The organism is Massilia niastensis DSM 21313, assembly GCF_000382345.1.
GTDB lineage: Bacteria > Pseudomonadota > Gammaproteobacteria > Burkholderiales > Burkholderiaceae_D > Telluria > Telluria niastensis.
Genome location: NZ_KB908101.1, coordinates 1 through 57,671 on the forward strand (window position 1 = coordinate 1; position 57,671 = coordinate 57,671).

The 57,671-nt window shown below is 67.3% G+C and carries 45 protein-coding genes and 2 pseudogenes (1 of these 47 running past the window's edge); 13 read left to right on the forward strand and 34 right to left on the reverse strand.

The genetic code is table 11. The features are described from left to right. The 6 genes and pseudogenes from H162_RS33275 to H162_RS0115955 form a co-directional block, all read right to left on the reverse strand. A pseudogene (locus tag H162_RS33275) lies at window positions 1–470 on the reverse strand (IS5 family transposase); the annotation flags it as partial. 218 nt (window positions 471–688) lie between these two features. Beyond that, window positions 689–2,503, reverse strand: a complete 1,815-nt coding sequence (locus tag H162_RS0115935) for a glycoside hydrolase family 2 protein (RefSeq protein WP_020654478.1) — start codon at window positions 2,501–2,503, stop codon at window positions 689–691. Between the two features lie 15 nt (window positions 2,504–2,518). Further along, window positions 2,519–3,601 carry a galactokinase gene (galK, locus tag H162_RS0115940; protein ID WP_020654479.1) on the reverse strand — a complete coding sequence of 361 codons (1,083 nt, stop codon included), beginning with the start codon at window positions 3,599–3,601 and terminating at the stop codon, window positions 2,519–2,521. Continuing rightward, the gene (locus H162_RS0115945; protein ID WP_020654480.1) at window positions 3,598–4,695 is read right to left on the reverse strand and encodes a M24 family metallopeptidase; all 1,098 of its coding nucleotides are present in this window, start codon (window positions 4,693–4,695) and stop codon (window positions 3,598–3,600) included. The genes galK and H162_RS0115945 overlap by 4 nt, the downstream gene beginning before the upstream one ends. After that, a complete protein-coding gene (gene galT / locus H162_RS0115950) occupies window positions 4,692–5,786 on the reverse strand; it encodes a galactose-1-phosphate uridylyltransferase (RefSeq protein WP_020654481.1) in 1,095 nt (364 codons plus the stop codon). Before galT ends, H162_RS0115945 begins: the two co-directional genes overlap by 4 nt. Window positions 5,787–6,155: 369 nt before the next feature. Continuing rightward, window positions 6,156–7,694, reverse strand: coding sequence for a dipeptidase (locus H162_RS0115955; protein WP_026354706.1), 1,539 nt, complete (start codon window positions 7,692–7,694; stop codon window positions 6,156–6,158). A 138-nt stretch (window positions 7,695–7,832) separates the two neighbouring features. Here H162_RS0115955 and H162_RS34100 point away from each other — a divergent pair, with 138 nt between their 5' ends. Next, window positions 7,833–8,039, forward strand: a complete 207-nt coding sequence (locus H162_RS34100; RefSeq protein WP_156885644.1) for a hypothetical protein — start codon at window positions 7,833–7,835, stop codon at window positions 8,037–8,039. A 103-nt stretch (window positions 8,040–8,142) separates the two neighbouring features. Here H162_RS34100 and H162_RS0115965 read toward each other — a convergent pair whose 3' ends face one another. The 3 genes from H162_RS0115965 to H162_RS0115970 all read right to left on the reverse strand — a co-directional run bounded on the left by H162_RS0115965 (window position 8,143) and on the right by H162_RS0115970 (window position 9,994). Next, on the reverse strand, window positions 8,143–8,523 hold the full coding sequence (locus tag H162_RS0115965; RefSeq protein WP_020654484.1) for a hypothetical protein: 381 nt from the start codon (window positions 8,521–8,523) through the stop codon (window positions 8,143–8,145). 119 nt (window positions 8,524–8,642) lie between these two features. Continuing rightward, on the reverse strand, window positions 8,643–8,945 hold the full coding sequence (locus H162_RS34105) for a hypothetical protein (protein ID WP_156885645.1): 303 nt from the start codon (window positions 8,943–8,945) through the stop codon (window positions 8,643–8,645). Between the two features lie 191 nt (window positions 8,946–9,136). Then, window positions 9,137–9,994, reverse strand: a complete 858-nt coding sequence (locus H162_RS0115970) for a hypothetical protein (protein ID WP_020654485.1) — start codon at window positions 9,992–9,994, stop codon at window positions 9,137–9,139. Between the two features lie 101 nt (window positions 9,995–10,095). Between H162_RS0115970 and H162_RS0115975 the strand changes: the two genes are divergently transcribed. Then, window positions 10,096–10,881 (forward strand): hypothetical protein, encoded by a 786-nt coding sequence (locus tag H162_RS0115975; RefSeq protein ID WP_020654486.1) that lies wholly within the window; start codon window positions 10,096–10,098, stop codon window positions 10,879–10,881. A gap of 46 nt (window positions 10,882–10,927) precedes the next feature. Here H162_RS0115975 and H162_RS0115980 read toward each other — a convergent pair whose 3' ends face one another. The 9 genes from H162_RS0115980 to H162_RS0116020 all read right to left on the reverse strand — a co-directional run bounded on the left by H162_RS0115980 (window position 10,928) and on the right by H162_RS0116020 (window position 22,495). Next, a complete protein-coding gene (locus tag H162_RS0115980) occupies window positions 10,928–11,623 on the reverse strand; it encodes a fumarylacetoacetate hydrolase family protein (protein ID WP_026354707.1) in 696 nt (231 codons plus the stop codon). A gap of 66 nt (window positions 11,624–11,689) precedes the next feature. Then, window positions 11,690–14,479 (reverse strand): ATP-binding protein, encoded by a 2,790-nt coding sequence (locus H162_RS34745; RefSeq protein WP_169444504.1) that lies wholly within the window; start codon window positions 14,477–14,479, stop codon window positions 11,690–11,692. 96 nt (window positions 14,480–14,575) lie between these two features. Further along, window positions 14,576–15,898, reverse strand: a complete 1,323-nt coding sequence (locus H162_RS0115990; protein WP_040787581.1) for a DUF3422 family protein — start codon at window positions 15,896–15,898, stop codon at window positions 14,576–14,578. A gap of 40 nt (window positions 15,899–15,938) precedes the next feature. After that, window positions 15,939–16,880: a LysR family transcriptional regulator gene (locus H162_RS0115995; RefSeq protein ID WP_020654490.1), complete on the reverse strand. Its 942-nt coding sequence runs from the start codon at window positions 16,878–16,880 to the stop codon at window positions 15,939–15,941. Between the two features lie 55 nt (window positions 16,881–16,935). After that, window positions 16,936–17,895, reverse strand: coding sequence for a glycoside hydrolase family 43 protein (locus H162_RS0116000; protein WP_020654491.1), 960 nt, complete (start codon window positions 17,893–17,895; stop codon window positions 16,936–16,938). Between the two features lie 29 nt (window positions 17,896–17,924). Beyond that, the gene (gene yjfF / locus H162_RS0116005; RefSeq protein ID WP_020654492.1) at window positions 17,925–18,911 is read right to left on the reverse strand and encodes a galactofuranose ABC transporter, permease protein YjfF; all 987 of its coding nucleotides are present in this window, start codon (window positions 18,909–18,911) and stop codon (window positions 17,925–17,927) included. Continuing rightward, the gene (locus H162_RS0116010) at window positions 18,908–20,005 is read right to left on the reverse strand and encodes an ABC transporter permease (protein ID WP_020654493.1); all 1,098 of its coding nucleotides are present in this window, start codon (window positions 20,003–20,005) and stop codon (window positions 18,908–18,910) included. Before H162_RS0116010 ends, yjfF begins: the two co-directional genes overlap by 4 nt. Further along, entirely contained in the window at window positions 20,002–21,525 is a 1,524-nt protein-coding gene (locus tag H162_RS0116015) for a sugar ABC transporter ATP-binding protein (protein ID WP_020654494.1), read from the reverse strand. The genes H162_RS0116010 and H162_RS0116015 overlap by 4 nt, the downstream gene beginning before the upstream one ends. 7 nt (window positions 21,526–21,532) lie before the next feature. Continuing rightward, window positions 21,533–22,495: an ABC transporter substrate-binding protein gene (locus H162_RS0116020; protein WP_020654495.1), complete on the reverse strand. Its 963-nt coding sequence runs from the start codon at window positions 22,493–22,495 to the stop codon at window positions 21,533–21,535. 277 nt (window positions 22,496–22,772) lie between these two features. On the opposite strand from H162_RS0116020, the gene H162_RS0116025 reads away from it, so the two are divergent. Further along, on the forward strand, window positions 22,773–23,873 hold the full coding sequence (locus H162_RS0116025) for an alkene reductase (protein ID WP_020654496.1): 1,101 nt from the start codon (window positions 22,773–22,775) through the stop codon (window positions 23,871–23,873). On the opposite strand, the gene H162_RS0116030 is transcribed toward H162_RS0116025, so the two are convergent. From H162_RS0116030 to H162_RS0116095, 14 genes are all read right to left on the reverse strand, one after another. Further along, a complete protein-coding gene (locus tag H162_RS0116030; protein ID WP_020654497.1) occupies window positions 23,870–26,725 on the reverse strand; it encodes an ATP-binding protein in 2,856 nt (951 codons plus the stop codon). The two genes, H162_RS0116025 and H162_RS0116030, sit on opposite strands and share 4 nt — an antisense overlap. 100 nt (window positions 26,726–26,825) lie before the next feature. Then, the gene (locus H162_RS0116035) at window positions 26,826–29,171 is read right to left on the reverse strand and encodes a glycoside hydrolase family 127 protein (RefSeq protein ID WP_020654498.1); all 2,346 of its coding nucleotides are present in this window, start codon (window positions 29,169–29,171) and stop codon (window positions 26,826–26,828) included. After that, window positions 29,168–30,187: an arabinan endo-1,5-alpha-L-arabinosidase gene (locus tag H162_RS0116040; RefSeq protein ID WP_020654499.1), complete on the reverse strand. Its 1,020-nt coding sequence runs from the start codon at window positions 30,185–30,187 to the stop codon at window positions 29,168–29,170. The genes H162_RS0116035 and H162_RS0116040 overlap by 4 nt, the downstream gene beginning before the upstream one ends. A gap of 1 nt (window position 30,188) precedes the next feature. Continuing rightward, entirely contained in the window at window positions 30,189–31,730 is a 1,542-nt protein-coding gene (locus H162_RS0116045) for an alpha-N-arabinofuranosidase (protein ID WP_020654500.1), read from the reverse strand. Between the two features lie 15 nt (window positions 31,731–31,745). After that, window positions 31,746–33,665, reverse strand: coding sequence for a glycoside hydrolase family 97 protein (locus H162_RS0116050; RefSeq protein WP_020654501.1), 1,920 nt, complete (start codon window positions 33,663–33,665; stop codon window positions 31,746–31,748). A 129-nt stretch (window positions 33,666–33,794) separates the two neighbouring features. Next, window positions 33,795–34,562 (reverse strand): SDR family NAD(P)-dependent oxidoreductase, encoded by a 768-nt coding sequence (locus tag H162_RS0116055; RefSeq protein WP_020654502.1) that lies wholly within the window; start codon window positions 34,560–34,562, stop codon window positions 33,795–33,797. A 34-nt stretch (window positions 34,563–34,596) separates the two neighbouring features. Continuing rightward, window positions 34,597–36,168 carry an aldehyde dehydrogenase (NADP(+)) gene (locus H162_RS0116060; RefSeq protein ID WP_020654503.1) on the reverse strand — a complete coding sequence of 524 codons (1,572 nt, stop codon included), beginning with the start codon at window positions 36,166–36,168 and terminating at the stop codon, window positions 34,597–34,599. Beyond that, window positions 36,165–37,157 (reverse strand): AraD1 family protein, encoded by a 993-nt coding sequence (gene araD1 / locus H162_RS0116065; protein ID WP_020654504.1) that lies wholly within the window; start codon window positions 37,155–37,157, stop codon window positions 36,165–36,167. Before araD1 ends, H162_RS0116060 begins: the two co-directional genes overlap by 4 nt. A gap of 85 nt (window positions 37,158–37,242) precedes the next feature. Further along, on the reverse strand, window positions 37,243–38,985 hold the full coding sequence (locus H162_RS0116070; RefSeq protein WP_020654505.1) for an IlvD/Edd family dehydratase: 1,743 nt from the start codon (window positions 38,983–38,985) through the stop codon (window positions 37,243–37,245). 143 nt (window positions 38,986–39,128) lie between these two features. Further along, window positions 39,129–40,010, reverse strand: coding sequence for an SMP-30/gluconolactonase/LRE family protein (locus H162_RS0116075; protein WP_020654506.1), 882 nt, complete (start codon window positions 40,008–40,010; stop codon window positions 39,129–39,131). Between the two features lie 3 nt (window positions 40,011–40,013). Next, window positions 40,014–41,063: an aldose epimerase family protein gene (locus H162_RS0116080; RefSeq protein ID WP_026354710.1), complete on the reverse strand. Its 1,050-nt coding sequence runs from the start codon at window positions 41,061–41,063 to the stop codon at window positions 40,014–40,016. 13 nt (window positions 41,064–41,076) lie between these two features. Then, a complete protein-coding gene (locus H162_RS0116085; RefSeq protein WP_020654508.1) occupies window positions 41,077–42,027 on the reverse strand; it encodes a glycoside hydrolase family 43 protein in 951 nt (316 codons plus the stop codon). Between the two features lie 27 nt (window positions 42,028–42,054). Then, window positions 42,055–43,407: an MFS transporter gene (locus H162_RS0116090; protein ID WP_020654509.1), complete on the reverse strand. Its 1,353-nt coding sequence runs from the start codon at window positions 43,405–43,407 to the stop codon at window positions 42,055–42,057. A 92-nt stretch (window positions 43,408–43,499) separates the two neighbouring features. After that, window positions 43,500–46,184, reverse strand: coding sequence for a TonB-dependent receptor (locus tag H162_RS0116095; protein ID WP_020654510.1), 2,685 nt, complete (start codon window positions 46,182–46,184; stop codon window positions 43,500–43,502). Between the two features lie 625 nt (window positions 46,185–46,809). Here H162_RS0116095 and H162_RS0116100 point away from each other — a divergent pair. Then, a complete protein-coding gene (locus tag H162_RS0116100; RefSeq protein ID WP_020654511.1) occupies window positions 46,810–47,856 on the forward strand; it encodes a porin in 1,047 nt (348 codons plus the stop codon). A gap of 89 nt (window positions 47,857–47,945) precedes the next feature. Here the strand turns inward: H162_RS0116100 and H162_RS0116105 are convergent, their stop codons facing one another. Both H162_RS0116105 and H162_RS33280 read right to left on the reverse strand, forming a co-directional pair. Next, a complete protein-coding gene (locus H162_RS0116105; RefSeq protein WP_020654512.1) occupies window positions 47,946–49,646 on the reverse strand; it encodes a methyl-accepting chemotaxis protein in 1,701 nt (566 codons plus the stop codon). A gap of 38 nt (window positions 49,647–49,684) precedes the next feature. Then, window positions 49,685–49,786 (reverse strand): annotated as a pseudogene (locus H162_RS33280) (chemotaxis protein CheW); the annotation flags it as partial. Between the two features lie 328 nt (window positions 49,787–50,114). Between H162_RS33280 and H162_RS0116115 the strand changes: the two are divergent. The 9 genes in view from H162_RS0116115 to H162_RS31075 are tightly spaced (at most 25 nt apart) and all read left to right on the forward strand, a layout consistent with a single transcriptional unit that may run on beyond the window. Beyond that, entirely contained in the window at window positions 50,115–50,966 is an 852-nt protein-coding gene (locus H162_RS0116115) for an urease accessory protein UreD (protein ID WP_020654514.1), read from the forward strand. A gap of 12 nt (window positions 50,967–50,978) precedes the next feature. Beyond that, window positions 50,979–51,281, forward strand: coding sequence for an urease subunit gamma (locus H162_RS0116120; protein WP_020654515.1), 303 nt, complete (start codon window positions 50,979–50,981; stop codon window positions 51,279–51,281). Between the two features lie 9 nt (window positions 51,282–51,290). Beyond that, window positions 51,291–51,647: an urease subunit beta gene (locus H162_RS0116125; protein WP_020654516.1), complete on the forward strand. Its 357-nt coding sequence runs from the start codon at window positions 51,291–51,293 to the stop codon at window positions 51,645–51,647. A gap of 1 nt (window position 51,648) precedes the next feature. Further along, a complete protein-coding gene (ureC, locus tag H162_RS0116130; RefSeq protein WP_020654517.1) occupies window positions 51,649–53,349 on the forward strand; it encodes an urease subunit alpha in 1,701 nt (566 codons plus the stop codon). Between the two features lie 8 nt (window positions 53,350–53,357). Beyond that, window positions 53,358–53,879: an urease accessory protein UreE gene (gene ureE / locus H162_RS0116135; protein WP_020654518.1), complete on the forward strand. Its 522-nt coding sequence runs from the start codon at window positions 53,358–53,360 to the stop codon at window positions 53,877–53,879. Next, on the forward strand, window positions 53,876–54,538 hold the full coding sequence (locus H162_RS0116140) for an urease accessory protein UreF (protein WP_020654519.1): 663 nt from the start codon (window positions 53,876–53,878) through the stop codon (window positions 54,536–54,538). The genes ureE and H162_RS0116140 overlap by 4 nt, the downstream gene beginning before the upstream one ends. A 7-nt stretch (window positions 54,539–54,545) precedes the next feature. Continuing rightward, window positions 54,546–55,163 (forward strand): urease accessory protein UreG, encoded by a 618-nt coding sequence (ureG, locus tag H162_RS0116145; RefSeq protein ID WP_020654520.1) that lies wholly within the window; start codon window positions 54,546–54,548, stop codon window positions 55,161–55,163. A gap of 12 nt (window positions 55,164–55,175) precedes the next feature. Next, window positions 55,176–55,427, forward strand: coding sequence for a hypothetical protein (locus H162_RS31070; protein WP_020654521.1), 252 nt, complete (start codon window positions 55,176–55,178; stop codon window positions 55,425–55,427). A 25-nt stretch (window positions 55,428–55,452) separates the two neighbouring features. Then, window positions 55,453–57,671: the 5' portion of a hybrid sensor histidine kinase/response regulator gene (locus tag H162_RS31075; RefSeq protein ID WP_229452098.1), read on the forward strand. The gene runs 436 nt beyond the window's last position; the window shows 2,219 of its 2,655 coding nt (coding positions 1–2,219); its start codon is at window positions 55,453–55,455; the stop codon falls past the right edge of the window.

A 57,671-nucleotide genomic window follows, 5' to 3' on the forward strand; every position in this document is an offset into this window, starting at 1 on the left:
CGTGATCACGATGGACAAAGGCAAACCGTGCCCATCAACACACAAGTGGATCTTGCTGGTGATGCCGCCGCGTGAGCGGCCCAACCACTCGTCAGCTATGGCCCCCTTTTTTCGGATGGCGGAAGTTTCTTTCGTGCCCCAGCCGCGCTGCGGTGCGCCTTGATATGCGTGGCATAGAGTGCAGCGCCATCCCAATCAATCAGACCGGCTTGCTCGGCTGCTGCTTGCATCACCTTGAGCAGGCGTTGCCAAGTGCCGTCGCGCGACCAGCGAACAAACCGGTCATAGCAGGTTTGCCAAGGCCCGTAGCGGGCAGGTATGTCGCGCCAGGGCGCTCCTGTGCGCAAACGCCAAAGTATTCCGTTGATCACATGCCGATGCTCGACATAAGCATGGCCATGGTAGGGATTGGTGGGCAAATGCGGCTCCAGCTGCCGCCATTGCCCCTCAGTCAAGTCAGTCCGGCTCATCGCTTTACGACCTCCAAAAGCGTCGTCCAAGTCGATAAAGTCTACTCCTTTGGGACCACGAACATCAACCGCATTGCCAGCCGTAGCGTAACGCAACGAACTTTGGGCCCCGGCCTGCGCCGGGGCGACGGTCTTACGGCTGAGGGCTGAACACAGTCAGACAGACCCTAGCGGCGCCGCGTACACCGGCCTTGACGCCGGTGTACGCCGATGCGGCATCAGACCGGCTTGGCCGGATCGTGGTCCGGCTCCGGGTCCAGGCGCTGCAGCGTGAGGTTGCGCGTCGCCGCGCTGATCACCTCGAGCGGCAGCTTGGGCGTGCGGTCCGCGTTGAGCAGGCCGTTCGCTTCCTGGAAGGTGTCGGTGAACTGCGTGTAGCAGAAGCCGCTGAACATGAAGGTCTCGTTCACCACCTGCAGCAGGCGACGGTACAGCGTCAGGTAGCTTTCCGCCGTGTGCGCGCGGGTATAGCCCCAGGTCTTTTCCTCGGTTTCCCGGCTCTGTTTCGGATCGTAGGCGATGCCGCCGAACTCGGTGAGCACGATCGGCTGCCCGCGGTGCGGGAAGCCGTCCAGGGTCAGGATGCGCCCGCCGGGACGCCGCTGGTCGAACAGCGTGCGCACCGGATCGCTGACCGCGTAGCGCGCCAGCACTTTTTCCGGATCGCTGTCGTAGTCGTGGATGCCGAGGATGTCGGTCGCCGAGGCCTCCCAGCCGTCGTTACCGATCACCGGGCGGGTCGAGTCGAGCGTGCGCGTCAGGTGGTACAGGGCTTCGACCGCATTCCGGTGGGCCTGGGTCAGGGTCAGGTTCGGCACGCCCCAGGATTCGTTGAACGCGACCCAGACGATGATGCAGGGGTGGCTGTAGTCGCGGTGGATGGCCTCGGTCCATTCGCTGACCATGCGCGTGATGGCGCGCGAGCTGAAGCGATAGGCCGAAGGCATTTCTTCCCAGACCAGCAGGCCGAGCCGGTCGGCCCAGTACAGGAAGCGCGGGTCCTCGATCTTCTGGTGCTTGCGCACGCCGTTGAAGCCCATCAGCTTGACCAGCTCGACGTCGCGCTTGAGGTGCTGGTCGCTCGGCGCCGTCATGAACGACTCCGGCCAGTAGCCCTGGTCGAGCACCAGGCGCAGCTGGTACGGACGCCCGTTGAGCATGAAGCGGTCGCGGTTGATCGATACCGAACGCAGCGCGGTGTACGAGCGGATCCGGTCGAGCACCACGTCGCCGCAGCGCAGGGTGACTTCGGCGTCGAGAAGGGTCGGACGCTCGGGGCTCCACAGGAGCTCGTTGCGCGAGTCGTCGATGCCGGGGTCGGACAGCGCGATCTTGCGGTTCGCCTCGCCCGCCAGCAGCTTGTAGTAGTCGTCGGCCAGCAACTGCTCGCCGTGCCAGATCTTGACTTCGACAAACAGCTCCTGCTGGGTGTCGCCGGCGGCGAACACCTCGCAGCCGATCTCGTAGGTCTCGAAGATCGGAGTCCAGCGCAGCGACTGGATGAAGGTCGGGGCCACCTGCTCGACCCACACCGTCTGCCAGATGCCGGTGGTGCGCGGATACCAGATCGAGTGCGGCTCCAGCAGCCAGTCCTGCTTGCCGCGCGGCTTGGCCAGGTCGGCCGGATCGTCCTCGACCCACAGGGTCAGGATATGGCGGCCGTCCCTGTTCAGCGCCGAGGTGATGTCGGCGGCGAAGGGCGTGTGGCCGCCTTCGTGCTCGGCCACCAGCTTGCCGTTGACCCAGACGCGGGCCGCGTAGTCGACCGCGCCGAAGTGCAGGATGGTGCGGCCCTCGCTGGGCATGATCTCGAAGTCGCGCTCGTACCAGCAGACCCGGTGGAAGCCGGTGTCGGCAATGCCGCTCATCTCGGTCTCGGGCGCGAACGGCACGTTGATCTCGTGGGTCCATTCGGCGACGTCTTCCGGCATCTTGTAGCGGCCTTCATCGTCGTAGCAGAAACGCCAACTCCCGTTCAGGTTGAGCCACTGGTCGCGCACCAGCTGGGGACGGGGATATTCGAACTGATTCATTGTTTTCCTTTCTTGTCAGTCGGAACCGGAACCGGACACCGGAATCAGAACCCGGCCCTGCCGTCCAAGCTTGTTGTAGTCCGCCAGCGCCTTGGCGGCGGCGTCCTGGGCGTGCCCGCTCCTGCACAGCGCCACGCAGGCGCCGCCGAAGCCGGCGCCGGTCAGGCGCGCGCCGAGCACGCCGGGCGCCGCGCGCAACGCTGCGCACAGCTCGTCCAGCTCGGGAATCGACACCTCGTAGTCGTCGCGCAGGCTGAAGTGCGACGCGTTCATCAGTTCGCCGAAGCGCTCGGGGCTGACACCGGCCGCGGCTTCCAGCACGCGCAGGTTTTCCCGCACCACGTGGCGGGCGCGCTCGCGCAGCGGCGACGGCAGGCTTTCCACGCTGTCCGGGTCGGTCACGTCGCGCAGCGCCTGCACGCCCAGCTTGCGCGACGCCTCCTCGCATTCGGCGCGGCGCTCGTTGTACTTGCTGGCGGCCAGGCGGCGCGCCACGCCCGAGTCGACCACGATCAGCTCGGTGCCCGCGGGCAGCGCCACCAGGCGGTGCTCCAGCGTGCGGGCATCGATGAACAGCATGTTGCTCTCGTCGGCCAGGCTGGACGCCATCTGGTCCATGATCCCGACGTTCACGTGGGCGTATTCGATTTCGGCGCGCTGCGCAATGCGCGCCAGCTTCACGTCGTCGAGCTCGAAGCCCAGCAGCGAACGCATGGCGCGCAGGGTCGCCACTTCGAGCGCCGCCGAGGACGACAGGCCGGAGCCGACCGGCAGGTTGGTCTCGACGTACAGGCGCAGCGGCGGCACGTCGACGCCCTCGGCCTGCACCAGCCGGATGCAGCCTTCGATGTAGCTGCCGAAGCCCTGCGGCGGGCTGCCGTCGCGGGCGAAGGTGACGGTGGCGTCGAGATTCGGCGAGTAGAAGTGGAAATGGTCGTCGCCGCTGCGGCTCATCGCCACCACGGTGCGCTGCGGCGTGGCGACCGGCAGCATGTAGCCGTCGTTGTAGTCGGTGTGCTCGCCGAGCAGGTTGACTCGTCCGGGCGCCGAGGCGTTCACCTCGGGCGCGCCGCCAAAGAAGGTGTCGGTGGTAATCATGATGTGCGTGCCTCCAGCCAGAGCGGCCGCTTGCGGCCGTGTACGTCCACCGCCGGCCAGCCGGGGTCGAACGTCAGATTCTCGAGCCCTTGCGGGCCGAGCAGGAAAGTGTCTTCGATCTTGAGACCCGCGAAGCTCGGGTTGAACGCGAACGCCATGCCCTGCTCCAGCTGGGCCGCGGTGCTGGCGGTGGCGACGATCTCGCGCGCCAGGTAGCCGGTGATGCCGCCCTGGTGGTGTTCGCGGATCGCGCCGTCGCGGTCGGCATGGCGGTAGGCCTGGGCCAGCGCATGGTAGACCGCCGACAGCGATTTGCCGGGCTTGACCGCGGCCAGTCCGGTCGCCTCGACATCCATCAGCGCGCGCTGCTCCTCGGGTGCGGCGCCGAAGGTGACGAAGCGGGTCAGGTTCGCATACAGGCCATGGCGGCGGGCGCAGAACACCAGCATCGCGCGCTGGCCGATCGGCTCGTGCGAGGGCGTGGCGTGGCGGTACAGCGGCAGGCGGCGCTCGCCGGCGGCCAGCACCAGGGCCGGATGGATGCCGCGCCGCCAGAGCGCCGCGGCGCCCGCGCCGGCCAGCTGGTATTCGGTCCACTCGGGCCGCGCCTCGCGCAGCGCTTCGCTCATCGCCTCGGCCGCCTCGCGGCCCAGCTGCCGGTAGCGCGACTGCTCGGATTCCCTCAGCACCATGCGGCGCTGGCGCAGCGCCGGCGGCAGCGGGAATTCGTCGGCCGTCGGGCGGTCGGACAGCACGGCGCGCCCGGCGGCGGCGTTGAGCACGAAACGGGCCCGCAGTTCCGGTTCGGCCCAGGGTTCGATATGGAAGGTGAAGCCCGGCGGCACTTCCTCGGCGCGCAGGCGGTCGGCTTCGATCTCGTCGGTAAGCACGCAGGCGTCTTCGGGCGTGACCAGCACCTCGGCCACGCCGGTCTCGGCGGCATGCAGCACGGCGCTCGAGCCGCCCGCCGTCACCCAGGCGAACCAGTCCATGCCGCGCAGGCGCAGCGCGCCCGCGTTCGCCTGCTGCAGTACCGCGCGCAGCAGGGCCAGCTTGTCGGCAACCTCGGCTGCGCGCCAATCCAGCCCGCTCATGCGGGTTCCTCCAGGTTCACCTCCACCTGCTGCAACTCGTAGGCGGTGGTTTCGGGCAGCACGTCCATGGCGAACATGCCGGCGGCCAGCTCGGTGCCGGCCAGGTACTTGAGGCGGTCGCGCGTGCGGTAAGGCGGGTAGAACTGCGCGTGCAGCTGGGTTTCCGGATGCTCGGCGCCGTCGGTCGGCGCCTGGTACCAGGCCATCAGGTAGGGGAAGGGCCGGTTCCACAGGTTCTCGAACTTGAGCAGCACGGTCTTGAGCGCGCGCGCCAGGCCTTCGCGCTGCGGCGGCGTCAGCGCGGCGAAATCCTTGCACGGCGCGGTCGGCAGCACCCACACCTCGTACGGGTAGCGCGCGCAGGCCGGCACGAAGGCGATCGCATAGTCGTCCAGGTAGAGCACGCGCTTGCCGTCGGCCGCCTCGTCGCGCGCCATGTCGCACAGCAGGCTGGTGCCGTGCTGGAGGTAGTACTCGCGTTCCTGGGCCAGCATGCGCGACGGCACCGCCGGCACGAAGGGATACGCGTAGATCTGGCCGTGCGGATGGTGCAGGGTGACCCCGACCTCGGCGCCGCGGTTCTCGAACGGCAGCACGTAGTGGATGTGCTGGTGGTTGCCGATGCGCATGGTGCGGTCGCCCCAGACCTGCAGCAGCAGTTCGATGCGCGACAGCGGCAGGTGGGCCAGCGCGGCGTCGGGGTCCTGCGTGAACACGACCACTTCGCAATGCCCGTTGGCCGGCGCGGTCGGCACCGTCACCGTGGGCGGATCGTGCGATTCCAGGGCCAGCGACGGGAAGCGGTTGTCGAACACGGCGATCTCGTACTCGCCCGCCGGCATCTCGGTCGGATGCTCGGGATCGCTCATCGGCGCCAGCGGGTTGTACTGCGGCGGCGGCTGGTAGGTCCGGTTCTGGCGAAAGGCCGCGTAGGTCACCCATTCGCCGCGCAGCGGGTGCCAGCGCAGGTGCGGATTGGCATGCTGGGGATCGGCAAACGGACTGGGCGCAATGATCCCGTCCGGGATCGGCTGGTTGCTGTAGAGAGTGAGCTTGCGTCCGTCCGGCTTCTTGAGTTCTTTGCTGTGCATGGCAATAAAAGTATGTCGGTCACGTCCGGCGCGAATGCATGTCGGGTTCGATGCATTCGCAGCTAAGCACCGATCCTAACATGCCGTTTTCGCCACATTTTCCAGTCAGCACAGCCTCATTTTCCGAGGGTCAATGAGGCCGCTCCATAGAGGGAAGAGGCCCTTGGCCTAAGTCCCAGCCTTTCCTAGGGAATGCCCTTCAGTTAGCGTTACCAAGCAGCTTCAGTGTAGTTTGAATCCTACAAAACGATTAGAAATTATTACATGATTCGGCGGGCGCCACGCTTACAAGCCGAACAAGGACTCGACAGCGCCCGGAGGATGTCCGGACAGGGCGGGTTGCAGCGCTGACGCTGTCCCGCCCTGCCCTCACTTCGCCAGTTCCACCAGCACCGCCGTGTACATCTGCAGGTTCAGCAGCAGCTGCCTGGTGGTGATGAACTCATGCTCGGAATGGCCGGTGTAGACCTTGCCCGGCATCCCGGGGCCGAAGCTGACCGCGTTCGGGAACAGGCGCGAATTGGTGCCCCCGCCGATCGCCACCGGCTTCGGATCCTTCATGCCGGTGAAGTACGAGAACACCGACATCAGGGTCGGCAGCTGCGGCGCGCTCTTCTGCACCCAGGGTTCGTTGATGCGCACCCTGATGTCCGCCAGCGGCACGCGCCGGCCCTGCCATTGGGCCAGCGCCGCGTTGATTTCGTTGGTCAGCTGCTCGGTGCTCTTGCCCTGCGGGCGGCGCATGTTGATCGCGACTTCGATGCCGTCGTCGCGCTGGCGGATCACGGTCGGCGCAAAGGTCATCGGTCCCATGAAGCCGTCGCGGTAGGCGATGTTGCCGAACTTCTCGCCGTGGATCCCGGTGCCGATCATGTCGTTCAGGTAGTTGACCACGCCGCCGGCCGGCGTGTTGGCCCAGGGACGCACCGCCAGCGCGTCGGCCAGCATGCTGATCGCGTTCACCCCGTCTTCCGGCTTCGACGAATGCGCCGAGACGCCCTTGGCGCGCACCGCCAGGCTGGCGCCCCGCCATTCGAAGGCATAGCGCATGCCGTCCTGCTTCGCGCCGCGCGCGCGGATCAGCTTTTCCAGTTCCGGCGTCGCCTGCGCGATCACGGCCTGGGCATCCTCGGGAATCTGGCTGTTGAAGAAGCCGCCGCCGAATTCGGCGATCGACGGCTCGCCGTCGGCCGGGCTTTCCGCGCCCTGCGTCGGCACGGTCACGGCCACGGTGCCGGAGCCCTTCTCCGCCGTCACCGCCGGGTATTCGGCGTCGAGCGTGATGTTCACCTGGGGCGGCTCGTGCGTCTTGAGGAATTCGGTGAGCGGGCCCCAGTCGGATTCCTCGCCCATGTACACGTACAGCTCGATGCGCTTGTTCAGCGGCACCTGGCGGTCGCGGATCGACTTCATCGCATACAGCGCGGTCGCGATCGGTCCCTTGTCGTCCTCGGCGCCGCGCGCCAGCAGCTTGCCCGGCTCGCTGGTGCTGTCGAGCACGAACGGCGATTTCTTCCACTTGGCCGGATCGACCGGCTGCACGTCGCCATGCGTGATCACGCCGACGCGTTCCGTGCCGCTGCCGAGCCCGATGATCACGGTCCAGCCGTGGTCGGCGTAGTCGAGGCCGAGGCGCTCCGCCTCCTGCTTCAGGGCGTTCTTGAATGCGATGTGGACGGGATTCTTGTCGGACGGTAGCGCCTTGTCGGCGACGGTGTTGTAGCTGACCAGCCGGGACAGCGTCTCGACGAGGTCGTTGCGGTAGGTCGTGACCGCGTACTTGGCGGTCTTGACGGCGGCCTCGCCCGGCACGGCGGCGGACGCCGCGCCGGCCGTGGACGCGGATGCGGCGCCTGCTGTGGCGGCAGTTGCCAGCAGCAGGCTGGCAAGCAGTGTTCTTCTCATCATGTGTTGCCAGTCTCCAGGTTGCAAAAGCGCAAAGAGTCTAGCACAGGGGCGTGCGCGCGCGAACCGCGGCGCGGGCCCAGATCGAGAGCGAATGGGAAAGGCACGCCGGCGTCGATTCGCTCGCTCGCCGGCGTGTTCATGGGTACGCTCGCCATGCAGGCGGGCGGAAGGATCCGCACGTCAAACCTGCATCGGCGCAACGTCTTCTTGTATCTGGTGCGCAGATGTATCGTCGTGGGGGAACATGACAATCTCGTCAGCGCATACCAACTTGTCGAGCCGGGCAAAAAAGGCGTTCCGGTCGCGCTCCGCACCGGATCCGGCGCCCTGCTCTGTTCGGCCTAGCCGAACCAATTCACGAACCATGGTCGCGCACGGACCCTTCGCCGGGACCACGCGCGGGGACATCGCGCAGGCGGTCGCCGACCGTCGGGCCGGGCGCTTCGGATCAGCGCTTGGCCAGGGCGAGCGTCTGGCCCGTCGAAGCCATGCTGATGCGGACCTCGTCCGGAATGCGGTCGCCGGTGAAGGCGAAGCGCATGTCCTTGTCTACCGCGACAAAGCGACCCTTGCCAACGTGCATGAGCTCAATCTTGCCCTCGCCCATGTCCGCATACAGCACGCGGTTCGCGCCGGTCACGTTCAGGACGCGGCCATTGTCGAGCGCGTATTCGCCCTGCACGCGGTCATAGAAGAACGGCTTCATCTGCTTCTGTGCTGGCCTGGCTTCGCGCACTTCGACGCGTTCGGTAGCGCTTTGCGGCTCTGCCGAAGCGGACAGTGAGACGATCGCGGCGGCGGCGGCAATGACGAGGTGTTTGATACGCATGATGAGGCATCCTTTCAGGTCGAATCCAAATAAGGGACCTGTGCGCCATGGTGCATGAAAGGCCGCGCGGGTCCACGTTTTCCAGTTCGCCAGGTGTTGAATTTGTTCTGGCGATATAGTCAGTGTAGCCACACCGCGCGCAGCCACAAGGCGAGATTGGCTGAAGCGCGAATCCGCGCGACGAACTGCGAAAAACGGGGCCTGAACGGCGTGTGCGCAGCGTGTTCGCGCGTGCCGTCTGCATGGGATGCATATGCGTTTTTCCAGGCGCCTGCGCAGGTCCCGACGAGGGAAGAAAAAGAAGCTGTATAGGCGAGTTCGACAGCGCACTCGCGCATGATACGAAAACCCGGGAAGCCCGTCAGAACGGGGCGTATGGCGCGCGACGCGTCATCGATGGCGCGTCGTTCGCCTACTTGCACGAGGCGTTTTCACAAGCTGTCTATGCCTGTTCAAAAGCATGGTTTCGCATGCCGCCTGGACGGCTCGAAGGCATGCGCGCACAAGCTGTATAGGCCTGTCGTGGAGCACTTGTCGTTGCAGTCCGAGGGGATGTGAAAAGCAGCGCGATATGCGCGACGCGCGCGGGCGACATCCGCCCTGCTGTTCACGCTCAGGCGCGCAAACGGCGCAGCATGGCCGTGATCGCGTCCAGCACCGCCGCGTCGTTCCAGTAGCTGTTGTGCGCCAGCGGATTCCAGCTGCGCAGCACCCAGCCGACCACGCCGTCGCCGGCATTGATCGCGCGGTCCTCGACCAGTTCGCGGTAGCCGGCGGACAGCGGCTGCAGGGGCCAGCCGAGCACGTCGTCCGGGTCGTAGAAGTTGATCCACTTGAACAGTGGGGTCGGCGGCGCGATCGGGATGATGTGCATCTCCTTGTGCGCGGCGATGAAGATCGGGATGTTGCAGCCGGTAGTAATCAGGCCGGCGCAGGTGCCGGCGCCGATGAACTGGCGTTCGCTGGCGGTGAGGGTGCGGCCCAATGCCTGCATGGCCCAGGCGTCGATATTGCGCCAGATGCCGGCGCCGACCGGCTTGCCGGCGGCCGCCTTCTGGGCGTCGTAGATATAGCTCGACAGGACCTGGCAGCCGAGCGACTGCGCGACGAACACGACCGGCATGCCGGGCCGCGTGGCGTGCGCCGACAGCAGGGTGCGCGCGATCTCGCCCTGCGCCAGTTCGTAGACCGAGGCGGGGATCTCCTTGCGGTTCTCGAGGCCGGCCGCGTCGCCGAAGCCGAACAGGACGAACTTGCGCAGCGCGTGGTAGCGCACCTGGCCATGCGCGGCGGTGCGCTCCCACACCAGCTTCTGGTTGTCCTGCAGGATGTCCTGGTAGTACACCGAGCGCATCGCCACGCCGTCGGCCAGCCCGCCCAGCCGGGCGCGTACGGCCGCCATCAGGCCGTCGGCATAGTCCGGCAAGGTCTCTCCCATCCCGTGCACCGCGATCAGCGCCACCCGTGTCATGTTCCCTCCATTCGCTAACGCTAGCGTACCAAATTCGTGCGCCGACGGTCGCGTGAGCGAAGATGGCACAATGCCGGTCCCGGTCCCCGCAACCTCATCTCATGGAAATCCTGTTCGACCATTACAAGGAAGCGATCCGCGCACTCGACCTGGCGGCGGTCGCCGCACCGGCCGCGATTCCGGAACGCTTCCTGCTGGCGCGCGAGGGGCGCTACGGCGCCTTCTATATTCCGTTCGAGTCGGTCAATCCGGCGGCGCGCGTGGTGGTGGTCGGGATTTCGCCCGGCTTCGCGCAGTGGAAGAATGCGATGCGCGAAGCGCAGCGCCAGATCGCGGCCGGGGCCTCGGTGGCGGACACGCTGCGCGCGGCGCGCCTCACCGGCGCGTTCAGCGGCGCGATCAGGCCGAACTTCGTGGCCCTGCTGGATGCGATCGGGGTCCAGCGCTGGCTCGGGATCGCGGACTGCGCCAGCCTGTTCGGCGCGGACGCGGAACTGGTGCAGGTGAGCGCGATCCTGCGCCATCCGGTGTTCGTCGACGGGAAGAACTACAGCGGCACGCCGGCCATGCCACGCCATGCCTTCCTGCGCGAGCAGGTGCTGCGCTACTTCGCGCACGAGGCGGCCATGCTGCCGGATGCGCTGTACATCCCGATGGGGGCCAGCGTCAGCGAAGGGCTGGAGTGGCTGGCCGCGCAAGGGGTGGTCAGGCGCGAGCGCATCCTGCATGGCTTGCCGCATCCGTCGGGGGCGAACGCCGAACGCGTGGCGTATTTCCTCGGGAAGAAAGCGAAACAGGCCTTGTCGGCCAAGACGAATGGGGACCGGATCGATGCGGCGCGTGAAGCCCTGCTGGAGCAGATGGAGGCCTTGATCCGGCTGCGATGAACCCCGGGGTTCGCACCGCAGCCACTGCATCGGGCGCGCAGCGCCCTTACTGCTCGCCGATCTCCAGCTCGAACGAGCCGACCCCATCCACCCCGCCGCGCACCCGGTCTCCCGGCACCAGCGCGGCCACGCCCGACGGCGTGCCCGAATAGATGAGATCCCCGGGCGCCAGCTTCACGAAGCGCGACAGGTAGCTGATCACATCCGCCACCGGCCAGATCATCTCGCCGAGATCCCCCTGCTGGCGCAGCTCGCCGTTCACTTCGAGCCAGATGCGTCCCTTGGCCGGATACCCGACCTGCCCGACCGGATGCAGTTCGCTGCACGGCGCCGAGGCGTCGAAGCCCTTGGCCATGTCCCACGGGCGTCCCGTGTCCTTGGCCGCGGACTGCAGGTCGCGCCGGGTCAGGTCCAGGCCGACGCCGTAGCCCCAGACCATTTTCAGCGCCTCGTCGGGCGACACGTTGGCGCCGCCCACGCCCAGCGCCACCACCAGTTCCACCTCGTGGTGCAGGTCCGTGGTTTCGGTCGGATACGGCACCGTGGCGCTGGCCGGGACGACCGCATCGGCGGGCTTGGTGAAGAAGAACGGCGGCTCGCGGTTGGGATCGCTGCCCATCTCGCGCGCGTGCGACGCATAGTTGCGGCCGACGCAGAATACGCGCCGCACCGGGAAACGGGCATTCGAACCCGCCACGGCGACCGACGGCACGGCGGGAGCGGTAATGACAAAATCTGACATGCTCATCCTTTCATTGACGGAATGGCTATCATAACCCGCGCCGCGCGCCGCCCGTCCGCTCCCCGGTCAGGCCGCCGCTGCCTGCGGCGCCGCCAGCGCGGCCGCCGCCGCGGCGGACGCCGTCGACTCGAGGATGCGCACCAGCGCGGTCATGTCCACCGGCTTGACCAGGTGGTGCGCGAAGCCGGCATCGATGGCGCGCTCGCGGTCCTTCGGCTGGCCGTAGCCGGTGACCGCCACCAGCACCGTGCCCGCCGCCTCCGGCAGCGCCCGGAGCTGCTCGGCGAGCCGGTAGCCGTCGACGTCCGGCAGGCCGATATCGATCAGCATGACGTCCGGCCGCTCCGCCCTGGCCCGCGCCAGGCCGGCGGCGGCGTCGTAGTCGACCGCGGTGGCGTAGCCCTGCACGCCCAGCAGGGTCGACAGGCTGTCCGCGGCGTCGCTGTTGTCGTCCACGATGAGCACGCGCAGCTTGCGCTGCAGGGCCGGGCCGCCGGCGCCGAACTCCTGCGGCGGCGCCCAGGCGCCGTCAGGCGCGGCCGCCACGCACGGCAGGCTCAGGGTGAAGGTGCTGCCCTGCCCCACGCCGTCGCTGTGCGCGCGCACCTCGCCCTCGTGCAGCTCGACCAGCTTCCTGACCAGCGCCAGCCCCAGTCCCAGCCCGCCCTGCGAACGCGCCAGCGTGCGCGCGCCCTGCGTGAACAGGTCGAACACGTTCGGCACCAGGTCGGCCGGCATGCCCGAGCCGTTGTCGCGCACATGGAGCCGCATCGCGCCGTCGCCGGCCTCGAGCACCAGGCTGATCGTGCCCGACTTCGGCGTGTACTTGGCCGCATTGTTGATGATGTTGGCCACGCTCTGCACCAGGCGCGTATGGTCGCCCTTCACGTACACCGGCTCGCCGGGCAGCTGCACGGCGACGTGGTGGCTTTTTTCCAGCACCAGCGGGCGGGTCTGGTCGAGCGCGCCCGACACCACGTCGCGGAAGTCCACCACTCCCAGCTTGAGCTTGACCAGGCCGCGCGTCACGCGCGAGACGTCCAGCAGGTCGTCGATCAGGCGGCTCATGTGCTTGACCTGGCGGCTGATGATGGTGCTGGTCTGGCGGATGCGCGGCTCGTCCGCGAACTGCATGCTCAGCAGGCTCGCCGAACTGCTGATCGGCGCCAGCGGATTGCGCAGCTCGTGCGCCAGCATCGCCAGGAATTCGTCCTTGGTGTGGCTCAGGCGCTCGGCCTTCACGCGCGCCGCGCGCTCGCTCTGCAGCAGCGCGTCGCGTTCCAGCGCCGACTTGCGCGCGATCTCATACAGGCGCGCATTGTCCATCGCCACCGCCGCCTGCGCCGCCACGCCCGCGATGATGCGCTCGGTGCGCTCGGTGAACACGCCGGGTTCCGGATGGCCGAACAGCAGCCCGCCCAGCACCTCGCCCGAGCGCGAGACCACCGGCACCGCCAGGTAGCTGCGCACCTCCAGGTGCCCCGGCGGCATGCCGTGGAAGGGCCCCAGCTCGCCGTAGCGCGCATCGACCGTGATGTCGTCGCTGCGCACCGGCCCTTCGCCATCGAAGACGGGGCGGAACACGCCCGTCGTGCGCGGACGCCCGAGATGCTCGAAATGCTCGCGCGAGGCGCCCGCCAGCGTGTACAGGTTGAGCGCATCGCCGCCGGCCTGGCCGTTGTGGAAGAAGGCGCCGAAGCGCGCCCCGCTCAGCTCCGTGGCGGCGTCGGTGATCGACTGCAGCAGCGTGGCCAGGTCCAGGGTCGAGGCCAGCACCTGCCCGCTGCGGTTGACCATCTCCAGGATGCGCTTCTCGTCGCGCAGCGATTCCTCCACGCGCGAGCGGCGCACCACTTCGCGCGTGTGGCGCGCCACGTCCTCGGCCATCGCCACTTCCTGGGCGGTCCAGTGGCGCGCACCCCGCTCGTGCAGGTAGAAGATCGCGGCCAGCCGCCCCTCCTCGATGATCGGGACGATCACCATCGCGCGCGCGTCGATGCCGGCATACGCGGCCGCATACGGCGCGGCGCGCTCGTCGAGGGCGATGTCGTCCAGGCACACGGTGCGCCCCTCGCGCAGCTGTTCGACGATCGCGGGGCCGAAGCTCTCCAGCAGGCGCGACTCGCCCGCCAGGCTGGCGATGCCGCCGTCGGTCCAGTCGCGGTCGACGCTGACGGTGCGCCCGCAGCGGTCGATCTCGCCGTAGCCCACCCGCGCCACGCCCAGCGTCTCGCCGGTCATCGCGCTCGCGGCTTGCATGATGTGGACCGCATCGACCAGTCCACCCAGGGTCTCGCCGAGCCGGAGGTGGAAGGCGTGGCGCTGTTCCGACAGCACATCCGAGGTGGTTTCATTCAGCACGGCATACACGCCGACGATCGCCCCTGCATGCCGCACCGGCGAGAACGAGGAGCTGAAATAGCGGCGCTCGCGCTTGCCGTTGCGTTCGAACTCCATCAGCGCATGCTCGAGCCGGGTGGCATGCCCGTTGAAGGCGCCGGCAATCACCGGCTGCAGGCGCGGCCACAATTCCGGCCGCACCGCCGCGAACGGCGCCCCTTGCGCCAGTGGATGCTTGTCGCCCAGCAAGTCAGCATAGGCGCTGTTGTAGAACAGGCGCAGTTCGTCGCCCAGCGCCATGAACATCGGGAAGCACGAGCCCCCAATCAGCTCGGCGATGGCGCGCGGCCCCTCGGGCCAGGTGTCCGCTTGTCCCAGCGGGTAGACAGGCCAGCCGCGGCCCTGCGAATGCTGCGGCAGCGTCGTGCCGCCAGCCGCCACGGATGGGAAACTGCTCTCGGTGTTCATCAGGATGACCCAGTTCGGTGCACGCAAGGCAGGGCGGGCTTGATACATTTGTATGTACCTGCCCTTGTTTTTGTTGCCCAGCAGCTAACTTTTATAATCGGGAGATTATAGCGAGCAATCGAAATGGGCCGCGCCCGATTCGTCTCAGTGCGATTTTCCGATCCTGTGGTGTACCCGGCGCTGGGCCAGCCAGACCGCGGCGACCACCAGCGGCACCACGATCCCCAGCGCCAGGTCGGGATTGATGGGCAGGCCGGCCGCCTTCGCCGCCTTGCCCGCGTAGCCGAACAGGCCGACCAGGTAGTACGAGATCGCCGCCACCGACAGGCCCTCGACCGCCAGCTGCAGGCGCAGCTGCTGGGCGGCGCGGGCGTTCATCGATTCCAGGATGCGGCGGTTCTGCATTTCCTGCACGATGCCGACCCGGGTGCGCAGCAGGTCGTTGACGTCGGCGATGCGGCGCCCCAGCGCATCCTGGCGCGCGCTGGTGGCGTCGCAGGTGTGCATCGCGGGCGCCAGGCGCCGGTCCATGAATTCCTCGACCGTGGGCGTGCCCTCGATGCGCACTTCGCGCAGCTCGTCGATCCGCGCCTTCACGATGCCGAAATAGGCTTTCGAGGCCGAGAAGCGGTAGCCGTTGTCGAGCGAGAGCTTTTCCATGCGCGCCGCCAGCCGCGTGATCTGGTCCAGCAGGCGCTGTTCGCCGTCGGCGCCCTCGTCGGCCTGGGCCGTGTCGGTGGCGACCATGGCGTTGGCCAGCTCGGCCAGCTCGGCTTCGATGCGGTCCAGTTCCTTGCCCACCGCGCGCGCGGCCGTGAGTCCGAGCAGGGCCATCATGCGGTAGGTCTCGATCTCGAGCACGCGCTGCACCAGCCGCCCGCCCTGCAGGTGGCGCATGCCGAGGTCGCGGATCACGAAGCGGCTGAAGCCGTCGGCCTGGATCGCGAAGTCGGTCCACAGTTCGGCGCCCTGCATGACCGAGGACCCGGCCAGCAGGTTGCGCTCGAACACGGCGGGCAGGCGCGAAGCGTCGGCGCCGCCTTCGACCAGCGCCACGTGCGCGGCCGCCATCAGCAGGCCCTCGAGCTGCGACAGCCAGGCCGCCGGCAGGAAGGCCAGCGGCATGTGCGCGAACGCCTCGTGCAGCGCCAGGCCCTGCGGCAGCGGCGCGGAGACGGTATAGGTGGCGAATTCGGTATGGCACTCCCACTTCAGGCAGAAGCTGCCGAAGTCATGGAAGAAGTGGCTGCTGCCCTGGCTCGGCGCGGAGACCCCGAAATGCTCGCACAGCGCGGCCAGCAGCCGGTGCTGGAAATGCGCCTGCGGCGGCCCGGACTGGCCGCCGTGGCAGATGGCCAGGTGGGTGATCGCTTCCGGGGCGTCGAGCCGCAGGAAGGGGCGCGAATGAAGCTCGGCCGCGAGCGGCACGCGCGATGGATGGTTCAGCGTCCCGTTGAAATCTCTCAAAAACAGCCTCCGTGGTGAAGCACGGCGGCCAGGCCGCCGGCTAGTAGATTTCGGCCGCCGCCGCGCGCACCGCCTTGAGCAGCAGGTCGGCGCCAGGCGACAGCAAGTGATCCTGCTGGCGGATGATGCCGAAGGCGTCCATCTTGCAGGGAAGTTCGATCGGCAGGATACGCATCACGTTCAGCGATGCATAGTATTGTGCCACCTCCTGCGGCATCACGTGCAGCGAGTCGGTTTGTTGCAACAGCGCCGTCACCAGCAGCATGGCCGTCGTGTCGACCACATTGCTCGGGGGCGCCAGGCCGGCGCGGCGGAACATCATGTCGAAGCGGTGGCGCAGGATGCTGCCGGGCTGCGGCAATATCCACGGCCGGTCGGCGATGTCCTTCAGCTCCAGCGCCTTGTTCTCGAGCAGCGGATGGCCGGGACGCACGACCGCGCAGGCCGGCTCCTCGGTCAGCTCCTCATAGATCAGGCCCGTGGAATCTTCCCTCTCCAGGATGCGGCCGATCATGAAGTCGAGCGTGCCGTGCTGGAGCTTGTCGAGCAGGACGTTGCTGGACTCGAGCTGCACGCCGATGCGCAGCAAGGGCGCCTGTTCCTTGATGCGCGCGATCGCGCGCGGCAGCAGGGTCATCGCGGGCGACATGATCACGCCCACCTCGACCTGCCCCGTCAGGCCGGCCTTGAGCGTCACGATGTCGTCGTGCGCCAGCGCCAGGCTGGTGAGGGCCATGCGCGCGTGGCGGATCATCGTCTCGCCGTAGATGGTCGGCTCCATGCCGCGCGGCAGGCGATCGAACAGGCGCACGTCCAGCATCTCCTCCAGGTCCTTGATCTGCTTGGACGCGGCGGGCTGCGTCATGTGCAGCTCTTCGGCAGCACGGTGGATGTTGCGGTAGTCGTCCAGCGCGATCAGGAGCAGCAGCTGGCGCGTCTTGAGGCGCGCCTTCAAAAACCAGTTCGGGTTCGTGGTATCCATCAGAAAATAATATCATTTTGGATATCAGCAGGACAGCAATAATCTTGACTGGTTATCACTTGCAGCCCGGCGAGGGATTGGCGGCCGGGCCTTCGGCGGTCTGCGCCACCGGCAGCATCCTGCCGTTGGCGTCGTAGCGCAGTTCCTCGACCGCGGCCGAGCGGCGGAATTCGCCGCCGGTCGGCAGCTTGCCGTTGTGGTAGAAGATGTAGGACTTGCCGTTGAAGTCGACGATCGCCTGGTGGATGGTCTTGACGTTGCTGTTCTTCTCCATGATCACGCCGCCGAAGGACCACGGGCCGGTGGCCGTCGGGCCGGTCATGACCACCGTCTCTTCCGGGAAGTGGCGCGAGTACGAGAGGTAGTAGGTGCCCTTGTGCTTGTGCAGGTAGGCCGCCTCGGTGAAGGCTTCCAGGCCGACGGTGTGGATCGGTCCGTCGATCTCGGTCATGCTGGGCTTCAGCTTCGCGTACTTCATGACCGTGTTGCCCCAGTAGAGGTAGGCCTGGCCGTCGTCGTCGACGAACACGGCGGGGTCGATGTCGTCCCACAGGATCGAGGTCTCCTTCGTCATGTCGTTCGAGACCAGGGCCTTGCCGATGGCGTCGACGAAGGGGCCGGTCGGGCTGTCGGAGACCGCCACGCCGATCGCCTTGCCCGGGATGCTCGCGTGGTCGACGGTCGAGTAGAAGTAGTACTTGCCGTTGCGCTTGACGATGTCCGAGGCCCAGGCGTCGCGCCCGGCCCACTTGAAGGTGCTGTAGCGCAGCGGGGAGCCGTGGTCCTTCCAGTTCTTCATGTCGCAGGACGAGTAGACGCGCCACTCGTTCATCACGTAGTCCTTGCCGCCGACCGGGGCGTCGTCCTTGCCGACATACAGGTAGACGCGGCCGTTGTCGACCAGGGCCGCCGGGTCGGCGGTGAAGATGTCCTTGACGATGGGGTTGCCGGCATGGGCGAGCAAGGTTGAACTGAGCGCGCCGAGGGCGGCGGCGAGGATGCATTGCTTGAACATGAAGTCTCCTTGATTTTTTATAGTGTTGTTTAGCCGGCCTTGGTCCGGAACGCCATCACCCTCTGCACCACGCAGAACACGAACAGCAGCGCCCCGATCACGATCTTGGTCCACCACGAGCTGAGCGTCCCGTCGAATGCGATCAGGGTCTGGATGGTGCCCAGCACCAGCACGCCCGACAGCGCCCCGGCCACATAGCCGTAGCCGCCGGTGAGCAGGGTCCCGCCGATCACCACGGCAGCGATGGCGTCCAGCTCCGTCCCCTGCGCATGCAGCCCATATCCCGACAGCATGTAGAACGAGAACAGCACCCCCGCCAGCGCCGCGCAGAAGCCGCTGAACGCATACACGAGGATCTTGGTGCGCCCGACCGCCAGCCCCATCATGGCGGCCGACTGCTCGTTGCCGCCGACCGCATACAGCGCGCGCCCGAAGGCGCTGTAATGCGCCAGCCACACCGCGAACGCCAGCATGGCCAGCGCCACCACGGCTCCCGGCGACAGGAAGCCGCCCAGGAACGGCAGCTGGGTCTGCGACATCGCCACGAACAGCGGATCCTCGATCGTGATCGATTCGATGCTGATCAGGTAGCACAGCCCGCGCGCCAGGAACATGCCCGCCAGGGTCACGATGAAGGGCTGCAGCCGGAAGTAGTGGATCACCGCGCCCATGCCGCCCCCAAAACAGGCGCCGAGCAGCAGCACGGTCGCGATCACCGCCGCCGGCGGCCAGTGCGCCACCTGCAGCAGCCAGGCCGAGATCATGGTGGCCAGCGCCAGCACGGCGCCGACCGACAGGTCGATCCCGCCCGACAGGATCACGAAGCCCATACCGATCGCGATCACCAGCAGGAAGGCGTTATCGATCAGCAGGTTCAGCATCACCTGCAGCGACAGGAAACCCTCGTAGGCCGCTCCGCCGGCCAGGAGCATCGCCGCCAGCAGCAGCACCGTGACCAGGGAGGTGAAGGACGGCGCCCCGGACAGGGTGCGCACGCCACGCAGGACCGCGCTCATGCCGTCCTCCGTTTCCACAGCTGCTTGAATTGGTCCGACTGCGACACGCAGACCAGGAAGACCACAACCGACTTGACGACCATGTTGACCTCGGGCGGCACGCCCAGCGAATAGATGGTGTAGGTGAGCGTCTGGATGATCAGCGCTCCGATGATGCTGCCGACCAGGCTGAACTTGCCCCCCAGGAGCGAGGTGCCGCCCAGGGTGACGGCCAGGATCGCATCGAGTTCCAGCAGCAGGCCGGCGTTGTTGGCGTCGGCGCTCTTCACGTTCGAGCTGATCATCAGTCCGGCCATGCCGGCGCAGGCGGCGGAGAACACGTAGACGAACACGATCAGCGCCGCCGTGCGGATGCCGGCCAGCCGCGCCGCGACCGGGTTGATGCCGACCGCCTGGATGAACAGGCCGAGGGCCGTGTGGCGCAGCAGGAAGGCCGTCACGCCGAACACCGCCGCCACCACGAACAGCGCGAACGGCAACCCGAACAGGTAGCCGCTGCCGAGGAAGAAGAAAGGCTGGTAGTAGACCGTGACGATCTGGCCATCGGTCAGCAGCTGGGCCAGGCCGCGCCCCGCCACCATCAGGATCAGGGTGGCCACGATCGGCTGCAGGCCGAGGCCCGCGACCAGGGCGCCGTTCCACAGGCCGCACAGCAGCGCGGCGCCGATGGCGGCTCCCATCGCCAGCGCCATCGGGGTCTGCGCCACGTATTGCGGCACGCCGTCCTGGATCACCATCGTGCCGCCCACCAGCATGGAAGCGACCGTGCCGGACAGGGCCACGACCGCGCCCACCGAGATGTCGATGCCGCGCGTGGCGATCACCAGGGTCATGCCGATCGCCGCCAGCATCAAGGGAGCGGCGCGGTTGACGATGTCGACCAGGCTGCCGTACAGGTGGCCATCCTTGATCTCGAGCTGGAAGAAGCCCGGGATCAGCAGGAAGTCGACCAGCAGCAGCAGCGCCAGCGCGGCCAGCGGCCGGAACAGCGGGTGCGCCAGCGCGGCTGCGAACAGCGGCCGGCCTGGCGCCGGGGCCGCCGGCGCGGCCGGCGCCTCGGCCGGCGCGATGGGGGTGTGTTCCTTGACGATCATTGCGCGCCCTCCCCTGCGATCACATGGAGCACCGAGCTGTCGTCCAGTTCCCCGCGCCGGTATTCGCCGCAGGCCTTGCGGTCGCGCATGACCACGATGCGGTCGCTGACGCGCAGGACTTCGGGCAGTTCGGACGAGATGAAGAGGATGGACATGCCCTTGCGGCACAGGCGAGTGACGTAATCCATGATTTCCTGTTTGGCGCGCACATCGATGCCGCGCGTCGGTTCGTCGAGGATCATCAGCTTCGGCTCGGTCGCCAGCCAGCGCGCCAGCAGCACCTTCTGCTGGTTGCCGCCCGAGAGCGTGCCGATCGGCGTGTCGATGCTGGCCGTCTTGATCCCCAGCTGTTTCACATAATAGTTGGCCAGCTCCTGCTGGCGGCGCAGCGGGATCGCCCGCATCAGGCCCTGGCGCGCCTGCAGCGCCAGGATCAGGTTCTCGCGCACCGACAGCGACAGGATCGCGCCCTCGTGCTTGCGGTCTTCCGAGCAGAAGCCGATGCCCTCGGCAATCGCGTCACGCGGGGTCGAGAAGTTCAGCGCGCGGCCCTTGATCTCGATCGCGCCGCTGTCGGCCTTGTCGGCGCCGAACAGCAGGCGCGCGGTTTCGGTCCGCCCGGAGCCGAGCAGCCCGGCCAGTCCGAGCAGCTCGCCCTTGCGCACTTCAAGGTCGATGGGAGCGAGCACGCCGCGCCGCGCCATCTGCTTCGTGCGCAGGAAGACCTCGCCCACGGTGGCGTCAAGGGCCGCACAGGCGGCGGCCTGCTCCGGCGCCTCGCTGGAAGCGCCGATCATCTTGTTGACCAGGGCCAGGCGCGACAGCTCGCTGCACGCGTACTCGCCTTCGCGCTCGCCGTTGCGCATCACCGTGATGCGGTCCGAGATCGCGTAGGTCTGGTCGAGGAAGTGGGTGACGAACAGGATCGCCATGCCCTGCTCGCGCAGCGAGCGCAGCACCGAGAACAGCAGCTGCACTTCGGCTTCGTCGAGGCTGGAGGTCGGTTCGTCGAGGATCAGCACGCGCGCCGAGATGTTCAGGGCGCGCGCGATCGCCACCATCTGCTGGATCGCGAGCGGATAGGAAGACAATGGCTTGCCGACGTCGATGTCGATCTGCAGGCGCGCCAGCAGCTCGGCCGCCTGTTTGCGCATGCCACGCCAATCGATCATGCCGTAGCGGCGCGGATAGCGGCCGATGAAGATGTTTTCGGCGACCGACAGGTTCGGGCACAGGTTCACTTCCTGGTACACCGTGCTGATGCCCAGCTCCTGCGCATGCTGCGTGGAGCATGGCGCGATCGCCTCGCCGTCGAGCACGATGCTGCCGTGCTCGGGCTGGTAGACGCCGGTCAGCACCTTGATCAGGGTGGACTTGCCGGCGCCGTTCTGGCCCATCAGCGTGTGCACTTCTCCCGGATACAGGCGCAGGCCCGCATCCGAGAGCGCCTTCACGCCCGGGAACTGCTTGTGGATGCCGGTGACTTCGAGCACCGGCGCCGCTTTGGTCGGGGCGAGCATGGGCGCCTCAGTATTGACGGTTCGGGAATTCCTTGGCCGCGACTTCAGCTGGGAATACCCCTTCGTTCACGGTAATGCGCTTCGGGACGGCCTGGCCGGCCTTCACCGCCTGCGCGGTCTGGATCAGCTGGGGTCCGAGCAGCGGATTGCACTCCACCGTGACGTTCAGCTTACCCATCATCATGGCCTCGAACGCGCCCTTCACGCCGTCGATCGACACGACCAGGATGTCCTTGCCCGGCTTCAGGCCGGCTTCCTCGATCGCCTGGATGGCGCCGATCGCCATGTCGTCGTTGTGCGCGTACAGCACGTTGATGTTTTTGCCCTCCGATTTCAGGAAGGCTTCCATGACTTCCTTGCCCTTGGCGCGGGTGAAGTCGCCGGTCTGGGAGCGGATGATCTTCAGCTTCGGATTGGCGGCGATGGCTTCCAGGAAGCCGGCCTTGCGGTCCAGCGCCGGCGCCGATCCGACGGTGCCCTGCAGCTCGACGATGTTGTAGCCGCGGTTCGGGTTCTTCTTCTGGTGCTCGGCCAGCCAGCGCCCGGCGCGGCGGCCCTCTTCCACGAAGTCGGAGCCGATGAAGCTGACGAACAGCGAAGGATCGCTGACCTTGACGGCGCGGTCGGTCAGGATCACGGGGATCTTCGCGGCCTTCGCTTCGCGCAGCACGGTGTCCCAGCCGCTTTCCACGACCGGAGAGAAAGCGATCACGTCGACGCGCTGGGCGATGAAGGAGCGGATCGCCTTGACCTGGTTTTCCTGGCGCTGCTGGGCGTCAGCGAACTTGAGGTTGACGCCGGCCTTCCTGGCGGCGTCCTTGATGGAGGCGGTATTCGCGGTGCGCCATTCGCTTTCGGCGCCGACCTGCGAGAAGCCGATCGTCAGCGGCTTGGCGGCGAAGGCCGGGCTGGCGGCGACCAGCGTTGCGGCCATGGCCGCGCCCAGGAGGTTCCTGCGGGTGAGTCTCATCACTTGTCTCCGGAATTGTTGTCTCGCAATCCTAAGACAAGGTGAGATACGAATCCAATAATATTTTACAGAACTCCGATGTCAAATTTAGTATCGATCGTCCTGTTTTGACCGTCCAGCTTGCTCGGCCACGCGAGCTTTGGTCAATCTCGAGGACAGGAGGCACTACCTCGATTTACCAGACTTAACTCCCTTCCCCGATCGCCGGCTGCTAAGCTGATTTCAGTGGATCCCCACATCCGGCATCCGGACGAGCTCATTCAAAGGAACTGAAAACATGTCACACAACACCGAATCCAAACTGTTCGCTCCACTGAAGATCGGCGCGATCGACGTCGCCAACCGCGTGGCCATGGCGCCACTGACCCGTTCACGCGCCGACATGGAAGGCGTGCACTCGGAACTCGCGGTCGAGTACTACCGCCAGCGCGCCACGGCGGGGCTGATCATCAGCGAGGCGACCAATATCTCGCGCGAAGGACGCGGCTATGCCTTCACTCCCGGCATCCATACCGATGCGCAAGTCGCCTCCTGGCGCCGCGTCACCGCGGCGGTGCATGCGGCCGGCGGCAGGATCGTCTGCCAGCTCTGGCACGTAGGCCGCATGTCGCATTCCAGCCTGCAAGCCGATGGCGCGGCCCCTGTCGCCCCGTCCGCCATCCAGGCCGGCGAAGTGGTGTTCCTGGAAAGCCAGACCCTGGAGCGCCCCTCGATGCCGCGCGCCCTGGAAACGGCGGAGATCGCCCGTATCGTCGAGGACTACCGCCATGCCGCGCGCTGCGCGCTGGATGCCGGCTTCGACGGCGTCGAGATCCACGCGGCCAACTGCTACCTGCTGGAACAGTTCATCCGCGACAGCACCAACCAGCGCACCGACCAGTACGGCGGTTCGGTCGAGAACCGCACCCGCTTCCCGATCGAGGTGGTCAAGGCCGTGGCCGGGGTCTGGGGCGCCGACCGTGTCGGCGTGCGCCTGTCGCCGATCACGCGCGCCGTCGGCGACACGCCGCTGGACAGCGATCCGGAAGGCACCTACTTCTACCTCGCCGAACAACTCGGACAGCTCGGCCTGGCCTACCTGCACTGCGTCGAAGGCCAGACCCAGGGCGACAATGCCGCCGCCGGCTTCGACTTCAAGCGCCTGCATGCCTCCTTCGGCGGCATGTACATCGCCAACAACAGCTACGACCGCGAGATGGCGATCGCCGCGCTGGAATCGGGACATGCCGACATGGTCGCCTTCGGCCGGCCATTCATTTCCAATCCGGACCTGGTCGATCGCCTGCGCCGTAACGCGCCGCTGGCGGAAGCCGACCGCAACACCTTCTATGGCGGCGGCGCCGCAGGCTATACCGACTACCCGGTGCTGCCCGGCTAAAACGCCTGGTCCAGCAGGCGCCTGGCCTTGCGCAGGTCGGCGCTGGCGAAACCTTCGGTGAAGCTGGCATAGACGTCCGCCAGCAGCCGCCGTCCCTCGCCGGCGGCGCCCTGGCGCATCTTCAGCTGCGCCAGGCTGGTCGCCGCGCGCAGCTCCCAGGACAGCGCGCCCTGCTGCCTGGCGACCGCCAGCGCCTGCCGGTACAGCTGTTCGGCCGCGGCGCCATCGCCCGGCTCCAGCAGCTCGCCCTCGATGCGCAGCAGTTCGGCATGGCACCAGCGCTCCTCGCCGGCCTCGCACAAGGACAGCGCCTGCCTGACGAGCGCCAGGCCGGCATCGCGCCGGCCCTCGGCACCGAAGGCGGCAGCCAGCGTCCCCAGGTGGCTGCCCAGGTGCAGGCGGTATCCCGCCTCCTGCAGCCGGTCGACGGCGCGATGCAGCCGCGGCAGGCCTGACGCATCGCCGCGCAGCGCCTGCAGGCTCGCATCCAGGCAATCCCGCAGGTATTCCCACAAGGCCAGCGCATGGCTCGCCAGACAAGCGGACAGCTCGGCCAGCAAGCCTTCCGCGGCCGGATAGTCGCCGACCTGCACCATGACGGGAAACGCGGCATGGGTGATGGCATTCATCAGCGAGGGCGCATGCCCGGAACGGCGCGCCTCCTCCAGCGCGGCGCGCGCGGTCTGCACGGCCTGGTCCGGATAGCCCTGCAGCCACAACACATTGGCCAGCGTGCCGAGCGCCGCCGAACGCTGGTCGGGCTGGACACGGAGCAGGCGCGAACCGCGCACCGGCGCCACATACTGGTCCAGCATCCGTTCCAGATAACGCCGTGCCGCCGCCTGCTCCCCCGCGTGATGCAGGGCGCTGCCGGCCAGCCGGTCCATGACGGCCGCCGCGCTGCGGTCCCCCTCGTCCCCGGCCAGCGCGCGAAAGCGTCCGGCCAGCGCGAGCACGGCCTGGAACTCGCCCGCATAGCTGCGGCAGACAGCCATTCCCCACAACGCCATCCGCCGGTATTCGTCGTTTCCCTGTTCGTCAGCCAGTTCCAGGGCGCGCGTCCATGCCGCATCCGCCGCGGGTACGGGACCGCTGGCGTAGAGCGTCGCCGCTCCCAGGGCGGCGCGCAGCCGCATCTCGTCGCCGGCAGAGGGATGCGGGACGGACAGCGCGCGCTCGACGCACTGGCGGCATTCGTCGAGCAGCAGCAGCTCCATCCACAGCGGTATCGCCGCAACGCTCAGCGAGATGCCCAGGGCGGGGTCGCCGCGCGGCGAAAACGCCCACGCCAGCGCGCTGCGCACGTCGTACAGGCAGCGGCCATGGCCGGCCAGCCAGTCCATCGGCGGAGTCCGGCCCCATTCTCCGGACGCGCGCTCCAGCAGGTCGCGATGAAATGCGGCGTGGCGCCGCCGCATGGCCTCGGTCTCGCCGCAGCGGTCGAGTTTTTCCCGTGCATAGGCCCTGGTCGTATCGAGCAGGCGGTAATGGACGCAGGGGCGGCTGACATCCGCCAGCAGCAGGGACTTGTCCACCAGGTTCGCCACGCCATCCACGACCGTGGACGCATCGGCCGCCGCGTCCGTCCAAAGGCCGGTGGCGGCATCGAGCGTGAAGGCGCCGGCGAACACCGACAGGCCGCGCAGCAGCGCACGTTCGCTCTCCGGCAAGACCTCATAGCTCCAGTCGAGCGCCGCCTCCAGCGTGCGGTGACGCGCCACGGAGCGGCGGCTGCCGCGCTTGAGCAGCTGGAAGCGGTCGTCCAGGCGCGCCGCCAGCGCGTGTGCGCCCAGGGCATCCATGCGCATGGCCGCCAGTTCGATCGCGAGCGGCATGCCTTCCAGCCGGCGGCAGATCTCCGCCACGGCCGGCGCGTCGGCGTCGGACAGCCGATAGCCGTCCAGGCACTCCGATGCGCGCAGCACGAACAGGTGGACGGCCGGGAATTCCAGCGCCTGGAGCGCCGTCAGCGCAGCATCCGCGGGCGGATACGCCAGGGGCCCGAGGCGATACACATGTTCGCCCGCCGCCCGCAGCGGCTCGCGGCTGGTGGCCAGCACCTGCACGCCAGGCGCGCCGCCGAGGATGCGGCCCGCGAGCAGCGCCACCGTGTCGATCACATGGTCGCAGCTGTCGAGCACCAGCAGCAGCCGCCGCTCCTGCAGGCTGGCGACCAGGGAGGGCACGGCATCGCCGGAATGGATGCTCAGGCCGAGGGCCGAGGCCACGCTGCCCGCCACGAACTGCGCATCGGCCAGCGGGCCCAGGTCCACGAAGCAAATCTCCATGCCGGTTGTGGCGATGAAGGCCTCGGCCAGCGCCAGGGCCACGGTGGATTTGCCGATGCCGCCCGGCCCGACGATGCTGACCAGGCGGCGCTGCTCCATGCTGCCCAGCAGCGCCGCGACCGTCTCGGCGCGCCCGGTCATGCGCGTCAGCGGCGCCGGCAGCCTGTTCATCTGCTCCCAGGCGGCGGAAACGGGCGCCGCCGCCATCTGTGCGGTCTTGCAGGTGACGGGGGCCACGAAGCGGTAGCCACGGCCGGTCACGGTCGCGATGTAGCGGTTCTCCTTTCCGCCTTCGCACAGGGCCCGGCGCAAGGCCGCCACGTGGACCTTGAGATTGCCTTCCTCGACCACGGTGCTGGGCCAGGCGCGCGCGATCAGCTCCCGCTTGCTGACCAGCTCACCGGGGCGTTCGACCAGCTCGGCAAGAATATCGAGCGCCCGGCTGCCCAGGCGTACGGGCGCTTCCCCATGCAGCAAGAGCTGCTGGCCGGGAAGGAAGCGGAAAGGATCGAAGAGATACTCCCGCTCCACCGTGGATGTCAGGTGATCGTTGCTGGTAACCATCCTCTGGGCCTGATGGGTTCTGGCGCACGCAACACCATCATCTCACAGGCACCTGCCTTTGGGGATGCCCTCGCCAGGCCGGCGTGGCATCCTGCCCGCCTTATCGCAGCAAGCGCAGTCCGTAGAGGCCACCGGCGACCGATCCGGGACGGGCCACGAAGCGTACGCTCAACTTGCCCTGCGCGGCCGTCCGCAACGCTTCCGGAATCGGATAATCCACCGTGTAGATCTCGTCCTGCGCATCGCCTGCGAGGGTCACGCTGGCCAGCGGCTGGCCGTTGAGCAGGATATCGAACTGCCGCCCCGCGTCCGCCCTGGCAAAGCTCAGGCGCAGCAGCTTCGCTTCCTGCTTCGGATCGTTCAGCTCATAGCTGAACCACTTGCTCGCATGCCGCCAGTGCCGCCCGTTGTTGATGCCGGCCTCGCTCCCCTCCCCCTTGAAGAAGTGATCCGACTCCGGCTGCTGCTCGCCCGGCGCCACCTGGTCGATGGTAGCAGCGTCGAGCGCCAGCCGGTCGGCTTCGCGCGCCGCGTTGGCGGCCTGCAGCTGCTGCAGTCCCGCGGGCGTCGAATGCTGCCAGTACATCGTGTAGCGCGACTCGTGCAGGCGGAAGAACGGGATGAATTCGGTCTTCGCCCCGGCCGCGCCATGCACCAGTCCCGGCGCCGTGAAGGTCAGCGGCTTGCCCTTGACCGGCTTGAAGCGCCGCACGAAGTCCTTCGAATCGCTCACCAGCATCGGCGCCGACTCCAGCGGGCAGACCGGTCCCTGCGCGATATGTCCCATGCGCGACTCGTCGGCCAGGAAATCCAGCTTGTCGTCGCCGAACAGGCTGGTCTTCGCCGCCAGCACCACCGGGCCGTGCAGCACGGCGTAGTAGTTCGACTTGTCCGGCATCTGCTCCAGCCGGGTCGTCATCGGCAGCCGCAGGTCCACCCGGTCGCCCTTGCGCCAGTCGCGCGCCAGGCTGAGGTAGCCGCCCGGCCGGGCATCCACCTTCACCGCCTTGCCGTTGATCCTGACCTGCATGCGCCCGGCCGCCACCCAGGCCGGATAGCGGATCTTCATCGTGAATTTGCCCGGCTCGTCGACCGTCAGGCGCGTCGTGTCCGCATCCGGGAAGCTGGTCGCCTGCGTGATCTTCACGCCGCGCTCGCGCCAGTTCAGGGTCGAGGGAATGAACAGGTTGACGAACAGCGTGTCGCCTTCGTGCGCGTAGATGAACTCACCGTACTTCGCGTGGCTCTCGATGCCCGAGCCGACGCAGCACCACATGCCCTGGTCCACCTGCGAATACACGCGGTAGTGGTTCGGCCGCATCGGCGTGAAGTAGACGAAGCCGCCGCCGGGACGCTGCGAGGACAGGATGTGGTTGTACAGCGCGCGTTCGTAGTAGTCGCCATAGCTGCCCTTCTGCTCCGACTGGAACAGCATCTGGGTCAGCTTCAGCATGTTGTAGGTATTGCAGGTCTCCGGGCCCTCGACCTCGTTGATCATCGGGCCGAAGTCCTTCTCGTCGTGGAAGTGCTCCTTGACGCTGTTGCCGCCGATCGCCACCGAACGGCGGTCGTGTACCGTCTGCCAGAAGAATTTCGCGGCGTCGCCCAGGTCGTCGCGCCCGGTCAGGTCGGCGATGCGCTTGAAGCCGATCACCTTCGGGATCTGGGTATTGGCGTGCAGGCCGCTCAGCTTGTCCTGTCCGCGCGCCAGCGGTTCCAGGATCGCCTGGTGCGAGAAGCGCAGCGCCAGGTCGAGGTACTTGCGGTCCCCGGTCATCTGGGCCACGTCGGCGAACACCTCGTTCATGCCGCCATGCTCGCTGCGCAGCATGGTCTGCATCTGCTCCGGACTCAGGCGCGAAGTCAGGGCCAGCGCCCAGTCGCACAAGGCGATCAGCATCGCGCGCGCATCCTCGTTGCCGGCGTAGATGTAGGCGTCGCGCAGCCCGGCATAGACCTTGTGCAGGTTGTACCAGGGCACCCACTTGCCGTTGACCGAGAAGTTGTCGGCTTCCAGCTTGCCCGCCGCGATGTCGCGCCAGGCCTGCCGTCCGCCGGGGATGCCGCCGACATAGCCGTCGCCGTTGGCCTGCTGCGCGCGTTTCAGTTCGGCGACGAAGTAGTTCAGCCGGCGCAGCAGTTCGGCGTCGCCGGTCGACGCATGCATCAAGGCCAGCGCCGACAGGTAGTGCCCTCCCATGTGCCCGTCCAGCCCTGTCGATTCCCAGTTGCCGTAGGTGGGCTTGCGCGGCTCCAGTCCCGCCTCGCGCAGGAAAGGGGCCAGCAGCCGGTCCGGCTCCATCGCCATCAGGTAGTTCAGGTCCGTGGCCTGGGCGTCGAGGAAGGGACCGGGCTTGAGCCGCACGTCCGCCAGGGGGAACAAAGCGGCCGCTTGCGCCCAGGCGCTGGCGACCATCAGGCTCAAGGCCGCGATCCGGATCTTCATTTCTTTTCGACGCTCGTGTAGCGGTTCAGGTCCTTCTGGTCGACCAGCGGCCAGCCATCCTTGTCCCACTTCATTTCCAGGACTTTCAGCTTCTGCTGGTACTTGTCGGCGGTCTCGTAGGCGTGCAGCACCATGACATCCTTGCCGTCGAAGGCATAGGCGCTGTTGTGCCCCAGGGCCTTCCAGTCGCCGTCGCCCTGGATCACGAGCGAACCGCCGCCCTTCGCCATGTCGACGCCATTCCGGTCCAGGTAAGGACCGGTGACCTTCTGCGAACGCCCGACCACCACCTTGTAGGTGCTGTCCTTGGCCTTGCAGCACAGGTCCCAGGACGCGAACAGGTAGTACCAGCCGTTCTTGCGGAAGATGAACGGCGCCTCGATCTGGGCCGGGCCGGCCTCCTCGTCCGGCGCGTAGGCCGGACGTTCGCGGCGCGCGATGGTGTGCCATTCCTGCGGTTCGGCCAGCCTGGTGCGGCTGGCGTCCAGCTTCACCAGCTTCAGGCCGCTCCAGAACGAACCGAAGGACATCCAGGGCGTTCCGCCCTCGTCGTCGATCACGTGCGAATCGATGGCGTTCCACAGGTCGCGGCCCGGCACCGACTGCAGCACCATGCCCTGGTCTTCCCAGCGGTAGTTCGGCGAACGCGGGTCGAGCGTGACGTTGGTCGTCACGCCGATGCCCGAGGTGTTCTTGCCGAAGCCCGACACCGAGTAGTACAGGTAGTACTTGCCGTTGTGGTGGTAGATGTCCGGCGCCCAGATATGGTCGTTGAAGGTCGGCGCCGCCTTCTTCGCCCATGCCGGTTCGCCCTGGAAGACCCGGCCTTCCGGCTTCCAGGTCTTCATGTCGCTCGAACTGTAGAAGGTGATGCCGGGACCGGTGCTGAACAGGTAGTACCTGCTGCCTTCCCTGGCCATCACCGGATCGTGGACGCTGACCTGCGCCGCATGGGCGGAACCGCCCAGCAGCGCAGCAACGCACACGGCACGTAGGCATGCGTGTGCGAACTTCATCTTACGCTTCCACGGCGACGACCATCACGGCCTTGGCCGGCACTTTCAGCAGCAGCTTGCCGTTGTCCGCCTTGGCGCTGTACGGCACCGGCTTGATGGCCTGCGGCTTGTCGAAGGTGTTGTGCGCATCCATCGCCTCGGAGGTCAGCACCTGGCCGTTGACGCCGGAGACGTTCTGGCCCGCCAGGTTCAGCACCACGTCGCTGGTCTCGCGCGGATTGGTGTTCACCAGGGCGACATAGACCTTGCCGTCCTTGCCGCGCGCCGCCGAGGCGCTGATGCCAGGCACGCTCTTGCCGTTCGCCGTGTACAGCTTGTCGTTGCTGACGGTGGACGGCAGCGAGGTCGCGTCCTGGAACGGGATGTACATCTTGTACGCGTGGTAGGTCGGCGTCAGCAGCATCTTGTCCTTGTCGGTGATGATCATCGCCTGCAGCACGTTGACCATCTGCGCGATGTTCGTCATGCGCACGCGTTCGGCGTAGGCATGGAAGATGTTGAAGTTCAGCGCCGCCACGACCGCGTCGCGCAGGGTGTTACGCTGGAACAGGAAGCCCGGATTGGTGCCCTCTTCCACGTCGTACCAGGTGCCCCATTCGTCGACGTAGAAACCGAGCTTCTTCTGCGGATCGTTCTTGTCGAGGATGGCGACGTTGTTGCGGATGTGGTCTTCCATGCGCAGGGTGTTGGCCATCGTGGACATCCACTCGGATTCCGGGAAGGCGGTCGCGGCGCCCTTCTTCTCCCAGACGCCGGTCGGCAGCGTGTAGTAGTGGAAGCTGATGCCGTCGGTGCCGCGCGCGGCGTCCTTGCTCAGCACTTCGGTCCACTTGGTGTCGTTGTCGTTGCCGCCGCTGGCGATCATCTTCGGACGCGCGCTCGGCGGCGTCTTCAGGAAGGTCGCGTAGTGGTTGTACAGGCCTGCATAGTATTCCGGCTTCATGTTGCCGCCGCAGCCCCAGGCTTCGTTACCGACGGCGAAGTAGTCCACCTTGAACGGCTTGGCGCGGCCGTTCTTGCGGCGCTGCTCGGCCAGGGTCGACTTGGTGTCGGAGGTCATGTACTCGAGCCACTCGGCCATCTCCTGCGGGGTGCCGGTGCCGAGGTTGCCGTTGACGTAGGTTTCCGCGCCCAGCATCTCGGCCAGGTCGAAGAATTCGTGGGTGCCGACCGCATTGTCCTCGGCCACGCCGCCCCAGTGGGTGTTGACCTTCACCGGACGCTTGTTGCGCGCGCCGATGCCGTCGCGCCAGTGGTATTCGTCGGCGAAGCAGCCGCCCGGCCAGCGCACCAGCGGCACCTTCAGCTCCTTCAGGGCGCCGACCACGTCGTTGCGCCAGCCCTTGGTGTTCGGGATCTTCGACTGCGGGCCAACCCAGATACCTTCATAGATACCGGTGCCGAGGTGTTCGGCGAACTGGCCGTACACGTTCTTGTTGATGACGGCGCCCGGCTTCGAGGCGTCGATGGTGACGCTCACCTGGGCGAAGGCCGGCAAGGCGGCGATGCCGAGTGCAAGGATGGTTGGCTTGAGTAAGTTCATTGCTTGTCTCCTGTTTTACTTGAATACGGCCACGAAGCCGCCGTGCGGTTTGATGCTGATTGTTGTTTTTCCGGCCCGGATCGGGGCCTGGGTGAATGCGCGTTCGCCATCGCCATCGGCGATCAGGGTGCCGGCGCGGCTGCCGGCGAAGGAAAGGTCGAGTTCGACCGTCCGCTCGGCGCCGTCGGCGTTGATGCCGGCGACATACCATGCCTGCCCCGCCCTGCGCGCGACGATGGCGTGGCTGCCGGGATAGCCGTCGATGAAGCGCACGTCGTCCCAGCTGCGCGGCAGCTCCTGCAGGAAACGCTTCACATAGGCCGGCACGGTGGCCATGCCTTCCGGCCGTTCGGCGAAGTGCTGGATACCGGACAGGAACAGCACCGACTCGGCCAGCTCGAAGCCGTTGCGGGTGGCGCGCTTGATGTTCGGGATGTCGCCGAACACCATCGGCGTGAAGTCCATCGGGTCGAACAGGTTGCGGGCGAAGGGCAGCATGGCCGCATGCCGGACGACCGCGTCCTGGTCGACCTGCTCGAAGGTGGTGAATTCGAGTCCGCGGATCGCTTCCGCCGTCATCAGGTTCGGGTAGGTGCGCGACCAGCCGCGCGGCAGGGTCGCGCCGTGGAAGTTCACCAGCAGGCCGGCCCTGGCCGCGTCTTCCAGGATGTCGACGTAGTAGGCGATCATCGACTTGCCGTCGCCGGCGAAGAAGTCGATCTTCACGCCTTTCACGCCCATCCCGCGCAGGCGGGCGAATTCGCGCCGGCGCTGTTCGCGGCTCAGGATGGCGCCCTTGGGACTGTACTCGGTCTTGTTCCAGGCGCCCGACGAGTTGTACCAGACCAGGATGCCGATGTCCTTCTTCGCCGCGTACCGCACCAGCTCGCTCATCTTCTCGTAGCCGATCTTGCGGTCCCAGTCGGCATCGACCAGGGTGTAGTCCCAGCGCATGTCGGCGGCGTAGTCGACGAACTGCTTCTGCACGTCCATCACGGTGGCGTCGTCCTTCAGCAGCGCCCAGCTCCACGAGGCGTGGCCCGGCTTGACCTGCGCCTTGTCGAAGGCGATCGCGGGGGCGGCAAGGTCGGTGCCCAGGGTCGACTCGACCAGGGTGCGCAGCGAACCCAGTGCAATCACGCGCCATGGCGTGGCCAGGGTGCCCTGCGCTTCGGCCAGCAGTGCGCCATCGGTGTACACCTCGGGCGCCGCCGGGGCGCCGATGCGGTAGACGCCGCCCGGCGACTCGGCCTGCAGGCGCGAGGCGTGGAAGCTGCCGTCCATGCCGGCCTCGGTCAGCGCCACCCAGGTGTCGCCGCTGCGGAACAGGGCCGGGAACACCCAGCCGGAAGCCATCGGCGAGGGCGTGCCGACCGCGATCTCGCGCCGGTAGTGCTCCTCGTAGGAGGGATTGGTGTTCATCCAGCCGGTCTGGGCGACCGACATCGGCTGCAGCCAGGCCTTGGCCGACTTGTCGAAGGCGAAGCTGGTCGACTCGGCGACGAACTGCTTGTGCGGCAGCTTCGGATCGCGCACGAGGTAGCGGAAGGCGACGCCGTCGTTCGATGCGCGGAACACCACGTCCATCGCCTGGCCCTGCGCGTTGCGCACGGTGTAGGTCTGTTCATTGGCGCGGTAGGCGATCCGGCGCTTCTTGGCGGTGGCCAGCTCGTAGGCGTCGCGCACCGGCTTGACCGGGGAGCTGGACGACAGCCTCAGTTTGCCGGACAGGTCGGCCCCCTGCAGTTGCAGGCCGAGTTCGGACGGCAGGAGGACGGGTTTGCCGTCGCGGGAGACGGAATAGGTCAGCGTGCCGGAGGGGGAGACGGCGACGGCGACGCTGATGTGGCGGTCGGGGCTGGTCAGCGGGGCTGCATGCGCGTGGGCGCAGGCCATTCCAACGACGAGCAGTGCGGTGCTGCGGTATGCGGTCATGGCGGATTCCGGTTGGCCGTCATGTCCGCCAGTGGCGGGAATGACTCCCCGCCATTGGCGGAAATGACGGTGGTGTGCGAACGGGCGTGACGAACAGGGAAGGCTGCCAGGCGGCAGCGTTCCACCTCGTCAGGTCCAGCCCGCGTCCACCACGAAATCCTGGGCCGTGCACATCCTGCTGTCGTCGGCACCGAGGAACAGCACCATCTGCGCGATATCTTCCGGCATCAGCTTGCCCGGCAGGCACTGCGCCTTCTTGATCTCGGCTTCGGCTTCCTCGTTCACCCACAGGTCGATCTGGCGCTGGGTCATGACCCAGCCCGGCGTCACGGTATTCACGCGCACGTTGAACGGGCCGAGGTCGCGCGCCAGGCTGCGGGTCAGGCCGATCACGGCCGCCTTGGTGGTGGCGTAGACCGGGTAGCCCGCGCCCTTGGCGTGCCAGGACATGGAGCTGAAGTTGATGATCGAGCCGCCGCCCTTTTTCTTCATGCCCGGCAGGACCGCCTGGCAGGTGAAGAACATCGGACGCTGGTTGATCGCGATGCGCTCGTTCCAGTAGTCGAGCGAGACGTTCTCGATGTCGTGGCGCTGGTCGTTCGCCGCGTTGTTGACCAGCACGTCGAAGTCGCCCAGCTGTTCCGCCAGCTCGGCCATCGTGCGCTGCAGCGCCGGAATGTCGGTGATGTCGCAATAACGGAACACCGGCGCCCGATGGCCTGCCGCGCCCAACCGTGCGCACAGTTCCTCGCTCGCCTGTTTCGCGATGTCCACGAAGGCCACCACGGCGCCCTGCTCCACGAACGCCTGCACGATCGCTTCGCCGATGCCGCTGCCGCCGCCGGTCACGAATACCCGCTTACCCTGCAGGCTGGGATATGTCGCCAACTGTTTCATACTGTCTCCGTCTGTTCTTATTGTGCGTTGATTTTTACGCTTTGGTCAACGCGCCGTCGCGGCGGCGCCAGATGCCGAGCGGGTTGCCGTCGCGCAGGGATTCCGGCAGCAGCTCGGCCGGCAGGTTCTGGTAGCAGACCGGACGCAGGAAGCGGCTGATCGCACCGGTACCGACCGATGTGCTGCGGCCATCGGCCGTCGACGGGAACGGACCGCCGTGCACCATCGCGGTCGAGACCTCGACGCCGGTCGGGAACCCGTTCGCCAGGATGCGGCCGACCTTGCGCTCCAGGACTGGCAGCAGTGCCTTGGCGGCGTCGACGTCGGCCGGATCGATCTGCAGGGTCGCGGTCAGCTGGCCTTCCAGCACTTCCGCCACCTCGCCCAGCTGGGCCACGTCCTTGCAGACCACCAGCACCGAGGCCGGGCCGAACACTTCCTCGTGCAGCTCATGGCGCACCAGGAAGGCTTCCGCGCTGGTGCGGAAGAAGGCGGCGGCGCCCTTGCCTTCCTCATGCTCGAGGCGGGCCAGGGTGCTCAGGGCCTCGTTCCTCGCCAGCGCATCCACGCCGCGGCGGTAGCTGTCGGCGATGTTCTGGTTCAGCATGACGGCGGCGCTGGTGGCCGCCAGCGCGGCGGTCGCGGCCTTGCAGAACGCGTCCAGGCCCGGGCCTTCCACCGCCAGCACGAGGCCGGGGTTGGTGCAGAACTGGCCGACGCCCATGGTCAGCGAGACGGCGAAGCCCTTGCCGATTTCCTCGGCGCGATTCTGCAGCGCGCCCGGCATCACGAACACCGGGTTAATGCTGCTCATCTCGGCATACACCGGGATCGGCTGCTTGCGCACCGCGGCGACCGCCATCAGGGCGGTGCCGCCCGAACGCGAGCCGGTGAAGCCGACCGCCTGGATCGCCGGATGGCCGACCAGGGCCTGGCCGATGCCGTTGCCGGTGCCGGTCAGCAGCGCGAACACGCCGGCCGGCAGTTCGCACAGCTGCACGGCTTTGGCGACGGCGCGCGCCACCAGCTCCGAGGTGCCCGGATGCGCCGAGTGGGCCTTCAGCACCACCGGGCAGCCGGCCGCGAAGGCCGAGGCGGTATCGCCGCCGGCGACCGAGAACGCGAGCGGGAAGTTACTGGCCGCGAACACGGCGACCGGGCCGACGCCGAGCAGGCGCATGCGCAGGTCCGGGCGCGGCGGGCTGCGTTCCGGCAGCGGGCTGTCGAGGCGGGCATCGGCCCAGGAACCTTCGCGCAGCAGTTCGCCGAACATGCGCAGCTGGTTCACGGTGCGCATGCGTTCGCCCTCCAGGCGCACGCGCGGCAGGCCGGTTTCCGCCATCGCGCGTTCGATCAGTTCGTCGCCGATGGCCAGGATCTGCTCGGCCACGGTGTCGAGGAATGTTGCGCGCTGCGCGTCGGTGGTGGCGCGGAAGGTATCGAAGGCCTCGCCCGCCAGGCGGCAGGCGCGGTCGATCTGGTCCGGGGTCACCATGTGGAAGCTTGGTTCCAGGTATTCGCGCCGGGTCGGATCCCAGGCCTTGAAGGAACCCGCGGCGCCGCGTTCCTGGACGCCGCCGATGATGGCTTCGCCGGTGATGCTCATAAGGTCTTCACTTTCGCAAATTCGGTGGCATGGACCGCCAGGCGGTTGCGCAGGGCCGGGCCGAAGGCCGGCGACTCGACTTCGAAGCTCTCGCCCGCCTCGACCCGCACGCTGTCGGCGAAGCTCAGGGTGGCGGTGCCGAAGAAGTGGATGTGCACGTCGCCCGGACGGTTGAACAGGCCGTACTTGAAGTGGTGGTATTCCAGGTTCTCGATGGTGTGCGACATGTTCTGCTCGCCGCTGACAAAGGCCTTCTCCCAGCGCACCTTGCCTTCCTTGTCAAGGATGCGCGAAGTGCCCGCCACGTGGGCCGGCAGGTCGCCGACCAGCAGCGCCGGGCCGACGCCGCAGTTGCGCAGCTTCGAGTGGGCCAGGTAGAGGTAGTTCTGGCGTTCGGTGACGTGGTCCGAGAACTCGTTGCCGATCGCGAAACCGAGGCGGTAAGGCTGGCCGTCGTCGCCGATCAGGTACAGGCCGGCGATCTCCGGCTCTTCGCCGCCGTCGAGCGAGAAGTCGGGCATGTCGAGGTCCTGGCCGGTGGCGCGCAGGATCGAGCCGTCGCCCTTGTAGAACCATTCCGGCTGCACGCCCGGAGTGCCCGATGCGGGCTTGCCGCCTTCGACGCCCATGCGGAACATCTTCATGCTGTCGCTCAGCGTCTCGACGTCGCCGCCGATCTTCTTGTGCATCGCGTCGCGGGTGTCGGCGCTGCCCAGGTGGGTCAGGCCGGTGCCGGTGACGTAGCAGTGGGCCGCGTCCGGATGGTCGAGCGGCGGCAGGATGCGGCCGGAGCTGGCCACGTCGTCGTAGTGGAAGCTCTCGAGGCCGGCGGAGGTGTCGGCCAGTTGCGCCAGCCCGGTGCCGCAGGCGATGGCGGCGCGCGCCAGGTCCAGCGTGGTGGCGTAGCCGTTGATGACGCGGATGATGTTGTCGTGCAGGATGCCGACACGGCGCTCCTGCGATTCGGTCAGAAATTGTACGAGCAGCATGGCCCGGTCTCCTTGTTGGTGTCCAGTCGGGATACGTGCGTTGAACGCGTGGACAGCAAGCTGTCCACGCGTTCCAACGTATGAATCAGTGCGAGTGCTTGGGAACCGCGGAACCGCGGCAGCCCTTGAGGAAGTCGAAGTCGCAGCCTTCGTCCGCCTGCAGCACGTGGTCGAGATAGAGCCGCTGGTAGCCGCTGTGCTGGACCGGCTTGCTGTTCTCGGCGCGGTCGGCCAGGCGCTTGCGGATCTCTTCGTCCGACAGCTCGACGTTCAGGGCGCCGCCCTGGCAATCCAGCTGGATCCAGTCGCCATCCTGGACGATGCCCAGCGGGCCGCCGGCCATCGCTTCCGGCGCCACGTGCAGCACCACGGTGCCGTAGGCGGTGCCGCTCATGCGGGCGTCCGAGATGCGCACCATGTCGGTGACGCCTTTCGCCAGCAGCTTGGGCGGCAGGCCCATGTTGCCCACTTCGGCCATGCCCGGGTAACCCTTCGGGCCGCAGTTCTTCATCAGGAGCACCGAGTTCTCGTCCACGTCCAGGTCCGGGTCGTTGATGCGCTGCTTGTAGTGGTCGAAGTCCTCGAACACGACCGCCTTGCCGCGGTGCTTCATCAGGTGCGGCGAGGCTGCCGACGGCTTGAGCACGGCGCCGCGCGGGGCCAGGTTGCCGCGCAGGATGCAGATGCCGCCATCGGCGATCAGCGGGTTGTCCAGCTTGCGCACCACTTCGTCGTTGTAGATCGGCGCGTCTTCGCAGTTCTGCCACAGGCTCCTGCCGTTGACGGTCAGCGCGTCCTTGTGCGGGATCAGGTCGCCCTCGCCCAGGCGGCGGATCACGGCCGGCAGGCCGCCCGCGTAGTAGAACTCTTCCATCAGGTAGCGGCCCGAAGGCAGCAGGTCGACCACGGTCGGGGTGCCCTTGCCGATCCTGGTCCAGTCTTCCAGCTCGAGCGGCACGCCGACGCGGCCGGCGATCGCCTTCAGGTGGATCACGGCGTTGGTCGAGCCGCCGATCGCAGCATTGACACGAATTGCGTTCTCGAAGTTCTCGCGCTTCAGGATCTTCGACAGCTTCAGGTCTTCGTGCACCATCTCGACGATGCGGATGCCCGACATGTGGGCCAGCACGTAGCGGCGCGCGTCCACCGCCGGAATCGCGGCGTTGTGCGGCAGCGAGGTGCCCAGCGCCTCGGCCATGCAGGCCATGGTCGATGCGGTGCCCATGGTGTTGCAGGTGCCGGCCGAGCGCGAGTGGCCGGCTTCGGCGGACAGGAATTCGTGCATCGTGATCTGGCCGGCCTTGGCCTGCTCGTGCAGCTGCCAGACGGCGGTGCCGGAACCGATGTCCTTGCCGTTCAGCTTACCGTTGAGCATGGGGCCGCCGGTGACGACGATGGTCGGCAGGTCGACGCTGGCCGCGCCCATCAGCAGGGCCGGGGTGGTCTTGTCGCAACCGACCAGCAGCACGACGGCGTCCATCGGGTTGCCGCGGATCGATTCTTCGACGTCCATGCTGGCCAGGTTACGGGTCAGCATGGCGGTCGGGCGCAGGTTCGATTCGCCGTTCGAGAACACGGGGAACTCGACCGGGAAGCCGCCGGCTTCCAGGATCCCGCGCTTGACGTGTTCGGCCAGCTTGCGGAAATGGGCGTTGCAGGGGGTGAGTTCGGACCAGGTGTTGCAGATGCCGATGATCGGCTTGCCCTGGAATTCATGGTCGGGAATGCCCTGGTTCTTCATCCAGCTCCGGTACATGAAGCCGTTCTTGTCCTGGGTCCCGAACCACGCGGCGGAGCGCAGCGTGGTCTTTTTCTTCGTCTCGGACATTTCAGTATTCCTCCTCGTTATTTTTCGGCCAGAGCCGGGGTGTGCCGCTCTGGTGTCTCCCGATCAGCGATAAGGCATACTAAAATGCATCAAGATAACTTTCCAATCAATTTTTAGCCAACATCGATATCGCTTTTAGTATCTCAGCGATGCAGGAAGCGGGACTCGGGCAAGCCGCGCACGTCCAGCGCCTGGCGGAACACGGCGCCCGACAGGGGCGCGGCGGCGCGGTCGTTCTGCGTCATGCCGAGATGGGCGCTGGTGACGTAGAGCGTGGACAGATCGGGCCCGCCGAACGCCGGGCAGCTCGGCTGCGGGGCGTCGAGCTCCAGCACGCGGTCCAGGCGGCCATCCGGTGCGAAGCGCATCACCTGCCCCGCTCCCCAGCGCGTCGTCCACAGGTAGCCGTCGGCATCGATGGTGGAACCATCCGGCTCTCCCGGCGCCGCATCGGCCGCGACGAACACGCGCGCTTCGCCGATCTCGCCGCTGCACGGGTTGTAGTCGCAACAGCGGATCTCCCGCGTCAGCGAATCGGCGAAGTACATCCTGCGCCCGTCCGGACTGAAGCAGATACTGTTCGCGATCGCGACATGCCCGAGCGGCAGGCGTTCGAGACTCAGGTCGAGGTTCAGGCGGTAGAAACTGCCCATGGCGGACTTCGGATTCTCGGCCTGGTTGAACATGCCGAACACGAAGCGTCCCTGGCGGTCGCAACGGCCGTCGTTCAGGCGCGTGGAGGGGATGTCGGCCTCGACGTCGCAGATGCGCGTCACTTTGCCGGTCGAAAACGTGAAGAAGGCCAGGCCCGAGGCCAGCCCCAGCAGCAGGCGGTCGTCGCTGCCGGTCAGGGCGAAGGAGCACAGGCGCTCGGGCAGTTGCCAGCTGAACGTCTTGCCGGTGGATGGCGAGTGCGACCACAGGGTCGAGGCCGGAATATCGGTCCACAGCAGGCGCCGGGTGCGTTCGCACCACAGCACGCATTCGCCCAGCTCGTGCCGGGTGTCGAGGAACAGCTCCATCATGCGTTATTTCTCCACGGAGAAGCGGAAACGGGAAACGGTCTGGTACACCTCGCCCGGACGCAGGATCGTGTTCGGGAACTGCGGCTGGTTCGGCGAATCCGGGAAGTGCTGCGGCTCCAGGCAGAAGCCGCTGCGGTGGGCATAGCTGCGGCCCTTGCCCTTGAGCGTGCCGTCGAGGAAGTTCCCGCTGTAGAACTGCACGCCCGGCTCCTCGGTGTACAGCTCCAGCACCCGGCCCGAGCCCGGCTCGACCACGCGCGCGGCGCGCGTCATGGTCTTGCCGTTCGGCTTGTTGAGCGCGAAGTTATGGTCGTAGCCCAGGCCATGGCGCAGCTGCTTGTCCGGCTGGCCGATGCGCTCGCCGATCGGACGCGGGGTGCGGAAGTCGAAGGGCGTGCCCGCCACCTGCGCCAGCGCGCCGAGCGGGATCGATTCGGCGTCGATCGGGACGAAGGCGTCGGCATCGATGCTCAGCTCGTGGCCCAGGATATCACCCTCGCCCGCCAGGTTGAAGTAGCTGTGCTGGGTCAGGTTTACCGGCGTGGGCCGGTCGCTCACCGCATGGAAGCGCACCACCAGCTCGTTGTCGTCGGTCAGGGTGTAGACCACGGTGGCATCCAGGTTGCCCGGGTAGCCCTGCTCGCCGTCCACGCTGCGGTAGCTCAGGCGCAGGCTGTCGCCGTCGATGGCGGCGTTCCACCTGACCTTGTCGAAGCCGGCCGGCCCGCCATGCAGGTGGTTGTTGCCGTTGTTCGTCGGCAGCTGGAATGCCTTGCCATCGAGGGTGAAGCGCCCTTTTCCGATGCGGTTGCCGTAGCGGCCGATCAGCGCCCCGAAATACGGGCTGTCGCCGCGGTAGGGTTCGAGCGTGTCGAACCCGAGCACCACGTCGGCGAAGCGGCCCTCGCGGTCGGGCGCATGCAGCTCGGTGATGACGCCGCCGAAGTCGATGATCTTCACCACCATGCCATTGGCATTGGCGAGCGTGAATTGCGTAATGGACGCGCCGTCAGGCAACTGCCCGAACGGCGCTTGCGTGATACCGGTATGCACGGTGTTGTCGTCCTCAGTAAGTGGATGGCCGACCGAAGACCGGCATCCCCTGCTCGTCCCAGCGCAGCGGTTTCACGAAGGTGTGACGATCGGGATTCCAGAGCGGATCGCCGACGATCTCGGTGTACGTGCGCGCGTGGTAGACCAGCATGACGGTGTCGTTGTCTTCGGCATACGTGAAGCTGTTGTGACCTGGGCCGTAGATGCCATGATCGTAACACGTACGAAAAACCGGCTCTGTCGCCTTGGTCCAGGACGCGGGGTCGAGCAGGTCGGCGTCCTCGTCGGCCCACAGCAGGCCCATCGCGTAGTTATGGTCGGTGGCGCTGGCGGAATAGCTGATGAAGATCTTGCCGTTGCGGCGCAGGACCGACGGGCCTTCGTTGACCCAGAAGCCGATGGTTTCCCAGTCGTATTCCGGCTTGCTCAGCAGGATAGGCTTGCCCTCGATCTGCGTCGGGGTCTTCATCGGGGCGATGTAGAGGTTCGAGTTGCCCTCGATCTCGACATCCTTCTGCGCCCACAGGTAGTACAGCCGGCCCTTGTGGGTGAAGGTGGTGGCGTCCAGGCAGAAGCTGTCGATGCCGGTGTCGACCTGGCCCATGAACTCCCACTCGCCTTCCAGCGGGTTGGCGCTGGCGTTGCGGATCGCGTACATGCGGTGCTGGAACAGCTTGTGCTTGATGTCGCGGCTGGGGGCGGCGGCGAAATACACGTACCAGGCGCCCTGGTTGAAGTGGATCTCGGGGGCCCAGACCAGTTCGGAGTAAGGGCCGGTGTCGGGCTTGGTCCAGGCGGTGACCGTGTGGGCGCTGGCCAGGCCGGCGATGGTGCTTGCGCGGCGCAGCTCGATGCGGTCGTACAGGGGGACCGAGGCGGTGAAGTAGTAATAGCCGTCGGTGTGCTTGTAGATGTACGGATCGGCGCGTTGTTCGATCAGGGGTTTCAGCAGGGTTTCTTGCATGGTCATCTCGATTCGGTTGTTGGCCCGTTAGCTGGCGACGTAGCCGTGGGTATGCATTTCTTTCTTGACGGTGCTGTAGTAGCTGTCGCTGATGCGGTACTTGAACATCAGGGCGCCCATCAGGAAGTGGAAGAAGCCCGGGATCACGGACAGCATCAGGGCGATGCCCTGCAGCGCCAGGCTCGACTGTTCCTGGTTCGGCTGGTACTGGAAGTAGTTCAGCAGGATGCCGACCATCGCGCCGCCGATCGCCATGCCGGCCTTCTGGCACACCGAGATGCCGCCGAAGGCGAAGCCCGAGACGCGCTTGCCGGTCTTGACCTGGCCGTAGTCGATGGTCTCGGCGATCGCCGACCAGAACACCGGCGCGTGCAGGTCCACCACCAGCGACAGCACGAAGTACAGCGCGAAGGCCAGCACCAGGTCGCCCGGCTTCACCAGGAAGTAGATCAGCACGCTCAGCACCGCCACCGCGAGCTGGGTGTTGCGGAACAGCTTGACCTTGCAGTAGAACTTGGTGGTCCAGGTGGACACCACCATCGCCAGGATCGCCGCCGCCACGCCGGTCGACAGGAAGGCCGAGACCGTCGCCGTGTCCCCGCCCAGGTAGTACTTGGCGTAGTAGATCGCCACCGAGCCGCGGATCACGTAGCCGATGGTGCCGGTCACGCACACCGCGCACAGGATCAGCCACTGGTCGTTCTGCAGCAGCACCTTGACCTGGTCGCGCAGCGGCTGCTTCTCCACCTTGTGGATCACGCGCTCGGTGGTGGTGAAGAAGCACAGCAGGAACAGCAGCACGCCCATCGCCGCCATCACCGCCATCGCCGCCTGGTAGCCGGCCGCCGGATTGGCGTCGTCCCAGTGCTTGGCCAGCATCGGCACGATGATCGTCACCATGAAGGCGCCCACCTTGGCGAAGAACAGGCGGTAGCCGTTGGCCGACAGGCGTTCCTGCGGGTCCGAGGTCAGGCCGCTGATCAGCGAGATGTAGGGAATGCCCACGCCCGCCGTCATCAGGGTCATCAGGATGTAGGTCGAGTAGGCCCAGACCAGCTTGGCGTCATAGCCCCAGTCCGGGGTGGTGAACACCAGGAACACGCTCAGGCCGTAGGGCAGCGCCAGCAGCAGCAGGTAGGGACGGTAGCGCCCCCAGCGCGACAGGAAGGCGTCGGTCATCTGCCCCATCGCCAGGTCGGCGATCGCCCCCACCAGCTTCACGGCCACGAACAGCGCCGCCAGGTCGCTGGTCTTGAGACCGTAGATGTCGGTATAGAAGAAGGTAATGATCAGCATCATCGACGAGATCACCACGTTGAGGGCCATGTCGCCGGCGCCGAAGCCCGCTTTTTCGATGGTGGAGAGTTTTTGAGTTTGCATGATTCCCGTCCGTTCCAAACAACCGGGGGCACTGCCCGGAAATGCGGTGCAGCGCCCCTTTGTTTACTTCGTCAGCCTGTCAGGGACCGGCTTCAATTGCGCCAGCGCAGGGCCAGGCCCACCACCCGGTCGTAGCGGCGGATGTCGCGCGGCAGCTGCGGCACGCTGTGGTAGTCGTGGTACGCCTGGTCCAGCAGGTTGCTGCCGTCCAGCGTGATGGTCACGTTATCGGTCAGCTTGTACGAGATCGACGCGTCCAGGGTCTTGAGCGGATCGACGACGATGTTGTACGGGGTCGCACGGTAGTTGTACTCGGCCGTGAACTTGTCGCGCCAGCTGTAGGCCACGCGCGCCGACCACTTGCCGTACTCGTACAGGCCCACCAGGTTGGCCGAGCGGCGCGACATGCCGGCGAAGGTGTTGATGGTGCCATCCGCTTCGGCCAGGCCGCCGTCCATGAAGGTGACGTTGGCCTGCATGCCCAGGCCGCCCAGCCAGCCCGGGAGCGAGGTGTAGAACTGCTGGTAGGCCAGTTCGGCGCCTTTCAGGCTGCCCTCCACCGCGTTGTACGGACGGCTGACGTTGTAGGTCACGCCGTCGTGGACTTCCGGACGCGAGGTGCGGCGCAGGTAGTTCTCGTACTTGTGGTGGAACAGCGTGGTGGTGAACGAGCCGGCCGGCGCGAAGTACCACTCCAGGGCCACGTCGACGTTGCGCGCTTCCTGCGGTTTCAGTTGCGGGTTGCCCGCGGTGCCGGTCGCCAGGGTGGTCGTGGTCGACGGGAACAGCACCAGGCCCGGATTGAAGTCGCCGAACGGCGCGCGCTCGATCGCCTTGCTCGCGCTCAGGCGGCCGATCAGGTCCTGGCGGAAGTGGGCGCGCATCGACAGGCTCGGAAGCACGTCGTTGGTCGAGGTTTCGACGGTGGTCGGCGAAATCACGCCGTTGTTCGACGAGAAGCCGCTGATGCGCTGCTTGGTCTTCACGTAGCGCGCGCCGACGGTGCCGTCCACGGGAATCGGGCCGGCGTCGAAGCCGAAGTTCGCCTTCAGGTAGACCGCCTGGGTCTTCTCGCGATCCGCATAGAACGACAGCGGATCGTCGGCCTTCGGCGCGGAACTTCCCGTCACCGCCTGGCGCACCACGGCGGTGTTATCGAGCAGGTAGTCCAGGCACGGGGCGTAGAACTGGTTCATGCCGTAGTCGCCGCCGGTCTCGGGGCTGGTGCAGTTCAGGCCCGGGATGCTGGTGACCTTGATGGCGTTCGGCGTAAACCTTCTCGGCGCTTCCGAAAAGCCGTTCAGCTCATGCACGTAGGTGGCGTCGCGCCGGGCGATGCGCGCGCCGGCGCTGACTTCCTTGATGAAGCCGTCGGCTTCCGGCATCCAGGCGATATCGCCGCGCCAGTCGGTGGCCGCGCCGCGCGAGCGGTTGTGGTTGTCGAACAGGGCGAACAGGGTCCAGTTGTTCGGGTCGGTCATGTTCACGCCCGGGTAGGTCAGGAAGCCGCCGCCGTCGCGCACTTCGGCGCTGATCGGCTTGGCGATATCCATCACCGTGTCGAGGATCGGGTTCTGCTGGCTGTACTTGCTGACGGTACGCACCAGTTCGGAGCTGACACGGATGCCCGGCGTGACTTTCCAGATCGCGCCGACCGCACCCTGGTGGGTTTCCGAGTCGTCGCGCCGCGCCTGGGTCGAGCTCAGGGTGAAGGTATTGACGTTCGGGTTGCTGATCGAGTGCAGGTAGTTCGTGCCCGGCACGGTCGTGACGGTCGAAGCTGGGTTATTGATCGGCAGGCCGCCGACGAAGAAGATGCTCTGCGAGTCGTGGTCGATCTTGGTCGAGAAGCCTTCGGCATAGACCTCGAGGTCCTTGCTCGGACGCCACTGCGCCGACAGGTTGCCGGCCACGCGCTTGCGGTCGCCGCTGCCCATCACGCGGCCCATCGCGTCGGCGCCGGTGATGCCGCGGTCGATCGTCATCGGCGCGCCGACGAAGGCGGTTTCGTCGTGGTAGCGGCCGCGCTGGTACGACAGGCCGCCCAGCAGGCCGATCTCGCCGATGCCGGTCTTCCAGCGGTTCGACAGCATGCCCGAGACGTTCGGGTCGACCTTGTCGGCCTTGTCGCGGTGCTCGCCGCGGACGTTGAACGCGGCCTGCGCGCCCTTGAAGTCGAACGGACGGTTGGTGCGCACGTCGATCACGCCCGAGGTGCCGCCTTCGACCATGTCGGCGCCCTGCGATTTATACACGTCCACGCGCTGCAGCATCGCGACCGGCACGTCGGCCAGGAACAGGCTGCGGCCGGCGGCGGTGAACATCTCGCGGCCGTTGTACAGGGTGGTGATGCCGCCCAGGCCGCGGATCACGACGTTGCCGGCTTCGCCGTTCTGGCGGATCACCTGCACGCCGGGCACGCGGCCGAGGATCTCGGCGACGTTCTTGTCCGGGAACTTGCCGATGTCGTCGGCGACGATGGAATCGATGACCTGCTCGGCGTTGCGCTTGATGTTCTGGGCGCTCTGGGCCGCCTGGCGGGTGCCGGTGACGGTGACGATGGCGGCCTGCTTGTCGGCGTCCTTGCGCGCGCTGCCGGTCGCGGCATCGGCCGGGGCTTGCGCCACCGGTGCATCGGCCGGAGCGGCGGCGACTTCCTGGGCGCCGACGGTGGCGGCGCTCATCAGACCCGCGCCGGCAAGGGCTGCGACGGTTGCGCGCAACATGAATGCGCGGCAGGTGTTGGGCACGGCTTGGCCCGATGCATAGCGTTTCATACGTCTCCTCTGTCGTTATTAGGTGCGCCGCCTTGTGGGGGCGGCTGCATTTTTTTCATGCTTGACAGAATGGTAGGCGCTGCATCGAGATCGATCCAATCAATTTTTCGGGCGTTCCGATACCGATTTCTGTATCGAAACCGAGTATAATTTTGATAGCGCTCGCAGAATAGTGTGAACATTCTGACCTGTCGGTAACACGCAACGGATGCGTTGAGCGAGCGCAAAGTGCATAAGCATAGTGCTAAGGATTATTGGGCGAGCACTTGCCCAGCTGTTAAGGTAGTGCTCTGAGTCACTATTTCACAAGAATAATGAATCTCAAACACGCCACAATTTTCCGCGCCGGCGCATCTTGTACGCCGGCTCGCCCGCGTTCTCGCTCCCGCATCGATCATCGCTGCGTTCATGGGCTGCTTACCGCGGGCTTGCGCTTCGCGTAGTCCTATTCCGACACGTTCGCGGCGTAATTCATACCATCCTGACGCTACAGCTGGTAAAAGGCGGCATCGGTACAACAGTCCGGGCCCTATTAGCCCCCTCGCAAGAGGGAATCGGTGACAAATAGCCACCCCTCGTGTCATGATTCGAGTGGTGCTAAAACATCAAACATGGAGAAAATCTAATGAAACAAAAAATCCTTGCAGCGGCCCTCCTGGCTTCCCTGCCCCTGTTCGCCCAGGCGCAGACCAGCGTCACTATCTACGGCCTGGTGGACGCTTCTGTCGGCGTCGAGGACAGCGACGCGCCCGGTGAGGACAGCCGCTTCGTCACCCAGTCCGGCACCCAGTCGACCAGCCGCATCGGTTTCCGCGGCACCGAAGACCTCGGTAACGGCCTGAAAGCCCTCTTCAACCTGGAAGCCGGCGTTGCCGTCGACACCGGCGCGGGCGATTCCCAGCTGTTCCAGCGCCGCGCCGTGGTTGGCCTGCAGGGCAACTTCGGTACCGTCACCGTGGGTCGCGAATACGGTCCGATCGCTTCGGTCGCCGCCGCCTCCGATACCCTGGGCCAGGGCTTCTACGGCTCCAACCTGGCAGCCTTCTCGGGCACCGACCGCCTGACCCGCCGCCTCGCAAACTCGGTCAACTACAAGAGCAACCCGCTGAGCGGCTTCACCCTGGGCGCGGCCTACTCGGCCGGCGAGACCGCCACCGGCCCGTCGGCCGACCTGGCTGGCGTGTCGCTGGAATACGCGAACGCGGGCCTGTACCTGGGCGTCGCGTACCAGAACGTCGAGCGACTGGCCAGCGACGACGACAACCAATACGGTTTCGGCGCGGGCTACAAGTTCGGCGATTTCGAAGTCCGTGGCGGCTACCTGGTGGCTGACCGTGCCGGCGTGCCAGGTTCGGGTACGGACAGCAAGTATGAGCAGGGCAACCTCGGCGTGTCCTACGCTACCGGTCCGAACAAGTTCTTCCTGAACTTCCAGCAGCAGCGCCTGGGCGTCGGCCCCGGCGACAGCTACTCCAAGGGCAGCGCCGTTACCCTGGCCTACACCTACACGCTGTCGAAGCGCACCAACATCTACAGCACCCTGGCCCACATGCGCAACGGCAACAACGCAGTGTTCGGCCTGACCTCGGCTGGCGCCACCCTGACGCCGCCGGTCACCGCGCTCGGCGCAGATCCGCGCGTGTTCAACGTGGGCGTGCGTCACTCGTTCTAATCGTTCGCATCAGCGACAAAAAAACGGCAAGCTTCGGCTTGCCGTTTTTTCTTTTCACAGCGCCGCCTCTCGCGAGCGGCCCGATTGCATCAGAACTCTTCCCATTCCCCTGCCGGCGCCAGGGTCCTTGCCTTGGCTGCTGCCGTTCGCGTCAGCACTGGCTTGCCCGCTGCCAGGACCCGCGGTGCACGCACTGGCTGAGGAGCGCTCCTGGCCGTGGACGCGCTTGCGGCGAGCGCCTGGGCATTCCCGATATGGAAGCCCGCCACGACCTCCGCCAACTTTGCTGCCTGCTCCTGCATCGACGTCGCCGCAGCAGCCGCCTCCTCGACCAGGGCCGCGTTCTGCTGCGTGCCCTCGTCCATCTGCACCACCGCCTGGTTGATCTGCTCGATGCCGGCCGTCTGTTCCTGGCTGGCCGCGGTGATCTCGGACATGATGTTGGTCACGCGGCGCACGCTGCCCACGATCTCTCCCATCGTCGCGCCGGCTTCGGCCACCAGCTTGCTGCCGGTGGCGACCTTGTCGGTCGAGTCTTTGATCAGGGTCTTGATTTCCTTGGCTGCCGCGGCCGAACGCTGGGCCAGGCTGCGCACCTCGGTCGCGACCACGGCGAAGCCGCGTCCCTGCTCGCCGGCGCGGGCGGCTTCGACCGCCGCGTTCAGCGCCAGGATGTTGGTCTGGAACGCGATGCCGTCGATGACGCCGATGATGTCCTTGATCCTGGTCGCCGACGTATTGATCTCGTTCATGGTGCCGACCACCTGGCCGATCACCTGGCCGCCGCGTTCCGCCACGTTCGACGCCGCCTCGGCCAGCACATTCGCCTGGCGCGCGTTGTCGGCGTTCTGCTTGACCGTCGACGTCAGTTCTTCCATCGACGACGCGGTCTCTTCCAGCGCGCCGGCCTGCTGCTCGGTGCGGGACGACAGGTCCTGGCTGCCGGCCGCCACCTGGGCGGCGGCGACCGCGATGGTGTCGGTGCCCGTGCGGACCGTGCCGACGGTGCGCGCCAAATTCTCGTTCATGGTCTTCAGCGCCTGCAGCAGCTGGCCGGCCTCGTCGCGGGTGCTGACCTCGATCTGGCTGGTCAGGTCGCCGGCGGCCACCGTGTTGGCCACTTCCAGCGCGCGCGTCACCGGACGGGTGATCGAACGGCTGATCCACCAGGCCACCACGCCGGCCAGCGCCAGCGCGGCGGCGCCGCAGCCCCACATCAGCATCGCGGTGCTCCTGTAGGTCTGGGCCGCGGCGATGGCGCCTTCGGTGCTGAGCTGCTTCTGCACCGCCGCCAGTTCGCCGATGGTGCCCTTCAGGCGCCCCAGGCGCTCGCGCATCTCGCTGTTCAGGAAGGCGCGCGCCTCCTCGTGGGCGCCGGCGTGGATGTGCCGGATCTGGATGTCCTGGCCGGCCGCGTAGTCCGCCAGTTCCTGCTCCATGCGGGCCAGCAGCTCACGCGACTTGCCGTTCCTGAGCGTCGCTTTCAGCCCGGTCATGATCTCGCCCAGCTTGCGCCGCGAGGCGTGGATGGTCTCGGCATGCGCCTGGCGGGCGGCCGCTTCCTCGGTCAGCATCATGTTGCGCATCGCGAGCGCGACGCTGTCGACCTCGCCGAGGAGCTTGCCGGTCGCCTCGATCCGGGGCATGCGGTGATGGACGATCTGGTCGGTGACCTCGTTCAGGCGCGCGAGCATGGCATTGCTCAGGACGATCATCACGACGATCATGGAGCAGACAAGGCCGAAGCCGAGGGCCAGGCGTTTGCCGATTTTCAGGTTTGCGAGATTCATGGTCTTCTTTCTTGATGGCCGCCGGGCGGCCGGTTCGTTCAGGCCGCCTGTGGCAGCGCGGCCACCAGCCCGAGTTCGTCGGATTGCATCAGCTTGTCGATGTCGAGCAGGATCAGCATGCGTTCGCCGACCGTGCCCAGGATGCTGATCGCATATACCTCCTTGCCGAGGCGGAAGGAGAGGACTTCGCTGTCGTCCCTTGTCATTGCCGTTTCCATTTCCTGATCCATTTGTTAACTTCCTGTACGCACAAGTTAACAAGTTGCCGCACAGCAAGCACATTACGTCCAAGTTGGTGCGGACTCGATGGCTGAGTGTCAAGAAACCTGAAAAATTCCCGTTTTTAGTGCGAACTATGGCGCATCTACAACGTTCACTTTGCCCGTGTAAATGCACCTGTAGCCATGACGACACGGGAGCGCTGGAATAGCTGAAACGACTGGCACGTATCCTGCATGAGGGACAGGCATGCCCGACCGCCCCGACAACCACGCCGCTCACACCGCCCACGCCGCCACGGGATGGCAGGCCAGCCTGCGGCTCGGCTTCGCCCGCGACGGCCACACCACCCGGCTGGTCCGGCGCAGCCACAGCGGTCCGCTGCGGGTCCAGAAGGCGCTCTATCCGGAAGGTCCAGGCGTGTGCCACGCCATCGTGGTCCATCCGCCCGGCGGCGTGGCCGGCGGCGACCTGCTTTCCATCGACGTGCATGCCGCGGACGGCGCCCACACCCTGCTCACCTCGCCCGGCGCGGCCAAGTGGTACCGCGCGAACGGCAGGCCGGCGCGCCAGGAAGTGCGGCTGGCCGCCGGCCCGGGCGCGGCGATCGAATGGCTGCCGCAGGAAACCATCCTGTACGACGGCGCCGAATCCACCCTCGAGCACGAGGTCGAGCTGGCGGCCGGCGCCTCGTACATCGGCAGCGAGATCCTGTGCTTCGGACGCGCGGCCTCGGGCGAACGCTACGCCCGGGGCGAGCTGCGCCAGCGCACCCGCATCCGGCGCGAAGGGCGGCTGGTGTGGTGGGAACAGGGCCGCCTGGCCGCCGGTCCCGCCATGGACAGCCCGCTGGGACTGGGCGGACGGCGCGTCTGCGCCACCCTGATCGGCGTCGGACGCCCGGCGCCGGCCAGCCTGCTGGCCGCCCTGCGCGCCTGCGATCCCGGCCTCGGCGTGAGCCAGGTGAAGTCGGTGTGCGTGGTGCGCTACCTGGGCGACGACAGCGAAGCGGCGCGCCACGCCCTGGCGCGCGCCTGGGGCCTGCTGCGCCCTCACCTGCTCGGCCTCGACGCCAGGGCGCCGCGCATCTGGAACACCTGAAAGGACAAGGCCATGGACCTGACACCGCGCGAGAAAGACAAGCTCCTGATCTTCACCGCCGCCCTGCTGGCCGAGCGGCGCCGCGCACGCGGCCTGAAGCTGAATTATCCGGAAGCGGTGGCATTCATCAGCGCCGCGATCATGGAAGGCGCGCGCGACGGCCGCAGCGTGGCCGAGCTGATGGCCGAAGGGTCGAGCCTCCTGACCCGCGCCGACGTCATGGACGGCATCCCCGAGATGATCCCCGAGATCCAGGTCGAAGCCACCTTCCCCGACGGCAGCAAGCTGGTCACCGTCCACCACCCGATACCCTGAGGAGGCAAGATGAGCATCCCGACCCCTGTTCCCGCGGGTGCGCCAGCGATCCCGGGCGAATACCTCCTCGAGGCCGGCGACATCGAACTGAACGCCGGGCGGCCCGTGCGCACCCTGGTGGTGGCGAATGCCGGCGACCGCCCGGTGCAGGTGGGATCGCACTTCCACTTCTTCGAGGCCAACACGGCGCTGCGCTTCGAACGCGCGCAGGCGCTTGGCATGCGCCTGAACATCGCGGCCGGCACCGCCGTGCGCTTCGAGCCGGGCCAGCAGCGCACCGTCGAACTGGTCGCCTATGCCGGCGCGCGCATCGTCCACGGCTTCAACGCCCGCGTATCGGGCCCGCTGCCGCCGGAGGAAAGCTGACATGGTCGCCATCTCCCGCCGCGCGTATGCGGACATGTTCGGTCCCACCACGGGCGACCGCATCCGGCTGGCCGACACCGCCCTCGTGATCGAGATCGAACACGATCACGCGATCCATGGCGAAGAAGTCAAGTTCGGCGGCGGCAAGGTGATCCGCGACGGCATGGGCCAGTCGCAGCGCCTGCATGCCGGGGTGATGGACACCGTGATCACGAATGCCGTCATCGTCGACCACTGGGGCATCGTCAAGGCCGACATCGGCATCAAGGACGGGCGCATCGCGGCCATCGGCAAGGCCGGCAATCCGGACGTGCAGCCCGGCGTGACCATCGCCATCGGCGCGGCCACCGAGATCATCGCCGGCGAAGGCATGATCGCCACCGCGGGCGGCGTCGACACCCACATCCATTTCATCTGCCCGCAGCAGATCGAGGAAGCGCTCGCCAGCGGCGTCACCACCATGCTCGGCGGCGGCACGGGACCGGCGGTGGGTACGGCCGCCACCACCTGCACGCCCGGCCCCTGGCACATCCACGCCATGCTGGCGGCAGCCGACGCCTTCCCGATGAACCTCGGCTTCTTCGGCAAGGGCAACGCCAGCCTGCCCGGGCCGCTCGAGGAACAGGTGGCGGCCGGCGCGCTCGGCCTCAAGCTGCACGAGGACTGGGGCAGCACGCCGGCGGCGATCGACAACTGCCTGGCGGTGGCCGATCGCATGGACGTGCAGGTGGCGCTGCACTCGGACACGCTGAACGAGGCCGGCTTCCTGGAGAGCACCGTGGAGGCCTTCCGCGGCCGCACCATCCACACCTTCCATACCGAGGGCGCGGGCGGCGGCCACGCGCCGGACATCATCGCCGCCGTCGGCCATCCCAACGTGCTGCCCTCCTCGACCAATCCGACCCGGCCGTTCACGGTGAACACCCTGGACGAGCACCTCGACATGCTGATGGTCTGCCACCACCTGGACGCGGCGATCGCCGAGGACATCGCCTTCGCCGAGTCGCGCATCCGGCGCGAGACCATCGCCGCCGAAGACATCCTGCACGACCTCGGCGCGATCTCGATGATGTCCTCGGACTCGCAGGCCATGGGCCGGGTCGGCGAAACGATCCTGCGCACCTGGCAGACCGCGCACAAGATGAAGCTGCAGCGCGGCCCGCTGGCGCCGGACGGCGAACGCAACGACAACGCACGGGTCAAGCGCTACATCGCCAAGTACACGATCAACCCCGCGATCACGCACGGCATCGCGCACGCGGTGGGCTCGCTGGAGGCGGGCAAGATCGCCGACATCGTGCTGTGGCGCCCGGCCTTCTTCGGCGCCAAGCCGTCGATGGTGCTCAAGGGCGGATCGATCGCCTGCGCCCTGATGGGCGACGCCAACGCCTCGATCCCGACCCCGCAGCCGGTGCACTACCGCCCCATGTTCGGCGCCTTCGGGGGCGGGCTGAAGACCTCCTTCACCTTCGTCTCGCAGGCCGCCTTCGACGCCGGCATCAAGGAGAAGCTGGGCCTGGCGAAACCGGTGCTGCCGGCCTTCGGCATGCGCTCCCTGCGCAAGACCGACATGGTGCACAACGGCGCCATGCCGCACATGGAGGTCGATCCCGAAACCTATGAAGTGCGGGCCGACGGCCGCCTGCTGGTGTGCGAGCCGGCCACCACGCTGCCGCTGACCCAGCGCTACTTCCTGTTCTGAGGAAAACCATGCTGACACTGCATACCCGACTCGATGGCGCAGCCCTGGCGGACGAGATCCTGGTGCTGCCCTGGGACCGGCGCGAACGCTGCCGCCTGCGCGCCACCCTCGCCTCGGGCGAGGAAGTGGCGCTCCTGATGCCGCGCGGGACCGTGCTGCGCCACGGCGACCTGCTGCGCGGCGACGACGGACGCGTGGTGCGCATCGTCGCCGCGCTCGAGGCCACCTATGCGCTGCGCTGCGCCGATCCCCTGCTGCTGGCGCGCAGCGCCTACCACCTGGGCAACCGCCACACCCAGGCCGAGCTGCACGACTGGGGCCTGCGCATCCGCGTCGACCCGGTGCTGCGCGAGCTGGCGCTCAAGCTGGGGGCGACGGTGACCGAGGAGATGGCGCCCTTCGATCCCGAGCCGGGCGCCTACGCCGGCCATGGGCACGGGCACGGCGACGACCAGGGCGGGCGCCACCCGCTGGCGCCGGTGCCGCTGCGCCAGAAGATCCACCGCCCGGCCGGCGTGGAGGGCGCATGAACGCGGCCAGCCTGCTGCGCCTGCTGCAGTTCGCCAGCCCGGCCCTGCCGATCGGCGGGTACAGCTATTCCCAGGGCCTGGAGGCGGCGCTCGACGCCGGCCTGGTGCGCGACGCCGACAGCGCGCAGGCCTGGACGGTGCGCTACCTGCACGAGGTGATGGCGCGCTGGGACGGCCCGCTGTTCTGGCGCCTGCTCAAGGCGCGCGAGGCGCGCGACGATGCCGCCGTCGCCTACTGGAGCGAATGCTCCCTGGCCTCGCGCGACACCGCCGAGCTGCGCGCCGAGACGGTCCAGATGGGCTACTCGCTGACGCGCCTGCTCGCCGAACTGGGCGTGGTCCCGGGCGCGCCGCCGGCCGAGGAGTCGCTGCCGGCCGCTTTCGCCTGCGCGGTCGACGCGCTCGGCGTGCCGCACGAGGAAGCGCTGCTGGCGCTGCTGTTCTCGTGGGCCGAGAACCAGGTGCTGGTGTGCGTCAAGTCGGTGCCGCTGGGCCAGGTCGCGGGCCAGCGCCTGCTGCTGGCGCTGCACCCCGAACTGGAGCGCGCCGCCCTGACCGCCCGCACCCTGGCCGACGACGCGCTGTCGAACTGGTCGCCCGGCCTTTCCATGCTGTCGATGCGGCACGAGGTGCAGCACGGCAGGCTGTACCGATCCTGAGGAGACCATGAGCATGCCATCCAATCCCCTGCGCGTCGGCATCGGCGGCCCGGTCGGTTCCGGCAAGACGGCGCTGTGCGAAATGCTGTGCAAGGCCATGCGCGAGCGCTACGACATGGCGGTCGTCACCAACGACATCTATACGCGCGAAGACATGGAGATCCTGCTGCGCGCGAACGCGCTGGCCCCCGAGCGCCTGATGGGCGTGGAGACCGGCGGCTGCCCGCACACCGCGATCCGCGAGGACGCCTCGATCAATCTGGAGGCGATCGCGCGGCTGCAGGCCGACTTCCCGGAGCTCGAACTGGTGCTGGTCGAATCCGGCGGCGACAACCTGGCCGCCACCTTCAGCCCGGAGCTGTCGGACCTGACCCTGTACGTGATCGACGTCGCCGGCGGCGAGAAGATCCCGCGCAAGGGCGGTCCCGGCATCACGCGCTCCGACCTGCTCATCATTAACAAGACCGACCTCGCCCCTTACGTGGGCGCCAACCTGGACGTCATGGCCAGCGACGCGCGTCGCATGCGCGGCGAGCGGCCATTCGTCTTCACCAACCTGCGCAGCGGCGAAGGCGTGCCTGAAGTGGTGGCCTTCATCCGCGAACAGGGCCTGCTCGACCATTGACCGGAGGTTTCCATGCGTCCCATCCTGCTGTTCCTCTCCTTCCTGGCCGCCCTGCCGGCATCCGCCCATCCCGGCCACGGGCCGGACGGCCACGCCTGGTTCGCCCATGCCGCCGAGCCAGGGCTGGTCCTGCTCGCCCTGGCGGCCATCGGCGGCCTGGCCTGGTGGGCCGTGCGCAAGCGCCGCTTCGGCGTGCTGCCGCTGGCGCTGGCCATGGCGGTGGCGCTCGGGGCTGGAACGGCCGGGGTGACGCTGCCGTTGTAGATGCGCGCGGGAGGGGCGCGAACAGGTGTGCGATTGGCTGAATCCACGTAGAATCCAGCTGTTCAGCGCCTTCGACGACAACGTGACCTCCCCTTCCTCCCCCACCATGATCCGCAGGCCCTTGCGGGCTTACCTGCTGTGGCTCATCCTCGCTACCCTGCTTCCCGGCGTGGTCGGCGCGTCGCTGTTGTTCGTCCACCAATACCAGAAGAGCCGCGCCCAGTTCGAACGCAACACCATGCAGACGGTGCGCGCGCTGGTGCAGACCGTCGACAGCAAGCTGCTGCAGGCCCAGGCCATCGCCCAGACCCTGTCCACCGTGGATGCGCTGGAAGCCGAGGATTTCGCGCGCGTCCACCGCCAGGCGCGCGTCGCGCTGGCGCTGGCCGGCGCCAACATGAATGCGGTGCTGCGCGACCGGCGCGGCCAGCAGATCCTGAACACGGCGGTCGAGCATGGCGCCGCGCTGCCGCTCGACCACTCGGCGCAGCTGGAGCAGGTATTCGCCAGCGGCAGGCCGTCGGTGTCCAACGTATTCACCGGCGCGGTGATGCGCCGGCCAACCATCAGCGTCGACGTGCCGGTGCTGGTGCAAGGGCGCGTCGCCTACGTGCTGAGCATCGGCATACGGCCGGACTACTTCGCCGAGATGCTGACCCCGAAATCGGTGCCCGACGGCGCGATCGCCTCGATCATCGATCGTGACGGCATCATCTTCGCGCGCAACATGAACCCGGACCGCTACATCGGCCGGCGCGTCACCGATCCCCTGTTCAAGGCCCTGCAGCGTGCGCGCGAGGGCGTGGTCGAATCGGTCACCCAGGAAGGCATGGAAGTGCTGACCTTCTATTCGCGCTCCGAGCTGACCGGTTGGAGCGTCGGCGCCGGCGTCCCGCGCGTCGCCCTGAACCAGGCCCTGTTCGGGCCGCTCGCGGCCCTGGTGACCGGGGTCACGGTATTGTTCGCGATCGGGCTGTGGCTGGCCTGGCAGATCGGCGGCCGCCTGGCGCGCTCGGTGCAGGCGCTGATCGCGCCGGCCGCGGCGCTCGGCAAGAGGATCGCCCCGCCCCCCTTCACCGAAGTCTACGTGAAGGAGGCGGCCGATGTCGCCGAGGCGATCGGCACCGCTTCCGTCCTGCTCGGCGAGCGCGCCAGGGCGCTCGCCGCCAAGGAATCCGAGCTGCGCGAGGCGCACATGCTGGGGCGCTTCGGCACCTGGCACCGCGACCTGGTGAACGACACGATCCAGACCTCGGATTCCGTGGCCGCCATCTATGGGCAGGAAGTGCCGCCCTTCGAACAGCAGCGCGGCACCCTGCTGCCGGAAGAATCCTGGCAGCAGGTGGACCAGCTGACGCGCCAGCTGCAGCGCGACGGCGGGAGCGGCCGGCTGCAGCTGCTGGTCAACCATGCCGCCGGCCACCAGATCTGGATCGACGTGCGCTGCGAAAGCATCCAGGATGCCAAGGGGCGCGTGGTCGGGTTGCGCGGCACCCTGCAGGAAGTGACCGAACGGGTCAAGGCCGAGGAAGCCCTGCGCCACGCGGACCGGCGCAAGGACGAATTCCTGGCCATGCTGGCGCACGAGCTGCGCAATCCGCTGGCGCCGATCACCTCGGGCGCGCAGCTGCTGGGCCAGGACCGGCTCGACCCCGCCCGCATCCGCCAGATCAGCGCCATCATCGCGCGCCAGGCGCGCCACATGGCCAGCCTGGTCGATGACCTGCTCGACGTGTCGCGCGTCACGCGCGGCCTGGTGACGCTGGCCAGGCGGCGCCTCGACATCAACGAGATCGTCACCGACGCCGCCGAGCAGGTGCAGGAATTCGTGCGCAGCAAAGGCCACCGGCTGGCGGTCGACGCGCTGCCGGAAGCGGTGCACGTGATGGGCGACCGCAAGCGCCTGGTGCAGGTCGTCAGCAACCTGCTGCACAACGCGGCCAAGTTCACGCCCGCCGGCGGACAGTTGCGGCTCGAGCTCGGCGCCGACGCCGCGACCGTGTGGCTGCGCGTGAGCGACAACGGCATCGGCATGCTGCCGGCCGAGCTGGAGCGGGCGTTCGAGATGTTCGTGCAGGGCGAGCGCACGCCGGACCGCGCGCAGGGCGGCCTGGGCATCGGGCTGGCGCTGGTGCGCAGCCTGGTCCAGCTGCACGGCGGCAGCGTCCAGGTGCACAGCGCCGGCATCGGGCTGGGCAGCACCTTCACCGTCAGCCTGCCGCGCTGCACGGAATCCGGCGCCGC

Excerpts from the sequence above, each read along its gene's own strand:
- H162_RS0116035 (WP_020654498.1), bottom strand. The coding sequence starts at position 29,171 with ATGAAGATCCGGATCGCGGCCTTGAGCCTGATGGTCGCCAGCGCCTGG.
- H162_RS31070 (WP_020654521.1), top strand. The coding sequence starts at position 55,176 with ATGCGTCCCATCCTGCTGTTCCTCTCCTTCCTGGCCGCCCTGCCGGCA.
- H162_RS0116060 (WP_020654503.1), bottom strand. The coding sequence starts at position 36,168 with ATGAGCATCACCGGCGAAGCCATCATCGGCGGCGTCCAGGAACGCGGC.
- H162_RS0116015 (WP_020654494.1), bottom strand. The coding sequence starts at position 21,525 with ATGCTCGCCCCGACCAAAGCGGCGCCGGTGCTCGAAGTCACCGGCATC.
- H162_RS0116095 (WP_020654510.1), bottom strand. The coding sequence starts at position 46,184 with ATGAAACGCTATGCATCGGGCCAAGCCGTGCCCAACACCTGCCGCGCA.
- H162_RS0116090 (WP_020654509.1), bottom strand. The coding sequence starts at position 43,407 with ATGCAAACTCAAAAACTCTCCACCATCGAAAAAGCGGGCTTCGGCGCC.
- H162_RS0116085 (WP_020654508.1), bottom strand. The coding sequence starts at position 42,027 with ATGCAAGAAACCCTGCTGAAACCCCTGATCGAACAACGCGCCGATCCG.
- H162_RS0116020 (WP_020654495.1), bottom strand. The coding sequence starts at position 22,495 with ATGAGACTCACCCGCAGGAACCTCCTGGGCGCGGCCATGGCCGCAACG.
- yjfF (WP_020654492.1), bottom strand. The coding sequence starts at position 18,911 with ATGAGCGCGGTCCTGCGTGGCGTGCGCACCCTGTCCGGGGCGCCGTCC.
- galK (WP_020654479.1), bottom strand. The coding sequence starts at position 3,601 with ATGATTACCACCGACACCTTCTTTGGCGGCGCGCCCGAGGTGAACGCC.
- H162_RS0116100 (WP_020654511.1), top strand. The coding sequence starts at position 46,810 with ATGAAACAAAAAATCCTTGCAGCGGCCCTCCTGGCTTCCCTGCCCCTG.
- ureG (WP_020654520.1), top strand. The coding sequence starts at position 54,546 with ATGAGCATGCCATCCAATCCCCTGCGCGTCGGCATCGGCGGCCCGGTC.
- H162_RS0116040 (WP_020654499.1), bottom strand. The coding sequence starts at position 30,187 with ATGAAGTTCGCACACGCATGCCTACGTGCCGTGTGCGTTGCTGCGCTG.
- H162_RS0116070 (WP_020654505.1), bottom strand. The coding sequence starts at position 38,985 with ATGTCCGAGACGAAGAAAAAGACCACGCTGCGCTCCGCCGCGTGGTTC.
- H162_RS0116125 (WP_020654516.1), top strand. The coding sequence starts at position 51,291 with ATGAGCATCCCGACCCCTGTTCCCGCGGGTGCGCCAGCGATCCCGGGC.
- H162_RS0115970 (WP_020654485.1), bottom strand. The coding sequence starts at position 9,994 with ATGACACGGGTGGCGCTGATCGCGGTGCACGGGATGGGAGAGACCTTG.
- H162_RS0116000 (WP_020654491.1), bottom strand. The coding sequence starts at position 17,895 with ATGTTCAAGCAATGCATCCTCGCCGCCGCCCTCGGCGCGCTCAGTTCA.
- H162_RS0116115 (WP_020654514.1), top strand. The coding sequence starts at position 50,115 with ATGCCCGACCGCCCCGACAACCACGCCGCTCACACCGCCCACGCCGCC.
- araD1 (WP_020654504.1), bottom strand. The coding sequence starts at position 37,157 with ATGCTGCTCGTACAATTTCTGACCGAATCGCAGGAGCGCCGTGTCGGC.
- H162_RS0116025 (WP_020654496.1), top strand. The coding sequence starts at position 22,773 with ATGTCACACAACACCGAATCCAAACTGTTCGCTCCACTGAAGATCGGC.
- H162_RS0116105 (WP_020654512.1), bottom strand. The coding sequence starts at position 49,646 with ATGAATCTCGCAAACCTGAAAATCGGCAAACGCCTGGCCCTCGGCTTC.
- H162_RS0116075 (WP_020654506.1), bottom strand. The coding sequence starts at position 40,010 with ATGATGGAGCTGTTCCTCGACACCCGGCACGAGCTGGGCGAATGCGTG.
- H162_RS0116045 (WP_020654500.1), bottom strand. The coding sequence starts at position 31,730 with ATGAACTTACTCAAGCCAACCATCCTTGCACTCGGCATCGCCGCCTTG.
- H162_RS0116050 (WP_020654501.1), bottom strand. The coding sequence starts at position 33,665 with ATGACCGCATACCGCAGCACCGCACTGCTCGTCGTTGGAATGGCCTGC.
- H162_RS0115955 (WP_026354706.1), bottom strand. The coding sequence starts at position 7,694 with ATGATGAGAAGAACACTGCTTGCCAGCCTGCTGCTGGCAACTGCCGCC.
- H162_RS0115965 (WP_020654484.1), bottom strand. The coding sequence starts at position 8,523 with ATGCGTATCAAACACCTCGTCATTGCCGCCGCCGCCGCGATCGTCTCA.
- H162_RS0115935 (WP_020654478.1), bottom strand. The coding sequence starts at position 2,503 with ATGAATCAGTTCGAATATCCCCGTCCCCAGCTGGTGCGCGACCAGTGG.
- H162_RS0115995 (WP_020654490.1), bottom strand. The coding sequence starts at position 16,880 with ATGGATACCACGAACCCGAACTGGTTTTTGAAGGCGCGCCTCAAGACG.
- ureC (WP_020654517.1), top strand. The coding sequence starts at position 51,649 with ATGGTCGCCATCTCCCGCCGCGCGTATGCGGACATGTTCGGTCCCACC.
- H162_RS0116055 (WP_020654502.1), bottom strand. The coding sequence starts at position 34,562 with ATGAAACAGTTGGCGACATATCCCAGCCTGCAGGGTAAGCGGGTATTC.
- galT (WP_020654481.1), bottom strand. The coding sequence starts at position 5,786 with ATGCACAGCAAAGAACTCAAGAAGCCGGACGGACGCAAGCTCACTCTC.
- H162_RS0116120 (WP_020654515.1), top strand. The coding sequence starts at position 50,979 with ATGGACCTGACACCGCGCGAGAAAGACAAGCTCCTGATCTTCACCGCC.
- H162_RS34745 (WP_169444504.1), bottom strand. The coding sequence starts at position 14,479 with ATGTATCAAGCCCGCCCTGCCTTGCGTGCACCGAACTGGGTCATCCTG.
- H162_RS0115975 (WP_020654486.1), top strand. The coding sequence starts at position 10,096 with ATGGAAATCCTGTTCGACCATTACAAGGAAGCGATCCGCGCACTCGAC.
- H162_RS0115945 (WP_020654480.1), bottom strand. The coding sequence starts at position 4,695 with ATGAGCGGGCTGGATTGGCGCGCAGCCGAGGTTGCCGACAAGCTGGCC.
- H162_RS34100 (WP_156885644.1), top strand. The coding sequence starts at position 7,833 with ATGGGTACGCTCGCCATGCAGGCGGGCGGAAGGATCCGCACGTCAAAC.
- H162_RS0116030 (WP_020654497.1), bottom strand. The coding sequence starts at position 26,725 with ATGGTTACCAGCAACGATCACCTGACATCCACGGTGGAGCGGGAGTAT.
- H162_RS0115980 (WP_026354707.1), bottom strand. The coding sequence starts at position 11,623 with ATGTCAGATTTTGTCATTACCGCTCCCGCCGTGCCGTCGGTCGCCGTG.
- H162_RS0116140 (WP_020654519.1), top strand. The coding sequence starts at position 53,876 with ATGAACGCGGCCAGCCTGCTGCGCCTGCTGCAGTTCGCCAGCCCGGCC.
- H162_RS0116010 (WP_020654493.1), bottom strand. The coding sequence starts at position 20,005 with ATGATCGTCAAGGAACACACCCCCATCGCGCCGGCCGAGGCGCCGGCC.
- ureE (WP_020654518.1), top strand. The coding sequence starts at position 53,358 with ATGCTGACACTGCATACCCGACTCGATGGCGCAGCCCTGGCGGACGAG.